This window comes from Limnohabitans sp. 2KL-17, from assembly GCF_003063415.1.
Taxonomy (GTDB): domain Bacteria; phylum Pseudomonadota; class Gammaproteobacteria; order Burkholderiales; family Burkholderiaceae_C; genus Limnohabitans_A.
Map to the genome: position 1 here is coordinate 1 of NZ_NESK01000012.1, position 55,985 is coordinate 55,985.

At 58.1% G+C, this 55,985-nt stretch carries 55 protein-coding genes, 1 tRNA gene and 1 riboswitch (1 of these 57 running past the window's edge); of the genes, 34 read left to right on the forward strand and 22 right to left on the reverse strand.

Going from position 1 to position 55,985, the window contains the following annotated elements; all coding sequences use genetic code 11:
• Window positions 1-113: 113 nt before the first annotated feature.
• From B9Z45_RS07340 to B9Z45_RS07365, 6 genes are all read right to left on the reverse strand, one after another.
• Entirely contained in the window at window positions 114-857 is a 744-nt protein-coding gene (locus tag B9Z45_RS07340; protein ID WP_108406580.1) for a type I restriction endonuclease, read from the reverse strand.
• 7 nt (window positions 858-864) lie between these two features.
• Window positions 865-1,599 carry a DUF4276 family protein gene (locus B9Z45_RS07345; RefSeq protein WP_108406581.1) on the reverse strand — a complete coding sequence of 245 codons (735 nt, stop codon included), beginning with the start codon at window positions 1,597-1,599 and terminating at the stop codon, window positions 865-867.
• Complete coding sequence (locus tag B9Z45_RS07350) at window positions 1,568-2,677, reverse strand: AAA family ATPase (RefSeq protein ID WP_108406582.1); 1,110 nt, start codon at window positions 2,675-2,677, stop codon at window positions 1,568-1,570. Before B9Z45_RS07350 ends, B9Z45_RS07345 begins: the two co-directional genes overlap by 32 nt.
• A 318-nt stretch (window positions 2,678-2,995) precedes the next feature.
• Complete coding sequence (locus B9Z45_RS07355; RefSeq protein ID WP_108406583.1) at window positions 2,996-3,844, reverse strand: restriction endonuclease subunit S; 849 nt, start codon at window positions 3,842-3,844, stop codon at window positions 2,996-2,998.
• Window positions 3,845-4,328: 484 nt separating this feature from the next.
• Window positions 4,329-6,323, reverse strand: a complete 1,995-nt coding sequence (locus B9Z45_RS07360) for a type I restriction-modification system subunit M (RefSeq protein ID WP_108406584.1) — start codon at window positions 6,321-6,323, stop codon at window positions 4,329-4,331.
• 540 nt (window positions 6,324-6,863) lie between these two features.
• Entirely contained in the window at window positions 6,864-7,775 is a 912-nt protein-coding gene (locus B9Z45_RS07365) for a LysR family transcriptional regulator (protein WP_108406585.1), read from the reverse strand.
• 150 nt (window positions 7,776-7,925) lie between these two features.
• On the opposite strand from B9Z45_RS07365, the gene B9Z45_RS07370 reads away from it, so the two are divergent.
• The 10 genes from B9Z45_RS07370 (at window position 7,926) to B9Z45_RS07415 (ending at window position 19,218) form a co-directional block, all read left to right on the forward strand.
• The gene (locus B9Z45_RS07370) at window positions 7,926-10,094 is read left to right on the forward strand and encodes an indolepyruvate ferredoxin oxidoreductase subunit alpha (RefSeq protein ID WP_108406586.1); all 2,169 of its coding nucleotides are present in this window, start codon (window positions 7,926-7,928) and stop codon (window positions 10,092-10,094) included.
• A gap of 11 nt (window positions 10,095-10,105) precedes the next feature.
• On the forward strand, window positions 10,106-11,677 hold the full coding sequence (locus tag B9Z45_RS07375; RefSeq protein WP_233252118.1) for an indolepyruvate oxidoreductase subunit beta family protein: 1,572 nt from the start codon (window positions 10,106-10,108) through the stop codon (window positions 11,675-11,677).
• A 61-nt stretch (window positions 11,678-11,738) separates the two neighbouring features.
• Window positions 11,739-12,707 (forward strand): TRAP transporter substrate-binding protein DctP, encoded by a 969-nt coding sequence (gene dctP / locus B9Z45_RS07380; RefSeq protein ID WP_108406587.1) that lies wholly within the window; start codon window positions 11,739-11,741, stop codon window positions 12,705-12,707.
• Window positions 12,704-13,234, forward strand: a complete 531-nt coding sequence (locus B9Z45_RS07385; protein WP_108406588.1) for a TRAP transporter small permease — start codon at window positions 12,704-12,706, stop codon at window positions 13,232-13,234. The genes dctP and B9Z45_RS07385 overlap by 4 nt, the downstream gene beginning before the upstream one ends.
• Entirely contained in the window at window positions 13,231-14,550 is a 1,320-nt protein-coding gene (locus B9Z45_RS07390; RefSeq protein ID WP_108406589.1) for a TRAP transporter large permease subunit, read from the forward strand. The genes B9Z45_RS07385 and B9Z45_RS07390 overlap by 4 nt, the downstream gene beginning before the upstream one ends.
• A 119-nt stretch (window positions 14,551-14,669) precedes the next feature.
• On the forward strand, window positions 14,670-15,854 hold the full coding sequence (locus B9Z45_RS07395; RefSeq protein ID WP_108406684.1) for an ABC transporter substrate-binding protein: 1,185 nt from the start codon (window positions 14,670-14,672) through the stop codon (window positions 15,852-15,854).
• 19 nt (window positions 15,855-15,873) lie between these two features.
• Window positions 15,874-16,791, forward strand: coding sequence for a branched-chain amino acid ABC transporter permease (locus B9Z45_RS07400; RefSeq protein ID WP_108406590.1), 918 nt, complete (start codon window positions 15,874-15,876; stop codon window positions 16,789-16,791).
• A gap of 11 nt (window positions 16,792-16,802) precedes the next feature.
• Window positions 16,803-17,762 (forward strand): branched-chain amino acid ABC transporter permease, encoded by a 960-nt coding sequence (locus tag B9Z45_RS07405; protein ID WP_108406591.1) that lies wholly within the window; start codon window positions 16,803-16,805, stop codon window positions 17,760-17,762.
• Entirely contained in the window at window positions 17,759-18,514 is a 756-nt protein-coding gene (locus B9Z45_RS07410) for an ABC transporter ATP-binding protein (RefSeq protein WP_108406592.1), read from the forward strand. The genes B9Z45_RS07405 and B9Z45_RS07410 overlap by 4 nt, the downstream gene beginning before the upstream one ends.
• Before the next feature lie 2 nt (window positions 18,515-18,516).
• Window positions 18,517-19,218, forward strand: a complete 702-nt coding sequence (locus tag B9Z45_RS07415) for an ABC transporter ATP-binding protein (protein WP_108406685.1) — start codon at window positions 18,517-18,519, stop codon at window positions 19,216-19,218.
• A 2-nt stretch (window positions 19,219-19,220) separates the two neighbouring features.
• On the opposite strand, the gene B9Z45_RS07420 is transcribed toward B9Z45_RS07415, so the two are convergent.
• Both B9Z45_RS07420 and B9Z45_RS07425 read right to left on the reverse strand, forming a co-directional pair.
• Complete coding sequence (locus tag B9Z45_RS07420) at window positions 19,221-19,868, reverse strand: LysR substrate-binding domain-containing protein (RefSeq protein WP_108406593.1); 648 nt, start codon at window positions 19,866-19,868, stop codon at window positions 19,221-19,223.
• Window positions 19,841-20,119, reverse strand: a complete 279-nt coding sequence (locus tag B9Z45_RS07425; RefSeq protein ID WP_108406594.1) for a LysR family transcriptional regulator — start codon at window positions 20,117-20,119, stop codon at window positions 19,841-19,843. The genes B9Z45_RS07420 and B9Z45_RS07425 overlap by 28 nt, the downstream gene beginning before the upstream one ends.
• Window positions 20,120-20,308: 189 nt before the next feature.
• Between B9Z45_RS07425 and B9Z45_RS07430 the strand changes: the two genes are divergently transcribed.
• Both B9Z45_RS07430 and B9Z45_RS07435 read left to right on the forward strand, forming a co-directional pair.
• Window positions 20,309-21,544 (forward strand): Rieske 2Fe-2S domain-containing protein, encoded by a 1,236-nt coding sequence (locus tag B9Z45_RS07430; RefSeq protein WP_158270393.1) that lies wholly within the window; start codon window positions 20,309-20,311, stop codon window positions 21,542-21,544.
• Between the two features lie 16 nt (window positions 21,545-21,560).
• The gene (locus tag B9Z45_RS07435) at window positions 21,561-22,187 is read left to right on the forward strand and encodes an aromatic-ring-hydroxylating dioxygenase subunit beta (RefSeq protein ID WP_108406596.1); all 627 of its coding nucleotides are present in this window, start codon (window positions 21,561-21,563) and stop codon (window positions 22,185-22,187) included.
• Window positions 22,188-22,511: 324 nt separating this feature from the next.
• Here B9Z45_RS07435 and B9Z45_RS07440 read toward each other — a convergent pair.
• The 6 genes from B9Z45_RS07440 to cysS all read right to left on the reverse strand — a co-directional run bounded on the left by B9Z45_RS07440 (window position 22,512) and on the right by cysS (window position 28,022).
• Window positions 22,512-22,604, reverse strand: a tRNA-Ser gene (locus tag B9Z45_RS07440).
• A gap of 17 nt (window positions 22,605-22,621) precedes the next feature.
• Window positions 22,622-23,884 (reverse strand): aspartate kinase, encoded by a 1,263-nt coding sequence (locus B9Z45_RS07445; RefSeq protein WP_108406597.1) that lies wholly within the window; start codon window positions 23,882-23,884, stop codon window positions 22,622-22,624.
• Window positions 23,885-23,995: 111 nt separating this feature from the next.
• Window positions 23,996-24,940, reverse strand: a complete 945-nt coding sequence (gene tilS, locus B9Z45_RS07450) for a tRNA lysidine(34) synthetase TilS (RefSeq protein WP_108406598.1) — start codon at window positions 24,938-24,940, stop codon at window positions 23,996-23,998.
• 29 nt (window positions 24,941-24,969) lie between these two features.
• Window positions 24,970-25,944 (reverse strand): acetyl-CoA carboxylase carboxyltransferase subunit alpha, encoded by a 975-nt coding sequence (locus B9Z45_RS07455; RefSeq protein ID WP_108406599.1) that lies wholly within the window; start codon window positions 25,942-25,944, stop codon window positions 24,970-24,972.
• 45 nt (window positions 25,945-25,989) lie between these two features.
• Complete coding sequence (locus B9Z45_RS07460) at window positions 25,990-26,640, reverse strand: DNA-3-methyladenine glycosylase (protein ID WP_108406600.1); 651 nt, start codon at window positions 26,638-26,640, stop codon at window positions 25,990-25,992.
• Complete coding sequence (gene cysS, locus B9Z45_RS07465) at window positions 26,637-28,022, reverse strand: cysteine--tRNA ligase (protein ID WP_108406601.1); 1,386 nt, start codon at window positions 28,020-28,022, stop codon at window positions 26,637-26,639. The genes B9Z45_RS07460 and cysS overlap by 4 nt, the downstream gene beginning before the upstream one ends.
• Before the next feature lie 238 nt (window positions 28,023-28,260).
• Here cysS and B9Z45_RS07470 point away from each other — a divergent pair, with 238 nt between their 5' ends.
• From B9Z45_RS07470 to B9Z45_RS07485, 4 genes are read left to right on the forward strand one after another with little or no spacing between them, the layout of a single operon-like run.
• Window positions 28,261-28,773, forward strand: coding sequence for a tetratricopeptide repeat protein (locus tag B9Z45_RS07470; protein WP_108406602.1), 513 nt, complete (start codon window positions 28,261-28,263; stop codon window positions 28,771-28,773).
• Window positions 28,774-28,801: 28 nt separating this feature from the next.
• Complete coding sequence (locus B9Z45_RS07475) at window positions 28,802-29,488, forward strand: peptidylprolyl isomerase (protein ID WP_108406603.1); 687 nt, start codon at window positions 28,802-28,804, stop codon at window positions 29,486-29,488.
• Between the two features lie 3 nt (window positions 29,489-29,491).
• On the forward strand, window positions 29,492-29,998 hold the full coding sequence (locus B9Z45_RS07480; protein WP_108406604.1) for a peptidylprolyl isomerase: 507 nt from the start codon (window positions 29,492-29,494) through the stop codon (window positions 29,996-29,998).
• Between the two features lie 11 nt (window positions 29,999-30,009).
• Window positions 30,010-30,801, forward strand: a complete 792-nt coding sequence (locus B9Z45_RS07485; protein ID WP_108406605.1) for a UDP-2,3-diacylglucosamine diphosphatase — start codon at window positions 30,010-30,012, stop codon at window positions 30,799-30,801.
• Window positions 30,802-30,813: 12 nt separating this feature from the next.
• On the opposite strand, the gene B9Z45_RS07490 is transcribed toward B9Z45_RS07485, so the two are convergent.
• A complete protein-coding gene (locus tag B9Z45_RS07490) occupies window positions 30,814-33,597 on the reverse strand; it encodes a DUF349 domain-containing protein (protein WP_108406686.1) in 2,784 nt (927 codons plus the stop codon).
• A 368-nt stretch (window positions 33,598-33,965) separates the two neighbouring features.
• Between B9Z45_RS07490 and B9Z45_RS07495 the strand changes: the two genes are divergently transcribed.
• The 3 genes from B9Z45_RS07495 (at window position 33,966) to nrdR (ending at window position 36,706) form a co-directional block, all read left to right on the forward strand.
• On the forward strand, window positions 33,966-34,733 hold the full coding sequence (locus B9Z45_RS07495) for a transglycosylase SLT domain-containing protein (protein WP_158270394.1): 768 nt from the start codon (window positions 33,966-33,968) through the stop codon (window positions 34,731-34,733).
• A 39-nt stretch (window positions 34,734-34,772) separates the two neighbouring features.
• Window positions 34,773-34,943, forward strand: a riboswitch (ZMP/ZTP riboswitch).
• A 56-nt stretch (window positions 34,944-34,999) separates the two neighbouring features.
• The gene (glyA, locus tag B9Z45_RS07500) at window positions 35,000-36,244 is read left to right on the forward strand and encodes a serine hydroxymethyltransferase (protein WP_108406607.1); all 1,245 of its coding nucleotides are present in this window, start codon (window positions 35,000-35,002) and stop codon (window positions 36,242-36,244) included.
• A 12-nt stretch (window positions 36,245-36,256) separates the two neighbouring features.
• Window positions 36,257-36,706, forward strand: coding sequence for a transcriptional regulator NrdR (gene nrdR / locus B9Z45_RS07505; RefSeq protein WP_108406608.1), 450 nt, complete (start codon window positions 36,257-36,259; stop codon window positions 36,704-36,706).
• Between the two features lie 44 nt (window positions 36,707-36,750).
• On the opposite strand, the gene B9Z45_RS07510 is transcribed toward nrdR, so the two are convergent.
• Entirely contained in the window at window positions 36,751-37,377 is a 627-nt protein-coding gene (locus B9Z45_RS07510; protein ID WP_108406609.1) for a GspH/FimT family protein, read from the reverse strand.
• Between the two features lie 118 nt (window positions 37,378-37,495).
• On the opposite strand from B9Z45_RS07510, the gene B9Z45_RS07515 reads away from it, so the two are divergent.
• From B9Z45_RS07515 to B9Z45_RS07540, 6 genes are all read left to right on the forward strand, one after another.
• Window positions 37,496-37,957, forward strand: a complete 462-nt coding sequence (locus tag B9Z45_RS07515; protein ID WP_108406610.1) for a type IV pilin protein — start codon at window positions 37,496-37,498, stop codon at window positions 37,955-37,957.
• Window positions 37,958-37,979: 22 nt separating this feature from the next.
• Window positions 37,980-38,642, forward strand: a complete 663-nt coding sequence (locus B9Z45_RS07520) for a PilW family protein (RefSeq protein WP_108406611.1) — start codon at window positions 37,980-37,982, stop codon at window positions 38,640-38,642.
• Complete coding sequence (locus tag B9Z45_RS07525; protein ID WP_108406612.1) at window positions 38,639-39,880, forward strand: hypothetical protein; 1,242 nt, start codon at window positions 38,639-38,641, stop codon at window positions 39,878-39,880. Before B9Z45_RS07520 ends, B9Z45_RS07525 begins: the two co-directional genes overlap by 4 nt.
• Window positions 39,877-40,356: a prepilin-type N-terminal cleavage/methylation domain-containing protein gene (locus B9Z45_RS07530; RefSeq protein ID WP_108406613.1), complete on the forward strand. Its 480-nt coding sequence runs from the start codon at window positions 39,877-39,879 to the stop codon at window positions 40,354-40,356. Before B9Z45_RS07525 ends, B9Z45_RS07530 begins: the two co-directional genes overlap by 4 nt.
• Before the next feature lie 73 nt (window positions 40,357-40,429).
• On the forward strand, window positions 40,430-41,533 hold the full coding sequence (gene ribD / locus B9Z45_RS07535) for a bifunctional diaminohydroxyphosphoribosylaminopyrimidine deaminase/5-amino-6-(5-phosphoribosylamino)uracil reductase RibD (RefSeq protein WP_233252119.1): 1,104 nt from the start codon (window positions 40,430-40,432) through the stop codon (window positions 41,531-41,533).
• A 97-nt stretch (window positions 41,534-41,630) separates the two neighbouring features.
• Complete coding sequence (locus tag B9Z45_RS07540) at window positions 41,631-43,178, forward strand: AMP-binding protein (protein ID WP_108406615.1); 1,548 nt, start codon at window positions 41,631-41,633, stop codon at window positions 43,176-43,178.
• Window positions 43,179-43,180: 2 nt separating this feature from the next.
• Here B9Z45_RS07540 and rpiA read toward each other — a convergent pair whose 3' ends face one another.
• Entirely contained in the window at window positions 43,181-43,852 is a 672-nt protein-coding gene (gene rpiA / locus B9Z45_RS07545; RefSeq protein ID WP_108406616.1) for a ribose-5-phosphate isomerase RpiA, read from the reverse strand.
• A 106-nt stretch (window positions 43,853-43,958) separates the two neighbouring features.
• Here rpiA and B9Z45_RS07550 point away from each other — a divergent pair, with 106 nt between their 5' ends.
• Complete coding sequence (locus tag B9Z45_RS07550; protein ID WP_108406617.1) at window positions 43,959-45,002, forward strand: quinone-dependent dihydroorotate dehydrogenase; 1,044 nt, start codon at window positions 43,959-43,961, stop codon at window positions 45,000-45,002.
• Window positions 45,003-45,007: 5 nt separating this feature from the next.
• Here B9Z45_RS07550 and B9Z45_RS07555 read toward each other — a convergent pair whose 3' ends face one another.
• Together B9Z45_RS07555 and B9Z45_RS07560 are read right to left on the reverse strand one after the other, a co-directional pair.
• A complete protein-coding gene (locus B9Z45_RS07555; protein WP_108406618.1) occupies window positions 45,008-45,817 on the reverse strand; it encodes an acyl-CoA thioesterase II in 810 nt (269 codons plus the stop codon).
• Window positions 45,817-46,935, reverse strand: coding sequence for an NAD(P)/FAD-dependent oxidoreductase (locus tag B9Z45_RS07560; protein ID WP_108406619.1), 1,119 nt, complete (start codon window positions 46,933-46,935; stop codon window positions 45,817-45,819). Before B9Z45_RS07560 ends, B9Z45_RS07555 begins: the two co-directional genes overlap by 1 nt.
• A 140-nt stretch (window positions 46,936-47,075) precedes the next feature.
• Here B9Z45_RS07560 and B9Z45_RS07565 point away from each other — a divergent pair, with 140 nt between their 5' ends.
• Window positions 47,076-47,837, forward strand: a complete 762-nt coding sequence (locus B9Z45_RS07565) for an SDR family NAD(P)-dependent oxidoreductase (RefSeq protein WP_108406620.1) — start codon at window positions 47,076-47,078, stop codon at window positions 47,835-47,837.
• A gap of 281 nt (window positions 47,838-48,118) precedes the next feature.
• On the opposite strand, the gene B9Z45_RS17345 is transcribed toward B9Z45_RS07565, so the two are convergent.
• Complete coding sequence (locus B9Z45_RS17345; RefSeq protein WP_233252120.1) at window positions 48,119-48,700, reverse strand: superoxide dismutase; 582 nt, start codon at window positions 48,698-48,700, stop codon at window positions 48,119-48,121.
• Window positions 48,701-48,901: 201 nt separating this feature from the next.
• Window positions 48,902-50,257 carry an exodeoxyribonuclease VII large subunit gene (gene xseA, locus B9Z45_RS17350; protein ID WP_233252121.1) on the reverse strand — a complete coding sequence of 452 codons (1,356 nt, stop codon included), beginning with the start codon at window positions 50,255-50,257 and terminating at the stop codon, window positions 48,902-48,904.
• A gap of 354 nt (window positions 50,258-50,611) precedes the next feature.
• Here xseA and B9Z45_RS07575 point away from each other — a divergent pair, with 354 nt between their 5' ends.
• From B9Z45_RS07575 to adk, 6 genes are all read left to right on the forward strand, one after another.
• Window positions 50,612-51,238 carry a MotA/TolQ/ExbB proton channel family protein gene (locus B9Z45_RS07575; protein ID WP_108406687.1) on the forward strand — a complete coding sequence of 209 codons (627 nt, stop codon included), beginning with the start codon at window positions 50,612-50,614 and terminating at the stop codon, window positions 51,236-51,238.
• A gap of 9 nt (window positions 51,239-51,247) precedes the next feature.
• A complete protein-coding gene (locus B9Z45_RS07580; protein WP_108406621.1) occupies window positions 51,248-51,670 on the forward strand; it encodes a biopolymer transporter ExbD in 423 nt (140 codons plus the stop codon).
• A 5-nt stretch (window positions 51,671-51,675) separates the two neighbouring features.
• Window positions 51,676-52,710, forward strand: coding sequence for a tetraacyldisaccharide 4'-kinase (gene lpxK, locus B9Z45_RS07585; RefSeq protein ID WP_108406622.1), 1,035 nt, complete (start codon window positions 51,676-51,678; stop codon window positions 52,708-52,710).
• Window positions 52,711-52,769: 59 nt separating this feature from the next.
• On the forward strand, window positions 52,770-52,976 hold the full coding sequence (locus B9Z45_RS07590) for a Trm112 family protein (RefSeq protein ID WP_108406688.1): 207 nt from the start codon (window positions 52,770-52,772) through the stop codon (window positions 52,974-52,976).
• A gap of 10 nt (window positions 52,977-52,986) precedes the next feature.
• The gene (kdsB, locus tag B9Z45_RS07595; RefSeq protein WP_108406623.1) at window positions 52,987-53,763 is read left to right on the forward strand and encodes a 3-deoxy-manno-octulosonate cytidylyltransferase; all 777 of its coding nucleotides are present in this window, start codon (window positions 52,987-52,989) and stop codon (window positions 53,761-53,763) included.
• A 107-nt stretch (window positions 53,764-53,870) separates the two neighbouring features.
• Window positions 53,871-54,527: an adenylate kinase gene (gene adk / locus B9Z45_RS07600; protein ID WP_108406624.1), complete on the forward strand. Its 657-nt coding sequence runs from the start codon at window positions 53,871-53,873 to the stop codon at window positions 54,525-54,527.
• A gap of 23 nt (window positions 54,528-54,550) precedes the next feature.
• Here adk and B9Z45_RS07605 read toward each other — a convergent pair whose 3' ends face one another.
• Entirely contained in the window at window positions 54,551-55,528 is a 978-nt protein-coding gene (locus B9Z45_RS07605; RefSeq protein ID WP_108406625.1) for an asparaginase, read from the reverse strand.
• A gap of 89 nt (window positions 55,529-55,617) precedes the next feature.
• On the opposite strand from B9Z45_RS07605, the gene lexA reads away from it, so the two are divergent.
• A protein-coding gene (gene lexA, locus B9Z45_RS07610; protein ID WP_108406626.1) for a transcriptional repressor LexA crosses the window boundary here: on the forward strand, window positions 55,618-55,985 show its 5' portion. It continues 304 nt past the right edge of the window; the window shows 368 of its 672 coding nt (coding positions 1-368); it begins with the start codon at window positions 55,618-55,620; its stop codon lies off the right edge, out of view.

A 55,985-nucleotide genomic window follows, 5' to 3' on the forward strand; every position in this document is an offset into this window, starting at 1 on the left:
ATCGTGAAAAGGCTCTCGGTGAAGGTGTCAGCGCCGCGCATCATGTGTCCGTGTAGTTGCTCAACAATTAACGTTTCTCAGGGGCTCGGCGTGGACCTAAACATGGGAGTATTTCAGCAGCCTGCTAAGAAGAACGATAAGGCTTCCAGCAGCGCATCCCGGCCCAGCACCTCGCGGTACAAAAACTCCACTGGGTATTCGGTGTCATCGGTTGCCTTATTTGTCAGCCCCATGTTGTGCCAACGAAAGTTCTCTTCCCGGCGCGGGTCTGTGGCGGCTTTCACATCGCTGGTGTCGGCAGCCAGGTACAAAAATGGATGCTGAAAAATCTTGCGCGTATGGTCGCGCTTTGTGAACTGCGCCACAGCGTCATGCACCGTCTGGTTTTTTTCGTGCTTCAACTCCAGCGCAACGATAGGCAGGCCGTTGAGGAAGAACACAAAGTCAATCTCTTGGTTCGTCTCCCCAAAGTAAAAATGCGGCCGAAAGGTGATGCGGTTTTGCCCGTACTTCTGCGCGGCAGCACTCTCGCTGGAGCGGGGCTTGGGGTAAAACAGCCGAAACTCCAGCGCCCGCACTTTCAAGCCATGGCGCAGCAGCATCCACAGTGGCGTGTGGGCCAGTTCGCTGCGCAAGGCTTTGAACACCTCGTCCCGCGCATCGGTGCCGTAGTCGGCGGTCAGTTTTTGGAGCGTATCCGCCTGGGTGGCGGTCAGGAAAGCCCACAGCGCATCCTCGGCAATGCTCTGCTCGGCATCATGAATGTCTGCCTGGTCCAACACGCCATATTTGTGCACGCGCACCAGAAAGTCGGCGATGTGCTTTTGAAAAACAAGCTCCGGGGGTTTCTTTGCCATACCTATTTCACACCACTTTTAGCCGCTGCTCTAGCCGCTCCAACCAAGTCCGAAACAGGGGGCATTCCTGACGAATGGAATCAAGCCCAATTTCGAGTACCGCCAAAGTCCCCATCAAAGGCTTTTCGTACCGTGGGAACAGAGCCAAAATCCGCTTGGAAGGCGCAGTTTGAGGTGAATCGTTAATCTCCTCGGGCGTACCAAACTGATCCCGGATGGCTTGAAATTGTGGTGCCAAGTCGGGTCGACCAATGCCACGGCCTAACTTTGCTGCATCACTAAAAAGCAAGCCCTCAAACTCATGCATCATCACAAAAGGCACGAAGCGGCTGGCCTCAACGCCATTGCCGAGTTCATGGCCGATGTCTGCCAGCAATGCGCTTTCAACCGCATGGGCCTTGTGCGCAAAGGCAAGTTGCGCAGCTTGCGCACGGCCCGGCCACGCTCGGTCCCCTGTTTGAGGCAACGCATAGAAATCCACCATGGTCGTTGAGAGACAGCCCGCGTCCTCTTTCAGGTGATGAAGAATATCCTTGCGCACTGCGCTCCAGGCGCGAATGCCGCCACGCCGATCGCGCTGACGGGCGTTGCCAACCAGCCGGGCGCTTACCCTTGTGTAGCCGCAACCGTAGAGGTGCGGGGCCAGCACCTCGTTCACAAAGGCTTCTTCCGTTTCACCTTCAACATGGATCAGCAAGCGCGTCATGCGTCTACTCGACCCCAGGGCGGCCGCCCAATTCATTCTTCTCCCAAAGCTGGCCCAAGCTGTAGTCCTGTAACCACGAGTCGAGCTTGCTAGGGTCAAGCCGAGTGAACTGTGTGCCACCGTCCACCCGGTCTGCCACCAGCACATCTTCCGGCTGGAAGTGATCAAGCAAGAAAGGGGACTGCGTGGAGATGATCACCTGTGTGGTTACAGAGGCTTGTTTGACCAACGAAGCCAGCAAGGTGATCGCCAACGGATGTAGGCCCAATTCAGGTTCATCCACCAATATGACCGAAGGCCGATAAGCCTCGGGCTGCAAAAACAGCGTAGCCAGCGCAATGAAACGCAGCGTCCCATCCGACAGTGCCGGTGCATCAAAGTAGGCATCTGACCCCTTATGCCGCCACTCCAGGCGGATTTTGTCGGGGTTCAGCTTTTGCGGTTCCAGTTGAAAGTCATCGAAAAACGGTGCGACACGCTGCACCGTTCGACGGATCAGGCTGTATGAGGTCTCGTGTTTCTCGCGTAGGTAGTAAAGAAATGCGGCCAGGTTGGAGCCATCCTGACGCAGGTAGCGGTTGTCATTGACATCCGCCGTTTTCTTCATCGGCGACGTGGAGCCTGTATCGTGAAAATGGTAGAGACGCCAGCGATCGAGATGGTCGCGCACGAAGTTGGCAATCTGCGAGGCATTCTGGGCGCTAATGCCAGCTTCCTTACCAACACGCGCCACACCCTCGCTATAGGGCTGCCCTGGGTGCTTCACCTTGTCCCAAAAATAAACCAGCTCCGTGGTGGGCACGAGTTCATCCGCATCTGTCGGTCCAAGGATCAGCCGGTACTGATTCCTCTCGCCTTTGAATGAAACATGAATGTCTAGTTTTTGGGTAACTTTCGCGCCAAAGTGAAGCACCTTGTCGGCCCCGCCTGCCTTGATCACGTAGTCCTGCAGGTGCCCCGCGCGGATGGCGTGCAAGAAAGCGAACACTCCAATGAAGTTGGATTTGCCGGAACCATTTGGGCCGATGACGACATTGATTGCGCCAAGTTTCAACTTCTCGATGGAAGCAATGCTCTTGAAGCCTTTGACGGTAATGGAGTCGAGTTCCGGCATGGTTCTCTCAAATGGGAGCTATTGGGGTGGTTTGGATAGGGTGCCCCATAGCTTACCTACTTTGGCAAGCCTGGATAGGTACAACTTGTACAGACCCATTTCTCACTTCCGTGCTCCCAAAAGGGGGGGGGACAAATTGACCCTCCCCTTTGGCGGATAACCGGCGGCGTGCCATGGTCGCTTCAGCCCTTGCACGACCAGTCTGCACCTTCTGATGGTAATAATTTATGCCAAATCGGCCTGTAGCCCTCGTAGAACGTGCGCAAGCAGCTACTAAAACAATAGCAACTGCGGGATGGGACAGATTCAGCATGGCATTCATACAACGGCCAGAACGTTCGCCTCCGTCACCCGCCGCTGGCCTGTGACGCATTCGTGGATCAGGGATTTGCGGTAGGCAGTCAGGGTGTCGATTTGGGCGGTGATCGTTGCGGTGATGCGGTCCACTTCGGCTGTCTTGGCATCCAGGTGGGCGCAAATGGCCGTCTGTACTGACAGCGGCGGCAAGGGAATGGGGAACTGGCCGACCTTGGTGGCGTTGGTGTTGGCCAGGTTGGTGGTCTTCTTGCCCGTGGCCTCAAAGTAGTCGCGCCCGTATTGGGCAGCGGTGGCATAAGCTAGAAACATGGGCTTGAGTTTGTGCGGGAAGCAGCGCACAGCGAAGATATGGTTCTGGTGCAGGCAGCCTGCAATCTCGCCGCGCCACAAATGACCACGCCCCAGCTTGTCCAGGTCGCCGCCCTCGGTCATCAACACATCGTCCGGGCACAACTGCACGCCTGCCGCCACGCTGGCCGGAAGTTCGATCACGGACACGTCGGCCAAATCAAGGTGGCCGTCTTGCACATTGCCGACACGCAAATACGGGCGTTCAATCAGCTCACCTTCGTATTGTTTGCCAAGGGTCAGTCCGCCCCGAATCTCGGAAATGCGTTTTAGGGCCACCAGTTTCCAGCCGCGTGGTATTTTCTCTAGCCACGCATTGCCGGTGGATTCAAGAACGGTGTCGGATGCAATGCCCCACGTGACCGCCCGTTGAATGATGGATTTGCGCAGGGCATCCAGGGTGTCGAGCTGGCGGCGCTTGGCGGAGACTGCTGCGTCGATGGCGGCGCAGCTTGCGTCCAGATAGGCGGCGATGCGGTGTTGCTCGGGCAAGGGGGGCATCGGAACCTGTATTTCACCAAGATCGCGTGACCCAAGCCCTGCCGCGAAGCCCCGGTAAAACCTGCAAAAACCTGATCTTGACCCCACGGGGCAGACAGGCAATAGGTCAGAAACTTGTAGTTCAGCTTTGCTGCGGGACGGATGATGCACACATGCTGATTGACGTTGCCCTCACCAAAGCTGTCAGGCACAAACGCGCATCGGCCAATGGATGCGCCAGTGATATTCAACAGCACATCGCCAGGACGCAACTTCGAGCCACCCATTTCATCGTGCGTGTCCTCACCGATGTAGGCAACGTCGTCAAGCCGAAGGCCGTCGAAATGCACGTTTTGACTTCGCAACAGCGGTACCCCGGCATCAAGATAGGCTGCCGCGCCACCCGTAGGAGTGACACCGCTACCAATCTTCCATGCGTGATCTTTGACTCGGTCAACCGGCCAAACAGTTTGCGCGGCCAACGCCGACGCGGGCTGCACAACGCTCATTTCGCCAACCCCTCCAACATCTTCTCAGCCTCTTTCTCCAACGTCCAGAACTGCGCCAGCAAGTCTTTGGCCGGTGTCGGCGGCTGGTAGCGGTAGAAGTATTTGTTGGGCAGGATTTCATAGCCCAGTTGCGGGCTGTCTTCCCAACGGATGATGGGTTTGGCGATTTCGCGTTTCAGGAAAGCGGCAATGTCTTCGCCGTGGGGGATGTATTCGTCGTCGGCCACATAGTGGCGGTGCGTCCACTCCACCGACACAATCTCGGGCCAGTCACCCAGGGTCTGGCCCAGTGCAATTTTGAGTTTCTTAGCCGCACTGTCGGCGGGTGTCAAAGCGACGGTGATGGTTTTTACTTTGTCGTCCACCTTCACGCGCACCCGGAATGTGATGTCGCTGTCATGAAACTCTTGCTCCTTCTTCAGGTTGGCAGCGGTAAAGGCTTTCTCATACGGCTCAGTCAGGGTGGCGGGCTCGTCATGCGCGTCGGTTTGCCAGAACACGACCTTGACTTTGTGAAAGGCAAAGTCCTTCGTCTTGAACAGCTTGACGTTGGCATCGTCAAAACTCTTCGCCCAGCCTTTGGCATAGCGGATTTCAATCCACTGCCGGTGCGCGTCGGTCATGCGATTGCGCTTGTTGCCAAAGGCCTTGGGCTCTTTCTCAAATTGCTGGCGTGCGTCGATCAGCATCACGCGGTCCTTGTGGCTGGCGGGCTTGTCGTTACGCAGCAGCCAGATGTAGGTAAAGATGCCGGTGTTGTAGAAGAGCTGATCGGGCAGCATGACGATGGCGTCGAGCCAGTCGTTTTCCAAAATCCAGCGGCGAATTTCGCTCTCGCCCGAGCCGCAGTCACCATTGGACAGCGGCGAGCCATTGAAGACGATGGCTGTGCGGCTGCCACCGTCGGCGGGGGCCACCATCTTGGCCAGCATGGTTTGCAGGAACAGCAGCGCACCGTCGTTCACACGGGGCAACCCGGCGCTGTACCGGGTTTTTTGCAGCTTGCGGGCTTCCAGTTCGTAGCCGTCTTTGCCGCCCCAGGTCACGCCAAAGGGCGGGTTGCTGAGCATGCGGTTAAAGCGGTATTTGGTTTCAGGCAACTGGTCGCCGGGGTCGCGGCTGTGCGGGTCGTGCGGGATGAGCGAATTGCCTAAAAAGACTTTGGCGCTCTGGTCGTTTTTGATCAGCAGGTCGGCTTGACATACCGCAAAGTTGGTAGGCGAAAGCTCTTGGCCGTGGATGGTCAGAAACTGTTCCACCCGCTCTTTTTCAGCCGCTGTGCTGGCCCGGTCCAGCAGGTGTTCTTTGCAGACAGACAACATGCCACCCGAGCCACTGGCCGGGTCATAGACGGAAAAATGCCGCTCAGGTATCGGGATGTCGAGCAGCTCCACCATCAGGCGCACCACTTCACGCGGGGTGAAGTGTTCCCCGGCTTCGTCGCCGCTTTGCTCCGAGAAGCGGCGCAACAGTTCTTCGTAGATGTAGCCCATTTCCAGGCCCGAGAGTTGGTCGGGACCAAGGGGCAGCTCTTTGTACTGGTTCAGGATCGGGGCCAGCCGGTTGTAAGCCACCATGGTGGTGATGGTGGCGCGGTAGTTGAAGTGCTGAATGATCTCGTCCACATTGGCAGAAAAACCATTGATGTAAGCGCGAAAATTTTCCGCCAGCAGCGTTTGGTCGTCTTCATAGACGCCCCGCAACGTCCAGGTGGTGGCGTTGGAGAACGGTGACTGCTTGGGGTTGAGCTCCAGGTCTTTCACCAGCTTGGCCAGTGCCTCGGGCGTGAGGTTGGGTCGTTTGGCGAGCACCTCGGCACTTTTGGCCTCGCGCCACGCCATCAGCACACATTCCAGGCGGCGGATGACGATGATGGGCAGGATGACGCTTTGGTATTCGTACGACTTGAACTTGCCACGCAAGCGCTCGGCTGACTTCCAGATTTCGTTGGTGAGGTTGTCGAGCTTGGGTTTATTGAGCGAGAGTGCCATTGATTTATTTTCCTGTCCCTGTCCGTTATCCGATTGGCACCCACTGCAATTCAATACTTAACCCGGACGGACAAGTTACAGTTAGTGCAATAAGCTTCATTAGAGTGTATTTCACCACACCAAAGGGAGAAAAACGATGGCCCGTCACTACTAGACCAGGGACTTTTTCCGACACATGCCCATTGTGCTGCTGTCCCGCTACTTTGCGGGGCGCACGGTATTTGAAAAGTTAGACATTGCCGCCATGTCAGAGACCCGGCACAACGAGTTGTTTGCCGCCTATAAAGCTGGCCTCGCTGGTCAACCACTATGAGCGCGCCATGGTCACGTATCTGGACCACAACCTGTTTTGCCGTGGTGCCAAGCATTTCTGCCATGCCGACAATCTGTCCCGCTGGCGCAAGCGCAAGAACCTGCCGCATAACGCCGCGCGAGTGGGCACCGCCAGCATCCAGGCACTGGCCAACCGTATCTGCTCCCACTTTCACGTCACCGAAGTCCAGAGAAAAAACTGCGCAGTGCCCTCCAAAATTATTTTTCTTACCGCTGAAACAACCTGCAAACCAGCTGCCTCATCCACTGGTGACGCGAGTCGTTGTCGGTACTTTTATGCCAGACCATTCGGACTTCATACACAGGCGCATCGGTGATGTCCCAAATTCGAAGATCTTGGCGCCATTTCAGTTCACGCACATACATCTCGGGAATGATGGCCACCAAATCGGTTTGGCGGGCGATGTCGGGCATGGCACTGAAGTGCCTGGACCGCAACACAATGCGGTCTTCCAATTTCATGCGCGACAACATTTTCTCCACGCTGCCATGAAAAGTGGCGGTGGGTGAAGCCACGGCAAAGCCGGACTGACGCAATTGGTCCGCGCTCAAGGTTTTCCCTGCTCGCCCACTGGGTGGCCTCCAGCCCAGGGACGTCACGGCCATGTAGCGCTCATGAAACAAAAGCTCGGATCGAATGCCGCGATGCTCTGGCGCCAAGATGCCGATCGCCATGTCAATTTCGCGCGACTCGAGCGCTGCAGTTACCTGGTCGGCGTTGACTGAAATATTGGACAAGCGTGAATGCGGCGCCTCGGCCCGCAAAGTGGACGCCAGCTTGGGCAGAAACATCATCTCGCCCAGATCTGACAAGGAGATTTTCCAGTGCACTTCACTGTTTGCGGGGACATACTCTTGGCGCCCGACCAGTTGGGTCTCCAGGGCTAACAATTGCTCATGCACATCGGTGGCCAATTGCTCACCCAAGCGGGTGGGCTTGAGGCCTGTGGGCGCCCGGACAAACAACTCGTCTTCAAAATAGTCACGCAAACGCGCCAAGGCATTGCTCGTGGCCGGCTGCGACAAGGCCAGAGACTTCCCCGCCAAGGTGACGGAGCCCGTTCTGTGAATGGCGACCAACACCCGCAAAAGGTTGAGGTCAAGCTGCCGAAAATTCATGCCGGTTTCCTTCTCAGGGTTTGACCTAATTATTCACCAAACAAATGTGCTTCATTTAATTTATCCATTTGTCGAATGAAAAAAACTATCCTAAATTGAACTTTATTCAACAATTTCAACCAGAGTTCGCTCACGAAGGACATCGCGCAAATGGCAGAACGTTCATTCCTTGCGGAGGTCGAAAAACTCAAGCTGGGTGCAGGAGAAGAGTTTCACGGCGAAGGCATTTTGGCGGTCACCAAGGCCCTGCTGCAGTCTGGCGTGTCCTATGTGGCGGGCTACCAGGGGGCACCCATTTCGCATTTGATGGATGTGCTGACCGATGCCAACGACATCCTGTCCGAACTGGGCGTTCATTTTGAACACAGCGCCTCTGAAGCCACGGCCACAGCCACGCTGGCGGCTTCTGTGAACTACCCACTTCGGGGCGCGGTCACCTTCAAATCAACGGTAGGCACCAATGTGGCGTCTGACGCTTTGGCCAATTTGGCCTCAGGCGGTGTGATTGGCGGGGCCATGATCATAGTAGGCGAAGACTACGGCGAGGGCTCCAGCATCATGCAAGAGCGCTCGCATGCATTCGCCATGAAATCGCAGGTTTGGCTGCTGGACCCCAGACCCAATTTGCCCAGCATCGTGAAGGCCGTTGAAACAGGCTTTGAGTTGTCAGAGGCCAGCAACACGCCTGTCATGCTGGAACTGCGCATTCGGGCATGCCATGTGCACGGGCAATTTGCCACCAAAGACAATGTGCGCCCCAAATTCACGTTGAAAGATGCCATCGAGCATCCCAAACGGGATGTCAACCGCATTGTGTTGCCCCCATCGAGCTATTTGCACGAGCAAGAAAAGGTAAAGGACCGCTGGCCTGCTGCCGTCAAATTCATTCAAGACCATGGCATCAATGAATTCTTTGCGCCAACAGCCCAGGATTTCGGCATCGTCATGCAAGGCGGCTTGTACAACGGCGTGCTCCGCGCCCTGGAGGTATTGGGCTTGGCGAATGCTTTCGGTGAGTCGAAAATTCCGCTGTATGTATTGAATGTGACCTACCCACTCGTGGACGAAGAGTTCAAAACCTTTTGCACCGGCAAGCGCGGGCTGCTCATTGTGGAAGAAGGACAGCCCGATTTCATCGAACAAAACATCCACGCCATATTGCGCAAAGCCGATGTGGCCACACGTGTTCATGGCAAAGAGTTTTTACCCATGGCGGGCGAATACACCGGCGGGGTGCTGTTGCAAGGCATCCGGCGTTTCGTTGAACTGTATGCGCCTGAGAGCTTGGGCCAAGGGGCCGTAGATGCGCCAGCGGTGCCAGCGAATGCGCTGGTGACGCAGGCCATCGCAGACGCGACGGCGCAAGTGCTGCCCAGACCGCCCTCCTTTTGCACGGGTTGTCCTGAGCGCCCCATTTTCACGGCGATGAAACTCATTGAACGGGAACTGGGGCCGCGCCACATCAGCTGCGACATTGGTTGCCACCTGTTTTCCATTTTGCCGCCGTTCAACATTGGCGCCACCACCATGGGTTACGGCTTGGGCTGGGCGGGTGCTTCGGCATTCAATACCCCCGAGACAGAACACCGCACCATGGCCATCATGGGCGATGGCGGCTTTTGGCACAACGGACTGACCAGCGGCGTGGGCAATGCGGTTTTCAACCAAACAGACAACGTGTTGCTGGTGGTGGACAACGGCTACTCTGCCGCGACTGGCGGCCAAGATGTTTTGTCATCCAAAGCCATCAACCCGATTCGCAGCACCAACAACCCGATCGAGAAAGCCGTCAAGGGCGTGGGGGTGGACTGGGTGAAAACAGTCACGCATACCTACAGCCTCGATCAAATGCGGGGTGCCCTGCGCGAGGCACTGACCACCCCGGTGAAGGGCCCCAAGGTCATCGTGGCGCAAAGCGAGTGCATGCTCAATCGCCAGCGTCGCGTCAAACCACAAATCAAGCAGCGTATCCAGCAAGGCGAACGCGTGGTACGCGAAAAATTCGGCATTGATCCCGACACATGCACCGGAGACCACTCGTGCATTCGTTTGTCGGGTTGCCCGTCCCTGAGCATCAAAACCAATCCTGACCCCTTGAGAACCGATCCCGTCGCGGCCGTTGACGACAGTTGTGTCGGTTGCGGTTTGTGTGGCGAAGTGGCGCACGCGGCCGTTTTGTGTCCTTCGTTTTACCGCGCTGAAATCATCAACAACCCCAGCGGCTGGGACCAGTTCAAAGAAAAAATCCGCACCTGGGTCATTGGCCGTTTGCAAAATCGCATTGAACGTCGCCTTGCGGGCATCACTGCCACAGTCTGAGTGACATGCCCATGACAATGACAACAACATCCACAACGACTCAAACCCGCGCCATCACCATCACCATCGCCATCCTGGCCATGGGCGGTGAAGGCGGCGGTGTGCTGGCCGACTGGCTGGTGGATTTGGCAGAACACAATGGTTTTCTGGCCCAAACCACCTCGGTGCCGGGTGTGGCCCAACGCACTGGCGCCACCATCTATTACCTTGAAATGTTTGACAAAGCGAGCATTCCCGATGCACGCCAACCGGTCTTTGCACTCAGCCCATTCCCAGGGCATGTCGACATTGTGCTGGCCTCGGAATTGATGGAAGCGGGCCGTGCACTCCAGCGCGGATTGGTCAACCCCGAGCGCACCACCCTGATTACTTCATCGCACCGCGTCTATGCCATGACCGAGCGCATTGCGATGGGTGATGGCCGAATGGACTCGGCCAAATTGATGGCAGGCGCCCAAGCCGCTGCGCACCAGTTCATTGCGGCCGATTTCTCTGCCATTGCCAGCCAGTCCGGCAGCCTGATAGGCCCGGCCTTGTACGGCGCCCTGGCGGCATCTTGCCAGTTGCCCTTCACACGCCAGCAGTTCGAAGACACGATTCGACGCGGTGGCATTGGGGTCGCGTCAAGCCTTCAAGCTTTTGCCGCAGGGCACCAAGCGGCTCAGCAACAACTGCTGCCCCACAACGCTGCGGCAGCAACGCCAGTGCATGAGCCTGCTGCACCGCAGTTGCCGCAGTTGCCGGCTGTGGGCCCTCGACTCCATGCGATGGCACAAAGAATTCAGCAAGACTTCAGGCCTGCAGCGCAAGCCAATCTCATGGCAGGCATTGCTCGCTTGACGGATTACCAAAGTGAAAAATACGCCACCCTTTATCTGGACCGACTGACCCTGCTGAACCAAAAGGCAGAGGCCAGTGCACTGGGCGACGAGATTGTGGCTGAGGCAGCGAGGCATCTGGCGCTGTGGATGAGTTACGAAGACACGGTGCGTGTGGCAGATCTGAAAATCAGGCGCTCACGCTTTGACCGAGTGCGTGGCGAAGTGAAAAAGAGTTCTGAGCAACTGCTGGACATCAACGAGTTTTTACACCCCCGCCTTGAAGAAATTGCCGACACCTTGCCAGCGCCGGTGGGACGGTGGCTTCTCAAAACCAACTGGGCCCGCAAGTTGTTGGGCCGTTTCACGCAACAGGGCCGGATTGTGAAAACAACCTCCCTCAGAGGCTATTTGTTGCTGTACGCGATTGCAGAACTGCGGGCCACCCGCCCCTATTCCTTGCGCTACAGCCATGAACAAGAGCGGATCAGCGATTGGTTGAACACCGTGGAGAATTTGCTTCAGGCCAACAACAGCTTGGCGCTCCAAGTGGTCAAGGCGCAACAATTGGTCAAAGGTTATGGCGAGACCCACAGCCGAGGCTGGCGCAATTTTCAACGCCTGATGAGCGCCTTGCCCAAACTGCAAAACGACGCCGATGCCGCGGGCCAACTTCGCAAGCTTCAAACCATTGCGCTCAGCGACGACTCCGAACAAGAACTGTTGACAAGCCTGAAGGCGCAAGGTTTACTGCAGCACAACTGAACGCCACAGCACTTCAGGCTCACCATTTTTTAACTGAACCATCCAAACCCGGAGACACCCCATGAAAACAAGAGTCATCAAATCCGCCCTGCTATGGGTCCTTGCCGCCTCAAGCGCGACCACCGTGTTGGCCCAAGAGGTCACACTGCGACTGGTCAGTGCCTTTGCAGAAAACGGCATTTATGTGCAACGCCTGCAACCCTGGATCAACAAAGTCAACGCCGAAGGCAAGGGCGTGCTTCAAATCAATTTCATCGGTGGCCCCAAAGCCATCCCTACCTTCGAGGTGGGCAACGCGGTCAAAACCGGTGTGGTGGACATGGCCTTGAATACCGGGGCTTTTTACACCAATGTGATGCCCGAGGCCGACTTTTTAAAGCTCACCCAAATGACCGTGGCAGAGCAGCGCAAAAACGGCTCCTTTGATGCCATAAACAAGGTGTGGAACGAAAAAGGCAACATGCAATATTTGGCCCGCATCGTTGAAAACCAACCCTTTCACATCTACACCAACAAGAAGGTCGACAAACCCGACTTGAGTGGCCAGAAAATTCGCATCACCCCCGTCTATCGCGATTTCTTCCAATCGCTCAATGCCAATGTGATCACCACGCCGCCTGGCGAGGTCTACACAGCACTGGAGCGTGGCGTGGTGGACGGCTATGGCTGGCCCATTGGCGGCATTTTTGACCTGAACTGGCACGAGAAAACCAAGTTCCGCATTGACCCCGGTTTTTACGATGCCGAAGTGTCTTTGGTCATGAACCTGCCTGCCTTCAAAAAGCTCACCGATGCACAACGCGTTTATTTGCAAAAACAACTGCTGGCTTTAGAGGCAGAGAACACGTTCTGGGTTCGTTATGCCGCAGAAGAAACGGCACGCCAAGCCAAATCCGGCATCCAAACCATTGCCTTTGACGCGGCCACCAGCAAGGCATTCAAAGACAAGGCTTACGACATTGCCTGGACATCTGCATTGAAGCAAAGCCCAGAAATCGCGGCCAAATTCAAATCGCTGTTCTCTAAATGATTTCCAAACTTTCTGAGGCCTATGGGCGATTGATTTCCGCCCTGGCGCTGTTTGGATGCCTGATGTTGTTGGTCATGATGCTCATCATCGTGACCGATGTGGCACTGCGCAACTTCGCTTTCAGCGGCGGCCCCCAGGGCATCGGCTGGAGCAACGAGGTCTCAGAATTCATTTTGTATGGCGTCACCTTGTGTGTTTCACCTTGGCTGCTGCGCCAGGGTCAACACATCCGCGTTGACATTGTTCTTCAGGCCATTCCGGCCAAATTGGCCTGGGCGTTTGAATGGGTCGGCGACACGCTGGGATTGGCCTGCTGCCTGATCATGACCTTTTACGGTGTGCAGGCCACCTGGGCCAGCTACACCGCCAATTCGCTCAATATCAAAACATTGGTCACGCCTGAATGGTGGTCGTTGGCCCCCCTGCCCTTTGTGTTTACATTGCTCAGCCTTGAAATGTTGTTTCGCATGCACCGGCTGTGGTTGGCTGAACGAGGCCCACGCAATGACGCAGTGAGCGCCGCATGAGCAGCTGGCAATTTGCGGCCTGCCTCATGCTCGGAGGCTCAACGGTTTTGCTCTTCATTGGGATGCCCGTTGCACTGACCTTCATTGCGGTCAATATTTTGGGGGCATGGCTCTATATGGGCGGTGAACCTGGCTTGGTGCAACTGGTTCGCAGCAGTGTCAGTTCGGTCATGGCGTTCTCCCTGACGCCCATTCCGCTGTTTGTGCTGATGGGCGAGATTCTGTTTCACACAGGTCTGGCCTTCAAGGTCATTGAAGGCGTGGAGCGACTCATCATGCGCGTGCCGGGTCGCTTGGCTGTGGTGGCTGTGGTGGCGGGCACCGTGTTCTCTGCCATCTCAGGTTCGACCATTGCCACCACCGCCATGCTCGGGGCACTCATGCTGCCCGTCATGCTGGCCAGGGGCTATCACCCCACCATCGCCACGGGTCCCATCATGGCCATTGGCGCGGTGGACATGCTCATCCCACCCTCTGCCTTGACGGTGCTGTTGGGTTCCTTGTCGGGAATTTCCATTTCGAAATTACTGATTGGTGGCGTCTTGCCGGGCGTGTTGCTGTCCATTTCGTTTGTGGCCTGGATCATCATTCGCGTTCGAATCAGCCCACACTTGGCGCCCACTGAATCCGATGTGGTTCATCACACAGGCTGGGCTCGCTGGCAACCTTTCTTTGGCTATGTCTTGCCCACACTGTCCATTTTTGGCGTGGTGGTTGGGGCCTTGGCAGCAGGTTGGGCCACCCCCACCGAATGTGCCGCATTGGGTGCTTTTGCCACCATGGTGTTGGCAGCGTTTTACAAAGCCCTGAAGTGGCAGGCCGTGTTGAAAGCCCTCAAGGGCACAGCTGGCATCTCGGGCATGATTTTGTTCATCATTTTGGGTGCCACCACATTTGCCCAAATACTTTCCTTCTCGGGTGCCAGTACGGGCTTGGTGCAGTTCATCACGGGCCAAGGCTTGTCCACCACCTGGATTGTGGTCGGCATGATGCTGATGCTCATTTTCCTGGGCATCTTTGTCGATCAGGTGAGCATGATGATGATCACCTTGCCGATCTTCATGCCCATTGTGAACACCTTGGGCGTGGACCCCATCTGGTTTGGCGTGATGTTCCTCATTTGCATGCAACTGGGTTTGCTGCTGCCACCCCATGGCCTGCTGCTGATGACCATGCGCGGTGTCGCGCCCCCCTCGGTCACGATGGGGCACATCTTCCTGGCGGTTGGCCCTTATGTGGTCATGAGTTTGATTTTGTTGTTGGCCGTCTTTTTCATACCCGGCATTGCCACATGGCTGCCCGCATGGATTGGGTGAAAAAGTTCACCTGTTAAACGGGAAAACACTGATTTCAATGCATCAATTTTCGGCTAAGAATGCAGGGTGCCCCAGGGGCAGGTGCTTTCTTTTTTTATCGGTCTCACCAGGAGTTCATCATGTCTTTTCCGCTCGTTAAAAGTCTTGTTAGCCTCACCGCCGCGGCCACGTTGTCCATGCAACCCGCGCTGGCAGCCGATAAAGTGAAAGTGGGCTTTGTCAGCACACTGTCTGGCCCCTCGGCAGCTTTGGGTGTCGACATTCGCGATGCCTTCATGCTGGCAGTGAAGCTCAACGGTGGAAAACTGGGCGGATTGCCCGCCGATGTGTCCATTTCTGATGACCAATTCAAACCCGATGTGGGCAAACAATTGTTCGAGCGCTATGTCAAACGCGACAAAGTCGATTTCTTAACGGGCGTTGTCTTCTCCAACATCATGCTGGCAGGCCTTCCCGAAGCGGTGGAGAACAAAACCATTTACCTCAGCCCCAACGCAGCACCTTCGCCGATTGCAGGCGCGCAGTGCACGCCCTACTTCTTTGCGGTGTCCTGGCCCAACGACGCCTACCATGAAGCTGCAGGTCAATACGCTACCAACCTCAAAGTCAAGTCTGCTTATTTGCTGGCACCCAACTACCAAGCCGGCAAAGATTCATTGGCGGGTTTCAAACGCTTCTACAAAGGCAACGTCAACGGTGAGGTTTACACCAAACTGGGACAACTCGACTACTCGGCTGAACTCGCGGAGATTCGGGCAGCCAAACCCGAAGTGGTCTACACCTTTTTACCGGGCGGGATGGGCATCAACTTCATCAAGCAGTTCATGGCAGCAGGCCTGAACAAGGACATCCGCCTGATTCAGCCCGGCTTTGGCGCTGACCAGGACGTGATCCGTGCAGTGGGCAACGACATGCTCGGTATTTTTGACACAGCACACTGGGGCATGGATTTGCCCAACGAAGCCAACAAGAAATTTGTGGCCGAGTTTGAAAAAGAATACAAGCGCCTGCCGACTTTGTACGCAGCCCAGGGCTATGACACTGCGCTCCTGATCGATGCTGCTGTGCGGGCGGCAAACGGCAAGGTCGAGGACAAAGACCTGATGATCAAAACGCTCAAGACGGTGAAGTTCAATTCCGTGCGTGGCGACTTCCGCTTCAATACCAACCAGTATCCGATTCAAAACTACTACCTGCGCGAGATTCAAAAAGACGCACAGGGCCGGCTGGTCAATCGGATTGTGGGTCAGCCGGTTTTGACCAACCATGGCGACGCTTATGTCAAAGACTGCCCCATGAAATAACGGGGGCTAAGGTCTCCCCATGAGCAGTATTTTGATGTTGGAGCAGGCCTTGAATGGCCTGCAGTTTGGTTTGATGTTGTTTTTGCTGGCGTCTGGTTTGACGCTTGTATTCGGCATCATGGACATGATCAACCTGGCCCATGGCGCGCTCTACATGGTGGGGGCCTTCTTGGCCGCCTGGCTGGTTCAGCTGACCCAGTCATTCTTGCTGGGTGTGATCTTGGCCGTCTTGCTCACCGCCGTGGTGGGCATGGTTTTGGAAGCCACGCTGCTGCGAACGCTGTATGCCAGAGACCACTTATCCCAAGTCTTGGCCACGTTTGCGCTCATTCTCATCATCAACGAATCGGTTCGCATGATTTGGGGATCTGATCTCCCCCTTTCTGCGCCCCAAGCCTTGTCTGGCCCCGTAGAACTGTTACCCGGATTGATGTACTCCAGCTATCGGTTGGTCATCATTGGCGTGGGCTTGACCATTGCCCTGTTGTTGTTTCTGTTGGTCACCAAAACCCGTATGGGGGCCTGGGTTCGTGCAGGCGCCTCCAATCGAGAGATGGCCATGGCGATGGGGATCAACATCAGGACCCTGTTCACCGGCGTCTTTGGCATTGGTGCTGCGTTGTGCGCTGTCGCGGGTGCCATGCTGGGCCCTTTGCTGGCTGTTCAAGTGGGCATGGGTGAAAACATCCTGATTTTGGCCTTTGTGGTCATTGTGATTGGCGGTATCGGTTCGGTCTGGGGCGCCTTTGTGGGGGCCATCCTGGTGGGCTTTGTCGACACGCTGGGACGGACCCTGCTGCCGCATCTGTTTCGAGAAATATTCTCACCCCAATTTGCCAGTGCTGCCGGCCCTGCCGTCGCCTCGATTTCGGTCTATCTCTTGATGGCCTTGGTTCTTTTTGTTCGCCCACAAGGCTTGTTTTCAGGTCGCTCTTAAGCCAGGTCAAGATGAAACGTGAAACACCACCCTGGCTCTGGGCCTTGTTGTTGATACTGGCCATTGCATTGCCATTGGCGCTGCATGTCGGCGGCCAGGATTTTTACATCAGCATGCTCAGCCGCATGATGATTTACGGCATTGCGGCTTGCAGCCTCAACCTCATCTTAGGTTTTGGCGGATTGGTCTCGTTTGGACATGCTGCGTTCGTGGGCATTGGCGCCTATACCGTTGGCATCATGATCACAGAGGGTGTGACCAATGGCTGGGTGAACTTTGCTGTGGCCATGGCCGTGTCGGCTTTGGCAGCCGCTGTGATTGGCGCCATCTCCTTGAGAACGCGTGGTGTTTACTTCATCATGATCACACTGGCTTTTGCCCAAATGATTTACTACCTGGTGAACTCCATCAAGGCTTATGGGGGCGATGAAGGCTTGAACATCAAGTTCAGATCCAACTTTGGCATGGGGCTGAATTTAAAAAATGATCTGACGTTTTACTTTGTTGTCCTGTTTGTACTGGTCATCACCCTGATCCTGATTTCGCGCATGATGAAGTCACGCTTTGGCAGAGTGATTTTGGCCATCCGTGACGACGACACACGCGTAGAAGCCATCGGGTTTCCAGCCTATACCTACAAATGGGTTTTGTTCACCGTCGCCGGTACTTTGGGTGGCCTGGCGGGCGCCTTGATGGTCAACCATCAAAACTATGTCAGTCCCAATTTGATGCACTGGACGCAATCGGGCATCTTGATGGTGATGGTCATTTTGGGAGGTGTAGGAACCCTCTCAGGCGGTTTGTGGGGCGCCTTGGTCTTGCTCATTTTGGAAGATTTGATTGCTGAACACACGGTGTATTGGCAGTTCTATATCGGGTGGTTCTTGCTGGCAGTGGTGTTGTTGGCACCCAAGGGGCTTTCGACCTTTTTTAACCGTCCACCCAAATTCAAGGTCAAGGGGCATTCATGAGCCAAGCACCTTTGCTCGACGTTCAAAATTTGGTGAAGAAGTTTGGCGCCGTGTTGGCCACGGACCACGTGAGCCTGCAAGTCCAACCACATGAAATTCATGCCCTGATTGGCCCCAATGGCGCGGGCAAGACCAGCTTGGTGGCACAGTTGTCAGGTTTGCTGCCCAGTGACAGCGGGCAGATTTTCTTCAAGGGTCAGGACATCACGGGCATGTCAACCCACGAGCGCGTGCGCTCAGGTCTGGCGCGTTCGTTTCAAATCACCCGCCTCTTCAAATCCTTCACGACCCTGGAAAACGTGGCTTTGTCCATCCAGGCGCGCATGGGAAATAGTTTTTCATTTTGGAAACCCGTGAGCCAAGATTTGGCTCTGACAGACCACGCCATGCACCTGCTCAGCGACCTGGGTCTGGCGCACCGCGCCAACGACCCTGCCAGCGAACTGTCCCATGGTGAGCAGCGCATTCTGGAGCTGGGTCTGGCTGTCGCTACGCAACCCAAGTTATTGCTGCTGGATGAGCCCATGGCAGGCGCAGGCCCGGTGGAGTCTGAGCGCATCTTGAACCTCATCCTGAAATTGCGCGAACAATCGGCCATCTTGCTCATTGAACACGACATGGACGCTGTGTTCAGACTTGCCGACAGAATTTCCGTGTTGGTAAGCGGTGCGGTCATTGCCACGGGCACCCCTACCGAAATCAGGCACCACCCACAAGTCATCGCCGCCTACTTGGGCGAGGAGAACGCATGAGCTTGCTGCAAGTACGCAATGTGCAGTCGGCTTACCAAGAGAGTCAGGTCTTGTTCGGCGTTGACTTCAGCCTGAAGGCGGGCGAATCGATGGGCTTGCTTGGCCGCAACGGCATGGGCAAAACCACGCTGATTCGAAGCATTCTGGGTCTCAAATCCGTTCAGGGTGGCCAGGTTATTTTTGATGGCCATGACATCACCAACCAAAGCACCGACAAAATTGCGCGGCTTGGCATCGCCGTGGTGCCCGAGGGAAGACAGGTTTTCCCCAATTTAACGGTGGACGAACACCTCACAGCCTTTGTCAGTAACCGACACAAAAGCCCAAGGCTTTGGACGCCCGCCCGCGTCTACGAACTTTTCCCCCGGTTGGCTGAACGCAAATCCAACCTGGGCTCTCAGCTGTCGGGGGGGGAACAGCAAATGCTGGCTATTGGCCGTGCTTTGGTCACCAACCCATGCCTGATCATTCTTGACGAAGCCACCGAAGGTTTGGCACCGCTCATTCGCGAAGAAATCTGGAAATGCCTGCGACTGCTCAGCGAGGAAGGGCAGACCTTGATCGTGGTGGACAAGTACGTGAACCGATTGGTGGACATCGCATCCCACCATCTCATCATGGAGCGCGGTCAAGTGGCCTGGGCAGGCAGCTCGCAGGCGCTGCGGGATGATCGCCAGTTGTGGACGCGCTATTTGGGCGTTTGAGCTTAAAACGACTGCGCCACCGATTTCACGGCTTGCATGAGCAGCTTGCTGGCAGGACTCAAGGTGCCTTTGCGGCGCCGCGTGATGCCCACCCTTCTCTCCCATTGGTGGCCTGTGGCTTCCAGCGCCTTGAGTTGCCCTGCGCGCACTTCCCAATAAATCAATTCTTTCGGAATGAAGGTCAAGGCCTCGCTTTGCATGACCATGGATTTCATCAAAACGGTCGAGGTTGTTTCGACTTGGGCTACAGGTGGCTCCAGATCATGCACCACAAAATAATCGTCAAATGCCAGCCGTTCCAACTCGCGTTGCCTGGGCAAAATCCAGTGGTATTTCAGCAACATTTGGGGTGTGACCACTTTGTATTTTGAAAGCGGGTGGTCTGCGCGAGCCACCACGGTGGCATGTTCGGTCGACAAGAAGTCGTGAACCAATTCTGTATCCGTTGATCTTGCAGGCACAGATGACAGCGCAAAATCAACCTCCCCTTGTTTGACCCAAGGCATCAAAGCCTCGTTCAATCCATACAACACCGTGACATGGACTTCCGGGTTTTGACCGGCCAGCACTTTGAGGGCCAATGGCAAAAGCCGTGTGGCTTCTGTCGGGCCACAGCCCACCATCACATGCCCACGTTGGGCCCCTCGCATGGATTGATTTCACCCACGGCATTGCGCATCTCCGCCTCAATGACGCGCCCATGTTCCATGAGGGCCTGTCCAAAAGGCGTGAGGCTAACCCCAAAACGGCCTCTTTCGAGCAGACGCACCCCCAGGGTTTTTTCGAGGGCCTTGATGCTCTTGGAAAGCGCCGGTTGAGAAATTTCCATCGACGCCGCAGCTTCTGTCAGATTGCCGTAGCGGGCGGCCGCCAGGAAGAGCTGAACTTTTCTGTAATCCATAACCTATGGTAATGGAAAAAGCATGAATTGTTGTAGATCAATGTTCCAACCTGCGATAAGTTACGGGTTCGTGTTCATCTCAAGCCCTGAAATGGAGTTTCCATGCAATCGATAGATTTAGATCAACTGGTTCAACCAGACCGCGTTCACAAGAGCGTCTACACGGATCAAAAACTTTTTGATCTTGAAATGGAACACATTTTTGAAAAGGCTTGGGTCTATTGTGGCCACGAGTCACAAGTCAAAGAGGTCGGCGACTACTTCACCATGCAAATCGGGCGTCAACCCATGGTCATGGTGCGCGACATCGACAACAGCGTCAAAGTGCTTTACAACCGCTGCCCCCATCGCGGTGTGGAGCTGTGTGGCAATCAAAGTGGCAACACAGGCAAAGGCTTTGTCTGCTCGTACCATGCCTGGAGCTTTCATCTGAACGGAAAAGTCAAAGCCATCCCCCTGGTCAAAGGCTACGACGGCACCCGCTTGAACACCAAGGATGCAGATTGCAGCATGGTGGCAGCCGCCCGCGTCGACAGCTACCGTGGTTTCGTGTTTGCCAGCTTGTCCAAAGAAGGCCCCACTTTGGTGGAGTTTTTAGGTGACGCCAAAGTGGCCTTTGATGACATGTGCGACCGGTCACCCGTGGGTGAAGTGGAAGCCGTCCCCGTCTGCCACCGCGTGATGCAAAAGTCCAATTGGAAATTCTTCATGGAGAACCAACTGGATGCCTTGCACCCTTCCGTCACTCACCAGTCGACGGGGGTGTCTGCGCGCAAAGTGGAGCAGCGCCTAAAAAAGGAAAAAGGCGATGCGCCTTTGTTCTTCCATTACCTGTCCACCTTTGCCTCCAGCTTTGACCAGTGGGACTCCGTGCAAACGGTGAACTTCAAATACGGCCACGGCATTTTGAAAGCCTACATGGGCTTGCGCCCTACGGACCCTGACACCGTCGAATACGAGGCCTTGATCAAGAAGGCGTATGGCGAAGAAAAAGGTGAAGAATATTTGGCACGCAGCATTCACCACGTCCTCATCTACCCGTATTTGTCGGTTCAGTCGCCCTTGCAACAAGTGCGGGTCTTGAGGCCTATAGCTCCAAACAAAACGCTGTCCGAGATTTGGCACTTCCGACTCAAAGGTGTGTCAGAGGCCATCTACGAACGTGCATTGTGGTATTTCAACTTGGTGAACTCACCCGCCACCATGATCAATGCCGACGACCTGGAAAATTGGACCAAGGGCCAACTGGGACTGGAATCCAATGGTGGCGAATGGGTGAGCTTGCACCGCAACTACGGTGGAGACACCGAAAAAGATGGTGTTTTGTACTCCAACAACGGCACCAGCGAAGTCGTGATGCGCAATCAGTTCAAGGCTTGGGAATCGTATATCCGCGCCGCCATTCAACCTTCGGCCAAAGCCTGAACAGGAGTCCACACACATGAAAACCAATGAAGTCAAAGATGCACTGGGCACAGGTGTTGTGATTGAAGGCATTCAATCGATGTCTGGCGCGGATTCCATCGAACCCGATCACATGGGCCGTGGCCGCAAGCCAAGCCAGGGTTATATCCCCAAAGCCATCCGAGTCGATGCCGCTTTGCAGCGACAAGTTGAAGAACTGCTGTTCCATCAAGCCGCTTTGCTGGACAACAAAGCCTGGGGTGATTGGACCCATCTGTTCAGTGAAGATGGTGTTTACTGGATGCCCTCCACGCCGACGCAAACCGACTGGCGCCGCGAAGCCTCTATCTTTGCAGAAGACCAATTGCTGATGGAAGTTCGCATGAGCCGCTTGCAACACCCCAACGCTTGGTCACAAGCCGCGCAGTGGGGCACCAATCACATGGTGGGCAACATCGTGATTGAAGCCGTCAGCGCCACCACGGTGGAGGTTTATTCACGTTTCCAGATGATGGAGATGCGTCGCGACGACATACGTCATTTCGGCGGGAGCTACCGTCACACCCTGGTCAAACAAGGCGATGACTTGAAAATCAAATTGCAACGCGTGGACATGACCAACGGCCAAGCGGCCTACGACTACGTCCTGCAAGCCTGGGTTTGACTACCTGACGCCCAAGCCCACGCCGTAAAGCCCGGATAGGGTGTGAAACCATGGCCTTGCAGTGATGCAAGGCCAACTTTATGGGGCCCGTCATTTCTACGACCCCACGCCAATCAACATGGATGATGGCATTCGCCCAAACCTATAGACAGTTTTCTCAGAGCAGATCGACGCAGTCATTGGGACGCATAGAAAATTGGGCTGTTGAATTCTGTGATGGGAGTTTCGATATTCCTCCAGTGCTATCGATTTCGCACTAGCACTAGCACTAGAACAACACCAAAAGAAAAACCCCAAGCAAATCAATTACTTGGGGTTTTAAACTGGCGGAAACGGAGGGATTCGAACCCTCGATGAGGCTCTACACCCCATACTCCCTTAGCAGGGGAGCACCTTCGGCCACTCGGTCACGTTTCCAGTGCGCTAATTATAACTTAGGCTTGATCCAGGTCGAAGGCTTTGTGCAAGGCGCGCACGGCCAGCTCCATGTATTTTTCGTCGATCACGACCGAGGTCTTGATTTCTGAGGTGGAGATCATCTGTATGTTGATGCCTTCTTCGCTCAGGGACCGAAACATCTTGCTGGCCACACCGACGTGGCTGCGCATGCCGATGCCCACGATGGATACTTTGCAGATCTTCGCGTCGCCAGCAACTTCTGCGGCCCCCAGAGAGGGCAAGACTTTTTCCTTGAGCAGGTCAATCGTCCTGGCGTAGTCGTTGCGGTGCACGGTAAAGCTGAAATCGGTCTTGCCGTCTTTGCTCAGGTTCTGGATGATCACGTCCACTTCAATGTTGGCATCGGCCACAGCACCCAGGATTTGGTAAGCGATGCCGGGTTTGTCAGGCACGCCCAACACGGAGATCTTGGCTTCGTCGCGGTTGAATGCGATGCCGGAAACGACGGCTTGTTCCATTTGTTCGTCTTCCTCAAAAGTGATCAGGGTGCCGGATGCGGCTTCTTCGTTGATGTCAATGTCCCAGGGCGTGAAGCTCGACAACACGCGCATGGGCACTTTGTATTTGCCGGCAAATTCGACCGAACGGATCTGCAGGACTTTGGAGCCGAGCGATGCCATTTCGAGCATTTCTTCAAAGCTCACCGTGTGTAGGCGACGGGCCTCTGGCACGACCCGAGGGTCGGTTGTGTAAACCCCATCCACGTCGGTATAAATCAGGCATTCGTTCGCCTTCATGGCTGCTGCAATGGCCACAGCCGAAGTGTCTGAGCCACCACGGCCCAGCGTGGTGATGTTGCCGTTGTCATCCACACCCTGGAAGCCTGTGATGATGACCACGCGGCCATTGTTCAGGTCGGCACGGATGCGGGCATCGTCAATCGATTCGATGCGGGCCTTGGTGAAGGCGTTGTTGGTCTTGATGGCCACTTGCCAGCCTGCATAGCTGACCGCGGGCATGCCCTCGGACTGCAAGGCAATCGCCAACAAAGCCGAAGAAACCTGTTCGCCCGTGGAAGCCAGCATGTCGAGTTCACGGTTGAAGGCCTCGTTGGGCTTGGCAGGGGCCAACTCTTTGGCCAAGCCCAGCAAGCGGTTGGTCTCGCCGCTCATGGCGCTTGGGACCACCACGATCTGATGGCCTGCACGCGCCCATTTGGCCACGCGCTTGGCGACATTGCGAATGCGCTCGGTCGAGCCCATCGAGGTGCCGCCGTATTTATGAACGAACAAAGCCATGTGTAGTTTTGAAAAGAAAAATCAAGAAGGGGTAGGCCCCGGCAAAACACGTCGATTGTACCCATGGGTTGTGCGGGTTTCTGCCCATGGAACAGCAAAAAGCCGCGGCCTTCAGGACGAATGCCACACCAGGCTAGGGCCATCACGTCTGACAAACCCCTGACCCACTTTCAGATGAAGGCGATGACCCCGGGTGGTGCAGTCGGCCACCTGATTGAGCAGTTCGGTCAGTTGGGCTGTACTGGGTGTGTTGGCGTGCTGACTTTGCAACCAATGGCGCAGCACCAGCGCCTGGCGGGCATGGCTCAGTTGCTGCAGGGCCTCAATGCAAGGTGGGACGCCGATTTGCAAGAGGTCTTGCTCGGCCACCTCGTTCAAGACCTCTTGCGCTTGTGCTGCATGGGCCGCACTGCGGGCAAACGTATCGCGAAAAGCCGGCAGCGCTTCGGCCAGAGCGGGCAAGACTTTGGCACGGATGCGGTTGCGGGTGAAGTTTTCGTCGGTGTTGGTGGGGTCTTCGATCCAGCCGTGGCCCTGCGCTTGCAGCCAGTCACGCAATGCCAAACCAGGAACCTTCAACCAGGGCCTGTGCCAGTGCAAACCCAGGCGCTGCTTGTGTGCAGGCATGCTGGCCAAACCGGGCAAGCCCGATCCGCGCGACAAGGCGATCAGCAAGGTCTCGATCTGGTCGTCCGCGTGCTGGGCCAATGCGATGTCCTTGACTTCAGGCCATTCGGTTTGCACCGCTTCAGCCAGTGCCTTGTAGCGGGCTTTGCGAGCCGCGTCTTCAGGGCTTTGGCCTTGTGCGTGTCCAGCCTGCAAGCGGCGAACCGACAACGGGACATCGAGTTTTTGACACAACGCCTTGCAATGACGCTCGAAATCGTCAGCGGCCAATTGCAGGCCGTGGTGAATGTGAACCGCCCTCACCTGACCCGGCCAGCGCCGCGCACAAGCCACCAGCAAAGCCGTGGAATCGGCGCCCCCACTGAAGGCCACTGCAAAAGGAAGGCCCGGGCTGAAATCAGCCAGGGCCTGTTCGGGAGTTTTCGCCATGTCTGAAGCCGAGCGATTCGCCTCGGCGTTTATTTACCGGCTTTGGTATCGGTGAACCGACCATAGCTGTTCAAGCGCTCGTAGCGGCGCTCCAACAGCTCTTTGGGCTTGAGGTCAGCCACCTGGCGCCAAGCATCGCCCAAGGCACGCTTGAGAAAGGAAATCATCTGGTCGGTGTCTCGGTGGGCACCGCCCACTGGCTCATTGACAATTTTGTCGACCAAGTTCAATGCCTTCAGGCGGTGCGCTGTGATGCCCAGGGCTTCGGCAGCAACCTCTGCTTTGTCGCTGGTCTTCCACAAAATGGATGCACAGCCTTCGGGGCTGATGACAGAGTAAACGGAATATTGCAGCATCAGCACCTGGTCGGCTACCGAGATAGCCAAAGCGCCGCCCGAGCCGCCCTCACCAATGATGGTGGTAATGATCGGCACCTCCAGTTGGGCCATTTCGAAAATGTTGCGGCCGATGGCTTCGGACTGGCCACGCTCTTCGGCATCAATGCCTGGGTAAGCGCCTGGCGTGTCCACAAAGGTGAACACGGGCAGCTTGAACTTCTCGGCGGTTTTCATCAGGCGCAGGGCTTTGCGGTAGCCCTCGGGTTTGCTCATGCCGAAGTTGCGCATGGTGCGCTCTTTGGTGTCTCGCCCTTTTTGCTGACCCAGCACCATGCAGGCCTGGCCATTGAAACGGGCCAGACCGCCCACAATCGACAAATCATCGGCAAAGTGGCGATCGCCGTGCATCTCGACAAAGTCGGTGAAGATGCCCTGGATGTAGTCCAGCGTGTAAGGACGTTCGGGATGACGTGCGATCTTGGTGATCTGCCAAGGGGTCAGATCGCTGTAAATGTCTTTGGTCAGCTGCTGGCTTTTTTTGCTCAGTTGGTCGATTTCGAGGGTGATGTCCACCGCCGATTCGCTTTGCACGTAACGCAACTCTTCGATCTTGGCTTCGAGTTCGGCAACGGGTTGCTCAAAGTCGAGAAATGTTTTTTTGGCCAAGTTTTACTCCTCTTTTCATAACCGGGTGGACGCCTCGTCCAGCCCTCAATAGGCCACGGGCATGGGGTCCAGTGAGCGCCAAATATACCAAGTTGCCACAGTCGAATAGGGACTCCAGGCCTGGGCTACCTCCCGAGCATCGCTGCGGCTGACGGGCTCGCCCGAAAAATAGTTGCGGCTGATGCCATTGATCAGGCCCACATCGTCCAGCGGCAGCACATTGGGGCGCATGAGGTGGAAGATCAGAAACATCTCTGCCGTCCATCGGCCAATGCCCCGAATGGTCACCAACTCCTCAACAATGGTTTCGTCCTCCATCTCTTGCCAGGCCTTGACGTGCACGGTGCCCGAACTGAAGTGCATGGCCAGGTCCACCAGGTATTCGACCTTGCGGGCCGACAAACCTGCTGCCCGCATGTCGTCGACCTTGAGCTTGAGCACAGCAGCGGGCGTCAAGCGTTTGGTCAGCACTGAAAAACGGCCCCAGACCGATTGCGCGGCCTTGACCGAAATTTGCTGGCCCACGATAGATCGCGCCAAGGTTACAAACGCATCGCCCCGGGTTTCCAGGATGGCGTCACCAAATTGGGGGATCAGTTTTTTCATGACCCGGTCTTTTTTGGCCAGATGCGTGCAGGCCTCGGCCCAATAAGCGGGTGTCACGGGTACCACTTTGTTCAAGATCGCTGTGGTCATTGTGCAGACTCCCAAGTTGTACCCGCTGCGGCATCTTTCAGCACAATGCCAAGTGCCAGCAAATCGTTGCGAATGCGGTCAGCCTCGGCAAAGTTTTTGGTCTTTTTGGCATCGGCACGGGCTTGAATGAGCGCCTGAATGGCCGCCTCGTCGAGACCGGCACCCGATTGCAAATAAACGGTGGGCTCGGTTTGCAACAAACCCAGCAGGCCTCCCAGTGACTTGAGCAAGCCCGATCGCTCTGCCGAGCCGGAGCGGTTGATCTCACTGGCCAGCTCAAACAGCACAGAAACGGCTTCGGGCGTGCCAAAGTCTTCGTCCATCGCTGCCTTAAAACGTGCGGCCAGCGGGTCGGTCCAATCGATGCTCACGTCTGCAGGCGGCACGGTTTGCAAAGCGGTGTAAAGGCGTTTCAGGGCGCCTTTGGCGTCGCTCAGGTGCACGTCGCTGTAATTGAGCGCACTGCGGTAATGGCTGCGCACAATGAAGAAGCGCACAGTCTCGGCGTCAAACTCTTTCAGGACATCGCGAATGGTGAAGAAGTTGCCCAGGCTTTTGGACATCTTTTCGTTGTCTACGTTGACGAACCCGTTGTGCATCCAAACGCTTGCCAGTGGCTGACCGTTGGCCCCTTCGCTTTGGGCGATCTCGTTTTCGTGGTGCGGGAACTGCAGGTCGGCACCCCCTCCGTGAATGTCAAACGTCTGGCCCAACAATTCGCAGGCCATGGCCGAGCACTCGATGTGCCAGCCAGGGCGGCCGGTGCCAAAGGGGCTGGCCCATTTGACGTCTTCGGTCTCGGTGGGTTTGGCGCTTTTCCAGAGAACGAAGTCGAGCGGGTCGTTCTTGGCGCCCTCTTCCGTGTTCACCGCCACACGTTCACCGGCATGAAGTTCGTCCAGCGATTTGCCCGACAACTTGCCGTAGCCGGGAAACTTGCGCACTGCGTAGTTCACATCGCCATTGCCTGCACGGTAGGCCAGGCCTTTTTGCTCCAGCGTTCCGATCATGCTCAACATTTGAGGCACATAGTCGGTGGCACGGGGTTCATGTTGCGGGCGCTCAATGCCCAATGCATCGGCATCCTGGTGCAAGGCATCGATCATGCGGTCGGTTAAATTGCGGATGGTTTCGCCATTTTCCAGGGCACGCTTGATGATTTTGTCGTCAATGTCGGTCACGTTGCGCGCATAGGTCACCCGGTAGCCGCTGGCCTTGAGCCAGCGCTGCACCACATCAAAGGCGATCATCGAACGCGCATGGCCCAAGTGGCACAGGTCATACACCGTCATGCCACACACGTACATGCGCACATGACCTGGCTCGGCGGGTGAAAAGTCGGAGACAGCACGGCTCAGCGTGTTGAAGATGCGCAGACTCATGTCAGATCAAGGATATTTTGAAAACCAAAAGACCAAAAAACAACCGCCAGAATCAGGGTCTGGTGGGCAGCAAGGATGCAGAAATTAAGCTTGAAAGCGCTCGCCTTGTACATGGGCAGAAGGCCTTGCCAGCAGGGTGGCAGCCGAATGGCCTCCGCTACAATGAGGCTTCAGTATATCCCCGACCGGGCCTTTTGCGCTCAGTTGCTGGAGCCCGGATCAGACACCTTTGGCGCGCATGCAATCTCTAACATCGTTTGTATTCTTCAGTCTGTTGCTGTTGTTCAGTGTGGGTGTCAAAGCGGACGCCTACAACGATGTCAACCGGCTGGTCGGGGCCGGCGAGTGGGCCAAAGCCCAAACTCAAGCCGAAGCGCACCTCAACAGCCGCCCCACCGACCCGCAAATGCGTTTATTGCTCAGCCGCATTCAGGATGGACAAGGTCAGACCGCAGCGGCCATGGAAACCTTGCAGTCGTTAACGCAGTCTTTTCCAGAATTGCCCGAACCGCACAACAACCTCGCGGCACTGCTGGCCCGGCAAAACCGTTACGCTGAGGCTTTGGTGGCCTTGCAAGCTGCTGTGCGGGCGCGCCCTGATTACGCCATAGCCCTTGAAAATCTGGGTGATGTGTACATGGCCCTGGCCATTCAGGCCTACCAGAGCGCCAGCCAAGGCAGCCCGTCGCCCACTCGCGCTGCGGCAAAACGACTGGCCGCCGAACAACTTTTGAAGTCAACAGCACCTTGAGATACCACGCACCCGTCCGAAAGACCTCATGAACCGTTTTCGCTTTTTGACCTCTTTTTTTGCGCTGATGATCGCCTTGCCCTTGTCGATTCCCTTGGTCTGTCATGCCCAAGTCGGCGGCATCAGCAAAGTGCGGATCAGCACGTCGGCAGGTGACATCGAAGCTGAGTTGTACGCCGACAAAGCCCCCAAAACCGTGGCCAACTTTCTGCAGTACGTGAACGACAAGCATTACGACGGCACGGTCTTTCACCGAGTGATTGCGGGCTTCATGGTGCAAGGGGGGGGCTATGACGCCCAGTACAAAGAAAAGAAAACCCGCGCCCCCGTTCAGCACGAAGGTCGTTTGTCGCTGGCCGCTGGTTTGAAAAACACCACCGGCACGCTGGCCATGGCCCGCACCAATGACCCGCAATCGGCCACTTCGCAGTTTTTCATCAACGTGGTGGACAACGCTTTTCTGGACCCCACCCCGATTCCGGATGGCGACCCGGTCGCCAAATTTGAACACCAAGGCCGCGTTTACGAAAAAGTAGCACGCGCTCAATTGCTGAACTCACCCCAACTGTTCGGCTATACCGTTTTTGGCAAAGTCACGTCCGGCATGGACGTGGTCCAAAAAATCAGGAACACCCCCACCGGTGCGGGTGGTCCTTTTCCCTCCGATGTCCCTCGGACACCGGTCCTCATTCAATCCATCACTTTGTTGAAATAAACCATGACCAACCCACAAGTTGAATTGCACGTGACAGGCTACGGCGTCATCACGATCGAACTGGATGCTGAAAAAGCACCCAAGTCCACAGAAAACTTTCTGGCCTATGTGAACAAGGGTCACTACGACAACACGATTTTTCACCGTGTCATCCCCGGCTTCATGGTTCAAGGCGGCGGCTTTGAGCCTGGCATGTCGCAAAAGCCTACCGATGCCACCATCGAAAACGAAGCCAACAACGGCCTGAAGAACAACGAGTACACCTTGGCCATGGCCCGCACCTCGGCGCCCCACTCGGCCTCGTCCCAGTTTTTCATCAACGTGGCCAATAACGACTTTTTGAACCACACAGCGCCGTCCATGCAAGGCTGGGGTTACGCCGTGTTCGGCAAAGTGGTCAAGGGCACTGAAGTTGTGGACCAAATCAAAGGCGTGAAAACCGGCAGCAAAGGCGGCCATGGTGACGTGCCCAACGATGACGTCGTGATCGAAAAAGCCATTGCCATCTGACGCGCTGCGCCATGTCTGCAGATCTGCGCACAGCCATACCGAACATCGGCTTGCTGAAAGCGCCTGCAGCATGGCACACCGTGGACCTGATCTCGGACCTGCATTTGCAAGCGTCCGAGACGGCCACATTTGAAGGCTGGCGCGCCTATATGGCCAGCACCCCCGCCGATGCGGTGTTGATTTTGGGTGACTTGTTCGAGGTCTGGGTCGGTGACGACGCTGCAGCCCAAGACCCATTCTTGCAAGCCTGCGCGGACGTATTGCGCCAGACAGCGCAACGTGTGCATGTGGCTTTCATGCCCGGTAACCGTGATTTCTTGGTCAGCCCCGATTTTTTGTCTCGGTGTGGCGTGCAGCCATTGACCGACCCCACGTTGCTTGAGCTTTCTGCTCAACGCATTTTGCTCACCCACGGCGATGCGCTTTGCCTGGATGACAAGCCCTACCAGGCTTTTCGGCTGCAAGCCCGCAACGCCGAATGGCAACAATCCTTTTTGGCCAAGCCTTTGGCTGAACGCCAGGAATTTGCCCGCAACTTGCGTGCGCTGAGCGAGTCGCAAAAGCATGAGGGCATGAGCTTTGCAGATGCCGACTTGGAAATGAGCCTTTTTTGGCTGGCACAAGCGCAAGCTGATCGCTTGGTGCACGGCCATACGCACCGGCCAGCCGACCATGCGCTGGGGCACGCGCAACGGCATGTCTTGAGCGACTGGTCGCTTGACCATCAGCCCTTTCGGGCGCAGGTGTTCAGGCTAAACAGCTCTGGCGGTGTGGTGAGAATCGATTTGCACCCACGCGCTTGAAGTGCCCCTGAATCAGCCCCGCAACAGGTTCTTCAAGACGTTTTGCAAACGGAGCGCCGTGGCGGGCTCGTGCGGTCCGGATAAGACTTGCGCCACATCCTGGCCCCAGGTTTCGCGGGGACCGGGCTGGTTGCGTTGTGTCAACAACTGCAATTGCAGGGCACGGCGCTCGTTCAGGTTGTCGGCTGGCGTCGGGATTTCGGCAGCCATCTCGAGGCGCAGCAATGCGGTTGCTGCGGGAGCTTTGGGGACTTCACCGACGGCTTGAGCCCAAGCCTGACGGGTCGAGGCATTGATGGCCCGTCCCAGTTCTTGCGCGCTGGGCAAAGCTTCAGCCTGGCGTTCTTGCCAAGCAGTCATCAAACGCGTCAGGGTTTCGCCATGGGCTTGAGACGCCAATTTACGCAGCGACATTTCGGCACGTTCCAGCGCCTCGCGCTGGGCGCGGAAGGCCGCATCACCCAGACGGGGTCCGCGGTCTTCACGGTCGGCAAAATTGCCGCGCGGGAAACGATCTCCTCCTCGGTCACTTCCACGGTCACCTGTTCGAGGCTGTCCCCGATCCCCAGGTCGACCATCGCGGCGCCCGGCAACAGCGCCTTCTGTCTTTTTCTGACCCGGACGGTCATCGCCACGCACCGCCACCACAGGTTTGACTGGCTTGGGCACTGCCACAGGGGCTGCGGCCTCAACGGGGACCATTGGTTCAACACGCTCGCTGCTGTCGTCGGAAGTTTCTGAAGCCTCGGTTTGGCCTTCGCCTGCTTCTGTCTGATTGGCTGCTTCATCCGCAACACCCTCTGCCGCTTCGGTCAATGACTCTGGCGCAGGCACAGGCGCATGAGCCTGAGCAACCGGCTTTTCTGCCACCGCTTCGGCTTGCCCCCGCAATGCCGCATCCAGTGCTGCCATGGCAGCACGAATCTTGGCGGCGTCTCCACCTGCATTCGCCGCATCCAGCAATTTGGACGCATCGATGACGGCACGATCGTGTGCAGTGATCGGTGCAGACGAGGACTGACGGTCAGTGCCTTTGCGCTGGAACGCTTCGTCCAGCGGGGCACGGAAGACTTCCCAGAGTTTTTGTTCGGTCTTGCGGTCAAGCGGCACCACCTGAGCTTCTACCTGCCACCTTTGCTGCAAAGCTTTGACGGCATCCACGCGCAAAGCGGGCGCTGCACCCAGCGCCCGGGCTTCGTCGATCAAGGCCTGGCGGCGTTCGACACTTGCTTTTTGGGCGGCTTCCAGTGGTGCGGCTGCAGCTTTGAAGTTTGCCTTCCACTGTGACTGCATCTCTGCAAATGATTTTTCGCTCAGATGACCCGCATTGCGCCACCGGTCTGCGAACTGGTGAAGCGCACGCAACTGGCTGCGCCAGTCTTCGTTGTCGGCATTGGCCACCGTCCACGCCTTGACTTCCTCCATCAAGGCCACGCGCTGGGCACGGTGATCAGCCGATTCTTTTTTCATCTGCTCCAGCCAGGCCAGAACGGTTTTGTAGGCGTCGTTGCAGGCTGCGTCGAAGCGTTTCCACAAGGCATGGTTAGGCAAGCCACCTTGGTCGGTTTGCTTCCAGTTGTCACGCAACTGGCGCAGTTTGTCCTGCATTTTTCGCCCACCCACAGTGGGGGCTTTTTCGGCATCCAGCAAGGCTTCTGCCTGGGCGACCAGGTCTTGCCGAATCTGGTCGGATCGCCAGCGTTGCCAGCCCTCGGTGTCGCCTGCGGTCGTCAGCGCGTTGTGTACGCGCTCATCAAGGGCGGTGTCCAGGTTCTTGCCATGGGTCTTGAGCGCGGCGCGCAAGCCGACAGCAGCATCGGCCAGGTTTGCACCTTGGCTTTCGATGGTTTGTTTTTCCAGCGCTTCAAGCGCTTCAGTCACTGCCTTGTTGGCTTCCTCACGCAAGGCCTGACGCTGCGCTGCGTCCATCTTGGGTTTGGCCGGCTTGACCTCTTTGGCGACTTCGGTGGCTACCGCATCTGTGGCAGATGGCTGGGTATGTGCCACAACTTCACCGCGCAAACGGCGAATTTCTTCGGCCCAAACAGGCACCAATGGCAAGGCGACCGAGGCATCAGCCTGGGCTTGTTGCGCCAGAGTCAATGCGCCAAAAAAACCTTGCCAAACGGCTTGCAACTGTTGCAGTGCCGCATCCAGCTGGTTCGGGAATTTCAAATCCACACTGGGCCAGACCGGGTTGGCCTTGAGCAGATTGGCCTGTGTTTGCCATTGGTCCACATCGGCTTGTACACCAGCAAGACCAATCAGGGCCTCCGCCATCGGTTTGGTCGAAAGCACTTCGATGCGTTGCGCCAGCAACACGGCGGATTCGCGCTGCACCATGACTTGGTGCTGCAAATCCTCAACCCCTTTGACCACTTCGGCCAAACGGACCTTCAAGCCGGCCAGCGGCTCGCGCGACAAAGGCGCGCCTGCTTTAGCAGCATCGCGCTGCCAAGCCATGGCATCTGCAATGTTCAGGCGAGGCGCTTGCAGCAGGCTCTCTGCTTTTTGGGCCCAATCACCCGCCAATGCATCTTGGCCATGAACACGGCGGAGCTCGTCGAGTTTTTCCTTGAGCAGCTTGGCCGCACCTTTGTCACGGGAAGACATTTCGCGATAAACCTCACCCAACGCGTCGGCTGAGGGGTCAGTCAACAGCCATTCGCGCAAACGGGCCGTGCGCTCACCCGTTGATGCGGCGTGAAATGCACCCGCAGTTAATTGGTCAAGGGCGGCGAGGTCAAGAGGCTTAGAGGATGAAGTCACGGTAAAAAACTTTAAAACACAGTCCATGCCAAATACGGCATCAGTGTCGCAGCCGGACGTCCGTGCACACAAGACAGAGCGGCTGACAACAACTGCGTATTTTCGCCGGGATTTGCCCAGACCCAGCCCCTTGAGCAGAATACGCAACAATCTGTTGTGATTTCAAGCGCACAAAGCATCCTATATTTCTTTTATGAATCATTTATTATTTTTTTAGTCTTGACTCGATATTAAATATTCCTAGAATTTGACAGACGCAAAATTAGGGAAAACCCGGCATCGCAGCCATCCCTAGCTCATCTGCCCCCCCACTGGATGTGCCGCAAGCCGTGCATCACCCCAAACACCCATGCCATGTGACGCCCCTCACGGCATCGGCCATGAAAGGAAGCGCCATGACAGCGACATTGAACATGTCCCGCCTGGTTTTGTGCCTGCAAGTATGGGCGACCGATGTCCGTGAAGGTTTTGTGGAAATCACCCGCCACGGTTTGGCCTTGTTCGGTCTGGCGGTGGTGTTGGTCAGCATGACTTTTTTGGCGCGCCCCAACCTGCAAGCATCTGCCAGCGAAATGCTGTTGGGTTGGCTCGAAATTCGGCAAACTGACACCATCGAGGCGCCCTCAGCAGGGAATGCTGCGGCAAGGTCCACTGCAAAAAGTCTCAAAAACCTCACTGACGAACAATTGGCTGTCACCCGTTGGCTCAGTCGCAAGTACCGTGTCTCAGCCGAGCCAATGGGCGCCATGGTCGCCGAAGCCTGGACTCTGGGCGAGCGAGCGCAGTTGGCCCCCACCTTGATCCTGGCCATCATGGCCATCGAATCCCGGTTCAACCCGTTTGCCTCAGGCAGCCCAGGCACATCAGGACTGATGCAACTCGAGCTCAAAGCCCATTCAGAGGCCCTTGATCAATTTGGCGGCATGTTGTCGGCCTTCGACCCCCTGACCAACGTGCGCGTAGGGGTCCGGCATTTACAGGCCCTGGTTCAGCAAACCGAGACAATCGAGGAGGCCTTGTCACTTTATGGTGCTTCTTCAGGACAACCCACCGAGGGCCAGTACGTGGATCGGGTTTTGGCCGAGCAAAAACTGCTTGAAAAAGTGACTGAGAAGCAAAATACTGCGGCCCTCGCCAACCAGGGCAAGCACGCCCCACTTTAAGCCTGGCCGACTCGCGGACAGAAAAGCCTAGGCTACACTTACGCAGTGCGCGACTGGCGATAGGAGCCCTCTCTTGAACAACAAGGCGGGACCACTCTGACGTGGAGCGCGGTGGCACCAAGCCACCCCCGAACCACTGGGAAGCGCACACCCGATACTGGCCCAGTAAGGCCTGACCCGGGTTTTCAGCCGTTCGCCTGGGCAGCCCTTGTCAAAGACTTTTTTGCACATGTGTCTGACAAGGTTCCATCTATTGAAGGACTGCCATGTACCACCGTAATATTCTGATTGAACAAACCGATCCCGAATTGTTTGCTGCCATCCAGGCCGAAAATGCGCGCCAGGAACACCACATCGAGCTGATTGCCAGCGAAAACTACGCCTCGCCCGCCGTGATGGCCGCGCAGGGCTCTCAACTGACCAACAAATACGCCGAAGGCTACCCCGGCAAGCGCTACTACGGGGGTTGCGAGCACGTGGACGTGGCAGAACAATTGGCCATCGACCGCGTCAAGCAGCTCTTTGGCGCAGAAGCTGCCAACGTCCAACCCCATTGCGGCGCATCGGCCAACGAGGCCGTGTTTCTGGCCTTTTTGAAACCTGGCGACACCATCATGGGCATGAGCCTGGCAGAAGGCGGTCACCTGACCCATGGCATGCCGCTCAACATCTCTGGCAAGTGGTTCAATGTTGTGTCGTATGGTCTGGACGCCAAAGAAGCGATTGACTACGAAGCGATGGAAGCCAAAGCCCGCGAAACCAAGCCAAAGCTCATCATTGCCGGCGCCTCTGCTTATTCACTGCACATTGACTGGGCACGCTTTGCCAAAGTGGCCAAAGAAGTCGGGGCCATCTTCATGGTGGACATGGCCCACTACGCCGGCCTGATCGCAGCTGGCCAGTACCCCAACCCGGTTCCCCACGCAGACGTGGTGACTTCGACCACACACAAGAGCTTGCGCGGCCCTCGGGGCGGCATCATCTTGATGAAGGCCGAACACGAAAAAGCCATCAACAGCGCCATCTTTCCCGGTCTGCAAGGCGGTCCGCTGATGCACGTCATTGCCGCCAAGGCTGTGGCGTTCAAAGAAGCGCTGCAACCTGAGTTCAAAAACTACCAGGCCCAAGTCATCAAAAACGCCCAGATCATCGCCCAGACCCTGACTGAGCGCGGCCTGCGCATCGTCAGCGGTGGCACCCAAAGCCACGTCATGCTGGTGGACCTGCGTGCCAAGGGCATCACGGGCAAAGTGGCCGAAACCGCTTTGGGCAACGCCCACATGACCATCAACAAAAACACCATCCCGAATGACCCTGAAAAGCCATTCGTGACCAGCGGTGTGCGCATCGGGACCCCCGCCATGACCACCCGGGGCTTCATGGAAGAAGAAGCCCGCGCCACGGCACACCTGATAGCTGACGTACTGGACAACCCGCTGGACGAAGCCAACTTGGCCGCAGTGCGTGCCAAGGTCCACGTGCTGACCAGCCGCTTTCCGGTTTACGGCTGATCGGTCTGAACGATGAAATGCCCGTTTTGCGGTCACCTCGAAACCCAGGTTGTAGAAACCCGGTTGGCTGAGGACGGAGATTTCATCCGCCGTCGCCGTCAATGTGGTGCATGTGAAAAGCGCTTCACCACCTACGAAAAACCGGAAGTCAACTTTCCGGCCATCGTTAAAAAGGACGGCCGGCGCATCGAGTACCAACGTGAAAAATTGCGTGGCAGCCTCAACCTGGCGCTGCGCAAACGCCCTGTCAGCACAGAGCAGGTTGACGGGGCCATTGAGCGGATTGAGGAAAAGCTGCTGAATCTGGCCATTCGTGAGGTCGCGTCACACCGCATTGGCGAATTGGTCATGCGCGAGCTGAAAAAGCTCGACAAAGTGGCTTATGTGCGCTTTGCCAGCGTGTACCGAAATTTCGAAGACATCGACGATTTCAAGACCCTGGTGGACGAAGTTCAAAGCTGATCAAGCCTTTTTGGGCGGGTCATGTCCCATGCCCACTTTTCCGCTCAACAAGCCACATTGGAAGGCATGCTTGCAGTTTCCAGCCGGGGCTTGCCCACCGCGTTGATCACCAAACGCCACGCAGCGGTTTGGCCGGGGACGCACAAGGTCAGGGTGCCCGCCTGAAACCCCCCGGAGATGCTTTGGCTGCGGCCCTCGGGGCCGTAAGATACGTAGCGGTTCACGGTCGCGTTGCCTTTGAGTTTCAAAAATGGCGGCAAAGCCGAATGAACCATCAAAACGGTTTCTGTTGAATCCCGCACGGCGTTGTCATTGCCATCCACAAACACCAGCCAGCCTTGCCCCCAGCTGCCCTCCGTTGCGCAGCCACCCCCCAAACCCAGCACACAAAGCGTGACGCGTTGCTGCCGCTGCAAAGCCTCAGACCGCGCCAGCATGAGGCTGCCCAGCATTTGCTCGGCCTGGCTTTGCATCTGGTGCTTTTGACGCAACCCGGACAGGCTGGGCGCCGCCAAAGCCGCGAGTGTGGCCAGCAGCGCCAGCACCACCAGAGCTTCAAGCAAGGTGAATCCATCGGGACTGCATCCAGGAGTGGATGAATGCCTGACCGGCCCCGGCCTCGGCGGGCTTGCTTGCCAGGCTGTTTGCATGTTCACCTGTCCCTTAAGCATTCTTGAACCCCCTTGTGCCGCGAGCCGACCGACCAGCTTGCACCTGCAATTCGGCCTGTACAAGTGATTATTAAGTATTCACAATGCAAAGTCTCAACCATTTTCAAAGGAGACGGGCATGGGCGCTCTCACCGGGAAAAGAAAGGCTGCAGATCGGCTCCGCACACAGGGCTGGACCTTGAGCGAATTGCTCATCAGCCTGGCCCTGATGGCCGTGCTGGCCGCCGTGGCCCTGCCCGCCTACACCGCACAACAGCGCCAGGCCCGGCGCACCGATGCGCAAAGCGCCTTGCAACAATTGCAACTGGACCAGGCCCGATGGCGTGGCAGCCACGACACCCATGCGAGCGATCTGGCCAGTCTGGGCTGGACCTCTGACCGCTCACCCGCCGGGCATTACCAGATCGCCATCGAAGAGGCATCGGCCGATGGGTACGTCTTGACCGCCAGCCCGGTGGGCACTCAAGCCAGCGACACCCCTTGCCAACCCATGCGCTTACAACTGCTGCACACAGCCAGCGTGATCCTCAGCAGTGGCAACGACCTGAGCGCTGACCCTGGCCGATGCTGGCGTCAATAAGCACCCCATAAAACACCATCCAATGCACCCTCCAGCCTTATTCGCCGCAAATTGCGGCACCAAATTTACGCAGAGGGGCGAGACCCTGGTGGGCCTGATGGTGGGCATGGGCATCGGTCTGCTTGTACTGGCGGCTGGCGCAAAAATGCTCGCTCAACACCTGCAAGGGCACCGCTGGGCCTTGCAAGACAGCCACCTCCACCACGATCTGCGCTCGGCCTTGGACGCCTTGACGCGGGAACTGCGCCAGGCCCAATCCGTGGGTCAGGCCTGGAAAGCCAGGTCCACGGCGGATTGCAAAGATGCTTTTTGCGGTGGCGCCGGAGACATCAAAATCCAGGGAAACCGCATCGACTTCAGCCGTGACCGCAACCACAATGGCCTGCTCGACAACAACGAATGTTCGGGCTTTCGCTTGAAAGACCAGAAGCTTCAGGTGAGGACAGCCTGCACGCCTGAGGTCTGGACCGATCTGACCGATGCAGGCAGCCTGAAGATGGTGGATATGCAATGGCAGCTGCACTGCGAAAGGCGTGAGCGCTGGGTGCAAAGGTGGGTCACGGTACAGTTGAACGCCGAGTGGCCACGCGATGCGACGCGACAGTTGAGCTTGTCGCAAACGGTGTCCCTGCGCAACAATGTACCCGCCCTGCCCTGGCCAGCGGTATGTGGTGCAGCACCATGAAGCCATCTGCAAAGCTGGGTCAAAGTGGCGCCATCACCTTGCTGGTGGCCATCACCCTGGTCATGCTGGCGAGCCTGGCCAGCTTTTACAGTGCCCGCAGCGTGTTGCTGGACCGTCTGACCAGCAACCAGCAAGTCCAGGCAACGCAATCACGCCTGTCTGCCGAAGCCGCACTGGCTTGGTCACGGGCGGAACTGGCACGGCAATACACCGCCAGCCAGCAAACACCCGCTTTTTGGCAAAACGCCGCCAACACGCCTTGCCCTGCAAACTACACAGGGCCACGTTGGCAATGCAGCCTGCTGTCGCCGCCTGCTCATCCGGGCATGAGCCAGTCGGTGTCACAGGTCGTGGCCGTGCGCGACCTGGTGACATCGCCCCATGTGACCGAGTTGCATGCCAGCGCCAGCCAAACGGGTCAAAACAGCCGAGGGCAAGTGCGGGCCAGTGTTTTCTTACCCATACTGGCACCAGCCCCCACCGGGGCCAGCACAGCGGCCTTGGTGCTCAATGGCTGCACATCGCCAGCAGCGGGTGCGGTGGGTGCGGCGGTGAAGGTCTGCCCTCTCAGTCAAAGCGGGCAACCCTGCAGTGGCTCCCCAGTCGGCCATGCCGTGCAAAGCTTCTGGCTGGCTGACCTGGATGGCGATGGCCTGATTTCTGCCACCGAACGAAGCAAGTGCCTGGCCTTGTTGCCCGAACACCTGCCAGGCCATGGCAGCTTGATAGGGCCCACCACTTCTGCACCTCGTTCATCTTGTGTGTTGGCCGCCTGGAAAAATGTGCTCGGGGACATCAGCCCCGAACAACTCAAAGCCTGGTCAGACGCGCAAGAGCGCAATGGCCTGAACGCCCAAAGCCAACCCCCGCGCAGCATTTATTGGGTCGACAGCGCCGCCACCTGGACACAAAGCCTGGGCCAGGCCGATGCGCCCGTGCTGCTCGTGTTTTCGGCCATGGCCTGCGGCCAGCGCTGCCCCAGCCTGGCCAGTGGCGTGCAGATTTTTGGCACGGTGGTGCTGCAAACCCAATGCCAGGACGAGAAAGCGCGGGGATGGCGAGCAGGCCGCATCGAAGGCCAGGTGGTGGTCGAGTCGGGCTTGCAAGACCTGCAAAGCGGGAGCCACATTCAGGCACGCGTGTTCACAAAACCGGCTTACGAACTGGCTTGGCCAGCAGGCATGGACGCCAACCGGGTGCAAGCTGTGGCCGGCAGCTGGCGGGAGGGCTTGAGATGAAGCCGCGCAGGGTCAGCCCAGCCATACGGCTGCCCCACCAAAAACGCTTTCAGGGCATGGCCCTGATCGAGGCCCTGGTGGCCTCGGCGGTGATGGGCATCGGTCTGGCGGGCGCCACACGGCTGACTTTGCACACCTTGCAAACTGCAGGCGACACACGGCAACAAGGGCTAGCCAACACCCTGGGGGTCAACGCGATGGAGTGCCATCAATCGGGCCGGGCTTTGTGCGTGATGGACCAGGCGGTGACGGTCCAGGGCACGACCTACACCCTTCAAAGCCAGTTAAGACCACGCGCTGACTTGGCGCTGGTCGACATCGAAGTCAGGGTGCAATGGCCCACTCTGGGGCGGCCGCAGACTAACCCAAACGGGGGCGCTGCCCTGAGCACGGGAACTGGGCAAGGCCTGGGTCAACTCATTTTGTACAGCAGCCGTGACCAGGTGCCCACCTGGCTTGGCGTATCCTTGCCCTGATCTGTTGCCGACTATTCCTGCCGTGATGTCTACTGCCTTGCCACCCACTTTGACCTTTGCCCCGGACCACCCCATGCACCGCGCACTGGCGCTGGCCAAGGAGGGCTTGTGGCTGACCTCGCCCAACCCCCGAGTGGGCTGCATCATCACCGCCGCCGATGGCCAGGTACTGGGCCAAGGCCACACCCAACGCGCCGGCGGGCCCCATGCTGAAATCATGGCGCTGCGCAATGCCCAAGCGCTCGGACATGACGTGAAAGGGGCCACCGCTTGGGTCACGCTAGAGCCCTGCGCCCACCACGGCCGAACCGGGCCATGCTGCGATGCGTTGGCCGCAGCAGGCATTGGCCGGGTGGTTTGCGCCCTGACCGACCCCAACCCGAAAGTGTCGGGCCAAGGCCTCGTTCGTTTGCAAGCGTTGGGGGTGCACACCGAAACACTAGCCCCGCAACACGACATCGCCATTCAGGCCCGCGAACTGAACATCGGTTTTTTCAGCCGCATGGAACGCAGCCGGCCCTGGGTCCGCATGAAAATCGCGGCTTCGCTGGATGGGCAAACCGCGCTGCAAAACGGGCAAAGCCAGTGGATCACCAGCGAGCCTGCCCGCAGCGACGGCCACGCCTGGCGCGCCCGTGCCTGCGCCGTGTTAACAGGCATAGGCACCGTGCTGGAAGACAACCCTCGCCTCGATGTGCGTGGCCATGATGTGCCGCGCCAACCCCATCTGGTCATCGTGGACAGCCGGCTGGAAACCCCACTGGATGCCCGCCTGTTTGAAACGCTGGGCACAGGCGATCTGGCCCGCAAGATATGGATTTACACCGCCGCCACGGGCCTTGACATTAATCGCCAAGCCCTTGAAAACAAAGGTGTCACCGTGATCGACATGGCTGGCCCCAATGGCAAGGTCAATCTGGCGGCCATGCTGTTTGATCTGGCCTCGCGTGAAATCAACGAACTGCATCTGGAGGCAGGGCACAAGCTCAACGGCTCGTTCATCCGGGAAGGCCTGGTCGACGAGTTGTTGCTCTACTTGTCCCCCCAACTTCTTGGCCCCGGCCAAGGCATGGCCAGTTTGCCAGCGCTGACCGATTTGAGCGGCTCGGTGAAACTGGCCTTCCATGCGGTGGACCGGATTGGCCCGGATTTACGCTTGCTGCTGCGCCGGCAGTAAGTCGCCGCCAATCAGGGGCCGCCAACAAGACGTGGGCGAGACAGTCTGCTCAGCCGCTTCAAGCCCACAATGGTCAACCCAATGACAGGAACCCCCATTGAACCTCGCCCATTTGTTGCAAAGACAAGCCAGCATCGACCCAGAGCGCCCAGCCATCCTGAACGGCACGCAGTTGGTGGCCACGCATGGCCAGTGGGCACAGCGCTGCCAGCACCTGGCCCGCCAGTTTCAGGCTGCGGGACTGCAGCCGGGCGACCGGGTAGCTCTGTTCATGCGCAACCATGTACGCACACTGGAAGTGATTTTTGCCGCCTGGTGGGCCGGGCTGGCGGTGGTGCCCATCAACGCCAAACTGCACCTGCGTGAAGCCCAATGGATCATGGACAACGCCCAGGCCCGCTGGGCTTTCGTGACCGCCGACATCACCAGCAAAACCGATGACAAGCTCACCGGGCTGGAGCGCCTCGTCGACCTGGACAGCGCCGAAGCCGATGCCTTGTGGTTTCTGCCGGCAAAGGGTTATCAAGCCGGGTGTGAAACCCCCATTGCAGAACGCCATGCCGACGACCTGGCCTGGCTGTTTTACACCAGTGGCACCACCGGACGGCCCAAGGGCGTGATGATCACCCACCGCAACCTCATGACCATGGGGCTGGCCTATTTCTGCGATGTGGACGCCATCAGCCCGCAAGACACCATCGCCTACGCTGCCCCCATGTCACACGGTGCAGGCATTTACGCCATTCCCCACCTCATGGCGGGGGCCCGGCACATGGTGCCACCTTCGGGTGGGTTTGATCCGGCAGAGCTGTTTGCGCTGGGTGAACAAGTCGGGCCGCTGTCGATGTTTGCAGCACCCACCATCGTCAAGCGGCTGGTCGATCATGCCGAGGCCGCAGGTCTTTCAATGCAGACTTGCAGCCAGACGTTCAAGACCGTGGTCTACGGCGGTGCACCCATGTATGCCGCCGACATACAACGGGCGCTGCGCGTGATGGGGCCATGCTTTGTACAAATTTACGGCCAGGGCGAAAGCCCCATGGTGGGTACGGCCCTGTCACGGCACCACCTGCAAGATACAGCCCACCCGCGCCACCTGGAGCGGTTGGCCTCGGTCGGTGTGGCCCAAACCCCCGTGCGCATCCGGGTGACCGACGCACATGGACAAGACTTGCCAACGGGCGAAGTGGGTGAAGTGCTGATCCAGGGTGACAGCGTCATGGCCGGGTATTGGCGCAACCCCGAAGCCACGGCCAGCGCCATTCAGAAAGATTGGCTTTTCACAGGTGACATGGGCTGCCTGGACGCGGACGGGTTTTTGACCCTGAAAGACCGCAGCAAAGACATGATCATCAGCGGTGGCTCCAACATCTACCCCCGTGAAATCGAGGAAGTGCTGCTGCACGCACCGGGCGTGGCCGAAGTGGCCGTGGTAGGTGCGCCAGATCCGGAATGGGGAGAAGTGGTGGTGGCCTTTGTGGTGCCGCAAACCGGCCATGAACTCGACACCGCCACGCTCGACGCCCTCTGCCTGCAAGAGATTGCCCGCTTCAAGCGCCCCAAACGTTATGAGATCGTGGCCAGTCTGCCCAAGAACAACTACGGCAAAGTGCTCAAGACCGAATTGCGCAAGCGGCTTGGCTGACTTTAAAAAGTCAAGGTCTTGACCCCTTGGGAGGTGCCCAGCAAACAGACTTGCGCCTTCTGGCGGGCAAAAACCCCCACAGTGACCACGCCGGGCCACTGGCTGACGTCGGTTTCAAAGGCCACCGGGTCGGTGATCTTCAGGCCCTTCACGTCCACGATGTATTGACCGTTGTCGGTCACCAAGGGCTGGCCGTCTTTGAGACGCACGGCAGCGGTGCCACCGATGGCTGCAAACTGGCGCATCACACGGGCTGTCGCCATCGGGATCACCTCCACTGGCAACGGAAAGGCCCCCAGCACGTCGACCAGTTTGCTTTCATCGGCAATGCACACAAACTGCCTGGACTGGGCCGCCACGATTTTTTCGCGGGTCAGCGCCGCACCTCCACCCTTGACCATGTGGCCCTGGTGGTCGATCTCGTCGGCGCCATCGATGTAGACCGACAGGCTGTCGACTTCGTTGCACTCAAACACCGCAATGCCCAGGGCCTTCAGCCTTGCCGTTGAGGCCTCGGAGCTGGACACCGCGCCCTTGATCTGGTCTTTCATGGTGGCCAGCGCGTCGATGAATTTGTTGACCGTGGAGCCGGTTCCCACGCCGACGATTTCGCCGGGTACAACGTATTGCAGGGCAGCTTGGCCCACCAGGGCTTTGAGTTCGTCTTGTGTCATGTGGGCGTATGGGGGGTGAAAAAATGAAAGGGCTGTGGGGTTTGAGACAATCAGGGCAACCCTTTTCAAAGCCCCCTAGACATCCCTTACAGGCCGGAATTATCCAATGTCCCTGATCCCTTACGCTCTCGCCCGCTCGTTTTTGTTCAAGATGGACCCCGAAGCGGCCCACGACCTGACGATTGAGGGCCTTGCCCGGACCCAAAACACCCCGCTGGACCGTGCTTACCGCCAGCCATTTGTGGCCCAGCCCATCACGCTGGCAGGCCTGCAATTTCCTAACCGTGTCGGCCTGGCGGCCGGGCTGGACAAAAACGCACGCTGCATTGACGGTCTGGGCGCCATGGGCTTTGGTTTTGTCGAAGTGGGCACTGTCACGCCCAAGGCGCAGCCGGGCAACCCCAAGCCGCGCATGTTTCGCTTGCCCGAAGCGCAAGCCCTCATCAACCGCCTGGGCTTCAACAACGACGGGCTGGATGCCTTCGTTGCCAACGTCAAGCGCTCGAAGTTTCGCCAAAACGGTCGCTTGCTGGGCCTGAACATCGGCAAGAACGCTGCCACCCCGATTGAAAACGCCACCGATGATTATTTGATCGCGCTTGCAGGCGTGTACCCCCATGCCGATTACGTGACAGTGAACATCTCCAGCCCCAACACCAAGAACCTGCGCGCCCTGCAAAGTGACGAAGCGCTCGATGGCCTTTTAGGTGCCCTGGTGGCACGGCGCGAGACGCTGGCGGCCGAGCACGGCCGCCATGTGCCGATGTTCCTGAAAATCGCACCCGATCTGGACGAAACCCAGGTGAGCGTCATCGCTGCAACGCTGCAAAAACATGGCATGGACGGCGTGATCGCCACCAACACCACGCTGGCCCGCGATGCCGTCAGCGGCCTTTTGCACGCCGAAGAAATGGGCGGCCTGTCGGGTGCGCCCGTGCTGGAAGGCAGCAACCGTGTGATCCGATTGCTGCGTGCCGCCTTGGGCAAAGACTTTCCCATCATCGGTGTGGGCGGCATCCTGAGCGGCCACGATGCCATTGCAAAAATCGAGGCGGGTGCCGACGTGGTGCAGATTTACACGGGCCTCATCTACAAAGGCCCGGCATTGGTGACCGAAGTGGCGAGCGCGCTGCAGCAAATGAAGCGCTGAAGCGCTCACTCTTTGTAATAAACCACCTGGTGGGTGCTGGCCAGCAACTGGCCCTCGGCGCTCCAGAGTTCACCGCTTTGGTCAAAGTAGCCGTTGCGGTAGTTGAGAGCACGGGCCGTGGCCATCACATGGGCGGTGCCAACGCCCGACAGCATGTCTTGGTCTGCATGGAAATAGGTGGTCATCGAAATGGTGCCGATCAAGGCGCGGCGGCGACGGCGGATGTAAATGCGCGGGAAAAAGCTGTCGCTGATGGCAGCCAGTGAGGCGAAATCCAGCGGTCGCACGGGCTCGTCGCGTACCCACAAATTCGAACGTGAATGCGGCTGCTCCTGCTCGTCGAACTTGTCGGGGAATTCGCCTTGCGCAAAGCGCATGTCATAGCGTTGCGGCCATGCGGGCATACCGGGGCCGGGCATCATCCGTTGCAAAGCCTCGGCGGGCGGCATGTCTTGCGGGGGCACAGCCTCGGTGTCCGACCAGGTGCTGCGCCTTTCGGCAAAAACAGCCGTGGCCATCGCCACCACCGAGTCACCCTGGCTGGCTTCAATCGCCCAGTGCTGGGTAGACCGGTTGGTGCGCACGGCACGCGCCACGAACGCAATGGGGCCGTCTTGCACCGGCGCTGCAAAATTCACCGTCAAGGCAATCGGCTGTCCCAGTTTGTCCGGGTGCTGCAGCGCCGCATTGAGCAACTGCGCTGCCGTTGTGCCACCAAAAGGCCCCACCATGTTGGCGAAGGCGGGGTGGGTGGCGCCGGCGTAATGGCCAGGGGCTGTGGCCTGCAAGGTCATGGCTTCATCAAAGGGATGCATCAGACATTCTCTTGGAGCAGGTGGTTGACATGGGCCGCAATGGCCAGCGAACTGGTCAGTCCCGGCGATTCGATGCCCAGCAAATTGACCAAGCCGGGCACACCGTGGTCTGCGGGCCCTTGGATCATGAAGTCGGCTGCGGCCTCGTCTGGCCCGCTGATTTTGGGGCGCATGCCCGCATAACCAGGCTGCAGCGCCCCATCCGGCAAGCCGGGCCAATAGCGGCGCACCTCGGCATAAAAGGCGTCACCCCGGCGCGGGTCCACTTGCAAATCTGCCGGGTCGCTGACCCACTGCACATCCGGGCCGAACTTGGCTTGACCGCCCAGGTCGAGCGTGAGGTGCACACCCAGCCCGGCTTTTTCGGGCACGGGGTAAATGAGGCGCGAAAAAGGGGCCTTGACCGCCAGCGTGAAGTAATTGCCTTTGGCGCAATGCGCTTGAGGCAGCCCGCTTTTGTCCAGCCCGTCCATGCGCCCAGCCAGCGCCACGGCGCTCAGGCCTGCGGCGTTGACCAGCACCTTGCAAGCCAGCTCGGTGCCGTCTTGAGTGGTCACGCGGATTGGGTGCGTGGCGGTGCCTTGCTTCAGGCCGATGTGCTGCACCGGCGAGACCAGCGCCAGCAAACCGCCAGCGTTTTCCAGATCCCCTTGCAGGCTCAGCATCAGGCCGTGGCTGTCCACCACGCCCGTGCTGGGCGACAACAGCGCAGCCTCGCAAACCAGTGCAGGCTCCAGGGCGCGCGCCTGTGCACTGGTAAGTTTTTGCAGGTCCTGCACGCCGTTGGCCCCCGCCTTGGCGATGATGCCGTCCAAGGCTTTGACTTGACTCGGGCTGGTGGCCACAATCAGCTTGCCCAGACGCTGGTGCCCCACGCCGCGCTCGGCGCAATAGGCGTAAAGCAGTGCTTTGCCTTGCACGCACAAACGCGCCTTGAGCGAGCCTGCAGGGTAATAAATGCCCGCGTGAATCACCTCGCTGTTGCGCGAACTGGTGCCGGTGCCGATGCCGTTTTCCGATTCAAGCACCATCACCTCGCGGCCTGCCAGCGCCAGCGCACGCCCTACGGCCAAGCCGATCACGCCGGCCCCGATCACCACTGCATCCACTTCTTCCACACACACCTCACGGTTTCATTCGTTCGGAACGATTGTGACCCATCCCCTCCCCGCGATGCCGCCTGCCTGACGCCCGCAGGACAGGCCCCTGTAACGGCCTCGGGCAGACTGCCAGACACATTCAATCAGGAGGCTTCATCATGTCCTTGTTCAATCTGAAAGGCCAAGTGGCCATCGTGACCGGCTCCAGCCGGGGCATTGGCCGCTCCATCGCGAACCAGCTGGCCAAAGCGGGCGCGAAGGTGGTGGTGTCCAGCCGCAACCTGGATGCCTGCGAGGCGGTGCTCAAGGAGATCCAGGCCGAAGGGGGTGAGGCGATGGCCATAGCCGCCAGCATCTCCAACAAGGCGCAGCTTGAGGCCCTGATTGCCCAGACCCATGCGGCCTGGGGTGGCATCGACATCCTGGTCTGCAACGCGGCGACCAACCCCTACTACGGCCCGACCACGGGCATGAGCGACGAGGTGTTCGACAAAGTCATGCGCAACAACGTGTTGTCCAACACCTGGCTGTGCAACATGGTCTACCCGGACATGAAAGCCCAAAAAAACGGGGCGATTGTGTTGGTGTCGTCGATCGGCGGGCTGCACGGCTCGGCGGTGATTGGGGCCTACAACCTGTCCAAAGCGGCCGACATGCAGCTGGCGCGCAACCTGGCGGTGGAATGGGGCCCGGACAATATTCGGGTCAATTGCATCGCTCCAGGTCTCATCAAGACCGACTTTGCCAAGGCGCTGCACGAAGACCCGGTATTGAGCGCCAAGTACAACAGCCAGGCCCCTTTGCGCCGCATGGGCGAGCCGGACGACATCGGCGGCATCGCGGTGTTTTTGGCCAGCCCGGCAGGCCAGTACGTGACGGGCCAAACCATCGTGGCGGATGGCGGGATGATGATTCGATGATTCGCTGATTCGCGGAACCAGCTTATTTGCTGTGGATGCTTGGTGCTGCTGGCACCGCTGAGCATGGGCTGGGGCCGGGCACCTCATGAGGGGGTACCCAAAATCGATGCCCGGCCCCAGCCCATGCTCAGCTTTCAAGAAAAGCAAACAGGCTCCCATTCGGATCAAGAAAGAGCTGTACGAGGCTGCTCATTGATCCGCACCCTCGGCACTCATTCTCATGGCGGCCATAAAACAAAAAGCCCGCATCAGCGGGCTTTTTGAATGGGGTAAAGCTTCGATCAGCCGAAGTTTTTCTCGGCGAACGACCAGTTCACCAGCTTGTCGAGGAAAGTCTCGACAAACTTGGGACGCATGTTGCGGTAGTCGATGTAATAGGCGTGTTCCCAGACGTCGACGGTCAGCAAGGCTGTGTCGCCAGTGGTCAGCGGGGTGCCAGCGGCGCCCATGTTGACGATGTCAACCGAACCGTCGGCTTTCTTGACCAGCCATGTCCAGCCAGAGCCGAAATTGCCCACAGCGCTCTTGACGAAGGCTTCCTTGAATGCAGCGTAGCTGCCGAACTTGGCGTTGATGGCTGTGGCCAAAGCGCCAGTGGGCTCGCCACCACCGTTCGGCTTCATGCAATTCCAAAAGAAGGTGTGGTTCCAGATTTGGGCAGAGTTGTTGTAAACACCACCGCTGGACTTCTTGATGATCTCTTCAAGCGTCAGGCTCTCGAATTCCGTGCCTTTTTGCAGGTTGTTCAGGTTCACCACATACGCGTTGTGGTGCTTGCCGTGGTGAAACTCCAGGGTTTCCTGGCTGTAGTGAGGGGCCAAAGCGTCGATCGCGTAAGGCAGTGCGGGCAAGGTGTGTTCCATGAGGGTGTCCTTTTGTTGTTGCAAGTTGAAGGTTCAGCGCTGCATTTTAGGGGTTGAGCGATCGCCCTTTGGCGCAGCAGGTCACTGAAAAAACACAAGCACCAGGTCCAAGCCACCCACCACCGTCATGGGCTGGGGCCTGGGAACCGATTTTGGATACGCCCTCATGAGGTGCCCAGGCCCCAGCCCATATGGGCCTGCTCAGCCCTTGACCGTCATCGGCACATCCCCGTCGGCCAAGGTCGCCCGGACCGACTGGCCTGGTTGAAACTGGGCCGCATGGGTCAGTGCTTGGCCACGCTCATCGCTGAGCCAGGCATACCCCCGCTCCAACACACGGTGCGGGTCGACCGACGACAAGCGCAAGGCGGCCCGCTCTAAACGTTGAGCGCGTTGCTGCACCTGCTGGCCTTGGTTGAAGCTCAGACGGTCACCCAGACGTTCCAGCCTGTGCCCCGCCTCGGTCAGTCGGTTTTGAACACCCGTTTGCAGACCATTCGCCAGCCGGTCTAACCACTGGCTGTGCTGACCCAGCATGGCTTGTGGGCGGCTCAGGCGGGCGGCAACGGCACTCAGCCGCTGGTTCTGAAGGTCTTGCTGACGGGCCAGGCCGACACCCAACCGCGCAGCCACGCTGTCTAGGCACTGAGCTTGCCGGTCTTGTTGGCGTTGCAAACCCCGGGCCAGCCGATCTTCCAGCACGGACAGGGCTTCGAGGCCAACACCCCGGTCTGTCGCTGCCATCTCTGCGGCGGCGGTGGGCGTGGGGGCGCGCACATCGGCCACAAAATCGGCGATGGTGAAGTCGGTTTCGTGGCCCAGTCCGCAAATGAGAGGCACGGGGCTTTGCGCGATGCAACGGGCGAGTGTTTCGTCGTTGAAAGACCACAAGTCTTCCATCGACCCGCCACCTCGAACCAGCAAAATCACGTCTACGGGCGGGCTGAGCGGGTTGTCTTCTGCCGTGAGGGCATACATGTTTTGCAAGGCCTGAACCAGCGTGGCGGCAGCCCCGGCGCCTTGCACCAGGGCGGGCACCATGAGCACAGGAATATGGGGTACGCGCCGCTGCAAGGCCGTGACCACATCGTGCCAAGCGGCTGCGCCCAGCGAAGTGACCACGCCGATGGCTCTGGGCTGGGCAGGCAACGCACGTTTGTGGGCAGGGTCAAACAAGCCTTCGGCCTCGAGTTTGGCCTTGAGGCGCAAAAACTGCTCAAACAGCGCGCCTTGCCCTGCACGCTCCATCGACTCAACCACCATTTGCAAGTCGCCCCGCGCTTCGTACACGCCCAAGCGCCCGCGCACTTCCACCAATTCGCCATCACGGGGGGCAAAGTCCATCAAGGCGGCCGCCCTGCGAAACATGGCGCAGCGTATTTGCCCGGTATCGTCCTTGATTGAAAAATAGCAATGGCCGCTGGCAGCACGCGAAAAACCGGAAATTTCCCCACGAACGGTGACCGGGTTGAATTGGGCGTCCAACGTGTCTGCCACGGCGCGGCACAAGGCAGAAACTGTCCAGGCGCGGGGCTTCAAATCGTCATTGGCGTGCATCGGGGAGAGGTTTTATCAGCGTTTCAAGAGGTTTTCTGGCGTCAAACCCAAACCAGGGGCGGGTGAGTACTCCACAAGCCAAGCCCACCGGGGTTTGCGGTCAACGGTCGACACCGAACCATTAAAGAAACCTCCAAGCCATTGATTTTATTAATGATTTTAAAAATGACCGCTGAAATTTTGAGACAATTTTAAATACTTGAGTATGCGAAACAGCGAAGAGGCCCAAGTTCTTCACAAAGTTATCCACAGAAATTCGTGGCGTTTTCGTGCCTCAGGTCCATGCACTTCGTTGGCTCTCGGCATTCACCGATAATCAACCACGTTCAATACCGAAAACTGGAAGGTGTTTCCTTGCTGTCCATCATACAAGCCGCAGGTTGGCCCATCTGGCCCTTGATCCTGTGTTCCATTGTGGCTTTGGCTTTGATCCTGGAGCGCTGGGTTCAGTTGCAAGACGCCAGGGTCATGCCCGCCAACATCCTCAAGCAAACCATCGAGGCCACTCAGCGCGGCTTGCACGCACAAGAGATGATCCAGACTCTGGAACAGGCGGGGGCCATGGGCCCGGTTCTGGCCAGCGGACTGCGCTGTTTGCAAGAAAACCCTCAAGCCTCCAGCGAAGATATCCAATCCAGCATGCAGATGGCAGGTCGCCTGTCCGCTCAGCAACTGGAGCGCTACTTGCCAAGCTTGGCAACCATCGCATCCGCCGCCCCTTTGCTGGGTTTGCTGGGGACCGTGGTCGGCATGATCGACATTTTCGGAGCCCATACGGCAGCCAATAACCAGCCGGCCTTATTGGCGCAAGGCATATCCGTGGCGCTGTACAACACGGCATTCGGCTTGATCGTGGCCATCCCTTCGCTGATGTTTTGGCGCTACTTCCGCGCCACGGTGGACCGCCATGTACTGGCCATGGAAGTCGCTGCCGAGGCCTTTGCCCGGCATCTGCTCCGTATGCGCAACCCACACGGTTAAAGCTTGAACGTGAACTTCAGACCCAGAACCCCGACCCCGGAACCCGAGATCAATCTGGTCCCGTTCATCGATGTGTTGTTGGTCGTGCTGATTTTCTTGATGCTGACCACCACCTGGTCGCGCCTGACCGAGATCCATCTGAATCTGCCTGTGGCCGATGCCACAGCCTCCAGCCAGCGTCCTCTACAAATCGTCCTGACGATCACTTCACGCGGTGAATATGCCATCAACAAATCTCCGCTCGGCGGCAGTTCGGTCGCTGCGCTGGTGGCAGTACTGACCCCGCTGGCCCACCAAGACACGATGCTGGTCATCAGTGCGGACGCATCGGCTGCGCACCAAAGCGTGGTCAATGCCATGGAGGCGGCACGCCGCAGTGGCTTGTCCAAAATCACCTTTGCTGCTCAGGCAGCCCAAGCCCCTGGCTTTTGACCCGCATGCGGTTGACCTTCTGGCTTCACCAACACTTGCCGCAGGTCTGGCTGCAGCGCGGCCCGCTCGCCTGGGCCTTGCGCCCGCTGGCAGCGGTCTATGGTGTCCTCATGGTCGTGCGGCGCATGGCCTATGCCAAAGGCCTCTTCAAAACCCGACGCGTTCCAGCCCTGGTGATCGTGGTGGGCAACGTGGTGGCGGGCGGCGCTGGCAAGACACCGGTCACCATCGCCTTGGCCAAACACTTGCTGGCCAAGGGGTTTTGCGTTGGCGTGATCTCGCGCGGCCACGGCCGCCAGACCCGGGACGTCCGCGCCGTGGTGAACGGCAGCCAAGCCCGGGATGTGGGGGACGAGCCCTTGCTGATTCACCAAGCCACCGGCGTGCCGGTTTGGGTGGCCCCGGCCAGAGCCGATGCGGCGATTGGCTTGCTGCAGGCGCATCCCGATGTGCAAATCCTGATTTGCGACGATGGCTTGCAGCATCTGGCCTTGGCGCGCGACCTCGAAATTTGCGTGATGGACGAGCGCGGCATTGGAAATGGTTGGTTGCTGCCCGCGGGTCCCTTGCGCGAGCCTTGGCCACGCCCGGTCGACTGGGTGCTGATCACAAGCCCAACCGGGTCAGGTTCTGGCGCAGGCCCTGTCGAGGGCTATCGCGCCACGCGGCAACTGGCTGACCACGCCGTGAGCGCTGATGGCCGGCTTGTGCCGCTGATCTCACTGAAAAATCAGCCTTTGCACGCGGTTGCAGGGTTGGCGCGTCCAGAAGCATTTTTCGAGATGCTGCGCCAATCGGGCCTGACTTTGGCGAGCACCACCGCCCTGCCGGACCACCACGATTACCAGGATTGGCCCGCTGCAACATCAGAGGGAAAAACCCATCGAAGACCCGGTGGCATCTGGTTGTGCTCCGAAAAAGACGCGGCCAAACTCTGGCCCCACGAACCAGGCGCCCTGGCCGTGCCCTTGGTCATCACGCCAGAAAGTAGCTTCTGGACCGCACTGGACACTCGGATCAGGCAGCTGCTGACTCACTGACCCAGAAGGCGGCTGGTCAGCAAACCCACAGTTTTTTTGGGCCCGGTATCATGGGCGGCATGGACACCAAATTGCTTGAATTGCTGGTTTGCCCAGTCACCAAAGGCCCGCTCGACTTCGACCGGGAACACCAAGAACTGCTGTCGCGCAGCGCACGCCTGGCTTATCCGGTGCGCAACGGTATTCCCATCCTGCTGGAAAACGAAGCCCGCACCTTGACCGACGAGGAAATCGACAAACTCGCGGCCCTGCGACCAGCCCTCTAAGGCCTACCCCATGACCCTGTCCACAAAGCCGCCAGGCTTCACCGTGGTGATTCCGGCGCGCATGGCCTCGAGCCGCCTGCCCAACAAGCCCCTGGCCGACATTGCCGGACTGCCCATGGTGGTGCGCGTGGCGCAACGCGCCATGCAGTCGCAAGCCAGCCTGGTGGTGGTGGCTGCCGATGACGCGCGCATTGTGCAAGCCTGCAAGGACCACGGCATTCAAGCCCTTTTGACCCGGCAAGACCATGTCAGCGGCAGCGACCGGCTGGCCGAAGCCTGCCAATTGCTGGGCTTGGCCGACGACGCGGTGGTGGTCAATGTGCAAGGGGACGAGCCCTTGATGCTGCCAGCGCTCATCAATGAAGTGGCGCGTTTGCTGACCGAGCGTCCCGAAGCCAGCATGAGCACGGCGGCCCACCCCATCGACTCGGTGGCCGATTTTTGCAATCCCAATGTCGTCAAGGTGGTAACGGACGCTCGCCAAATGGCGCTTTATTTCAGCCGTGCACCCATTCCATGTTGGCGAGATGGCCAGACGGCCTCGGGCTTGACGGCCTTGCCCACGCCCGCCCCGCTGCGCCACATCGGCATTTATGGCTACCGGGTCGGTTTTTTGGCAATGTTCCCCGGCTTGCCGCCAGCGCCCATCGAAAGGATGGAGTCCCTGGAACAGTTGCGCGCCTTGTGGCATGGCCACCGCATTGCCGTTCATGTGACCACCGAGGTGCCCGGACCGGGTGTGGACATGCTTGAAGACCTGGAACGCGTGCGTCAACTGCTGAGCTGAGAACCGGGGTTTACACCGTAAGCCAACTTTGAGGCTGGCGTGATAATCTCAAAAGCAATCGTCAGGCCTGTCTGACTGAAACGAATTCAAACGATAAGGACCTACACATGAGACTGATTTTGTTGGGCGCACCTGGTGCCGGCAAGGGCACACAAGCCACGTTCATTTGCCAGAAATACAACATCCCTCAAATCTCTACCGGTGACATGCTGCGTGCCGCCGTCAAAGCTGGCACACCGCTGGGTCTGCAAGCCAAAGCCGTGATGGAATCGGGTGGCCTGGTCAGCGATGACCTGATCATCAACCTGGTCAAAGAGCGGATTGCACAGGCCGATTGCGCCAACGGTTTCTTGTTTGACGGTTTTCCGCGCACCATCCCCCAAGCCGATGCCATGAAGGCCGCAGGTGTCAAGCTCGACTACGTGCTCGAAATCGATGTGCCTTTTGACGCCATCATCGAGCGCATGAGTGGTCGCCGCTCGCACCCCGCTTCGGGCCGCACCTACCATGTCAAGTTCAACCCACCCAAAGTGGAAGGCGCGGACGACCTGACCGGCGAGCCCTTGGTACAGCGCGCAGACGACCAAGAAGAAACCGTGAAAAAGCGCCTGGATGTTTACAGCGCCCAGACCCGCCCCTTGGTGGATTACTACGCCAACTGGGCAAAAGCCGATGCGGCCTCTGCCCCCAAGTACCGTGCCATCAGCGGAACAGGCAGCGTGGAAGACATCACCACCCGCGCTTTTGCAGCCCTGGCTGACTGATCAGCCCCTGAAGCCCACATCCATCACCCCGGATTCAGCAGCCCGCCCTGAGCGCTCATCAAGCTGAGCATCAGGCTGATGCGCGCCTTGACCGGGCTGAGCCCGCCAACATCCTGCCAACGCGTGGAAGAGCCCACGATCTGACCCATCGTGCAGCGCGTGCTCAGGCGCACCTGAACACCTTGCTTTTCAGCGTCCTGCAATCCAGATTCCAGCGCCACATGTACCGTGCCATTCCCCGTGCCCGCGACCACCAAACCCAGCACGCCGGATTGCACCAACGCATCCACCGTACGGCGACTGGCGCATGCATGGCTCAGCACCACCTCGACCCAGGGCCATTGCTCAATCGGTGTTTGAAGGACCAGGTCAAGACATGAGGCCCCCAGCCTCGGCGCTTCAGTCCATTCAGACCAGCGCACCCGCCCGTCTTCAACCCAACCCACAGGACCTGCGTCACCGGAACTGAACGCATCCAAGCGGTAAGGGTGCACCTTTTGCACCTGCCTGGCACTGTGAATATTTCCTGCACACACCACCCAAGTCCCTGCGCGGGGGGCACCACCCGCCGCGGCCAAGGCGTCCATCAAATTCTGTGGCCCATCGGCGACGAGGGCCGTGGCTGGGCGCATGGCGCAGGTCAGGACCAAGGATTTGGCAGGCTGCAAAACCGTTTGCAAAAACCAGGCGGTTTCCTCAAGTGTGTCAGTGCCATGGGTCACCACCACACTGTGCACATCCGGCTGTAATAGCCAATGCGAACACCGATCAGCCAGCTTCTGCCAAGTAGCTAAGTCCATGTCCTTGCTGTCCAGTTGGGCCACCTGTTCGACCACCAGGCTTCGGCCGGACAACATCTGAGGCAAGCCGGGCAGCACCGCCAGCAGTTGCTCTACGCCCAGCTGTGCAGAGGAGTAGCCCACATGGTCTGAAGCCTGAGCAGCCGTCCCAGCAATCGTGCCACCTGTGCCCAAAACCACTATTTTTTCAACTTCTTTCATTTAAAACCCTTGCGCAACCCAAAAAACTGGTTAAAAATACAGTCACTGGATGAAAAAACAGTTCATCCATCCTTTTCAAGGAAACCCTCATGACCGACAGCCCCAAACTCACCGCCCGACAGCAAGAAATTCTGGAACTGATCCAGAACACCATTGCCAATACCGGCGCGCCACCCACACGTGCCGAAATTGCCAAAGTGCTGGGGTTCAAGTCAGCCAACGCCGCCGAAGAGCACCTCAAAGCCCTGGCACGCAAAGGCGCGATCGAACTGGTCAGCGGCACCTCCCGTGGCATCCGGCTCAAAGGCAGCCACCGCAGCAGTCTGCGCGCCCCGTCTGACTTGTTCAGCCTCACCCTTCCAGGCTTGGGCCAATTGAGCCTGCCCCTAATTGGGCGCGTTGCCGCAGGCTCACCTATTTTGGCGCAGGAACACGTGGATCGGACCTACCAGGTCGA

Excerpts from the sequence above, each read along its gene's own strand:
- B9Z45_RS07340 (WP_108406580.1), bottom strand. The coding sequence starts at position 857 with ATGGCAAAGAAACCCCCGGAGCTTGTTTTTCAAAAGCACATCGCCGAC.
- B9Z45_RS07345 (WP_108406581.1), bottom strand. The coding sequence starts at position 1,599 with ATGAATTGGGCGGCCGCCCTGGGGTCGAGTAGACGCATGACGCGCTTG.
- B9Z45_RS07350 (WP_108406582.1), bottom strand. The coding sequence starts at position 2,677 with ATGCCGGAACTCGACTCCATTACCGTCAAAGGCTTCAAGAGCATTGCT.
- B9Z45_RS07355 (WP_108406583.1), bottom strand. The coding sequence starts at position 3,844 with ATGCCCCCCTTGCCCGAGCAACACCGCATCGCCGCCTATCTGGACGCA.
- B9Z45_RS07360 (WP_108406584.1), bottom strand. The coding sequence starts at position 6,323 with ATGGCACTCTCGCTCAATAAACCCAAGCTCGACAACCTCACCAACGAA.
- B9Z45_RS07365 (WP_108406585.1), bottom strand. The coding sequence starts at position 7,775 with ATGAATTTTCGGCAGCTTGACCTCAACCTTTTGCGGGTGTTGGTCGCC.
- B9Z45_RS07370 (WP_108406586.1), top strand. The coding sequence starts at position 7,926 with ATGGCAGAACGTTCATTCCTTGCGGAGGTCGAAAAACTCAAGCTGGGT.
- B9Z45_RS07375 (WP_233252118.1), top strand. The coding sequence starts at position 10,106 with ATGACAATGACAACAACATCCACAACGACTCAAACCCGCGCCATCACC.
- dctP (WP_108406587.1), top strand. The coding sequence starts at position 11,739 with ATGAAAACAAGAGTCATCAAATCCGCCCTGCTATGGGTCCTTGCCGCC.
- B9Z45_RS07385 (WP_108406588.1), top strand. The coding sequence starts at position 12,704 with ATGATTTCCAAACTTTCTGAGGCCTATGGGCGATTGATTTCCGCCCTG.
- B9Z45_RS07390 (WP_108406589.1), top strand. The coding sequence starts at position 13,231 with ATGAGCAGCTGGCAATTTGCGGCCTGCCTCATGCTCGGAGGCTCAACG.
- B9Z45_RS07395 (WP_108406684.1), top strand. The coding sequence starts at position 14,670 with ATGTCTTTTCCGCTCGTTAAAAGTCTTGTTAGCCTCACCGCCGCGGCC.
- B9Z45_RS07400 (WP_108406590.1), top strand. The coding sequence starts at position 15,874 with ATGAGCAGTATTTTGATGTTGGAGCAGGCCTTGAATGGCCTGCAGTTT.
- B9Z45_RS07405 (WP_108406591.1), top strand. The coding sequence starts at position 16,803 with ATGAAACGTGAAACACCACCCTGGCTCTGGGCCTTGTTGTTGATACTG.
- B9Z45_RS07410 (WP_108406592.1), top strand. The coding sequence starts at position 17,759 with ATGAGCCAAGCACCTTTGCTCGACGTTCAAAATTTGGTGAAGAAGTTT.
- B9Z45_RS07420 (WP_108406593.1), bottom strand. The coding sequence starts at position 19,868 with ATGCGAGGGGCCCAACGTGGGCATGTGATGGTGGGCTGTGGCCCGACA.
- B9Z45_RS07425 (WP_108406594.1), bottom strand. The coding sequence starts at position 20,119 with ATGGATTACAGAAAAGTTCAGCTCTTCCTGGCGGCCGCCCGCTACGGC.
- B9Z45_RS07430 (WP_158270393.1), top strand. The coding sequence starts at position 20,309 with ATGGAACACATTTTTGAAAAGGCTTGGGTCTATTGTGGCCACGAGTCA.
- B9Z45_RS07435 (WP_108406596.1), top strand. The coding sequence starts at position 21,561 with ATGAAAACCAATGAAGTCAAAGATGCACTGGGCACAGGTGTTGTGATT.
- B9Z45_RS07445 (WP_108406597.1), bottom strand. The coding sequence starts at position 23,884 with ATGGCTTTGTTCGTTCATAAATACGGCGGCACCTCGATGGGCTCGACC.
- tilS (WP_108406598.1), bottom strand. The coding sequence starts at position 24,940 with ATGGCGAAAACTCCCGAACAGGCCCTGGCTGATTTCAGCCCGGGCCTT.
- B9Z45_RS07460 (WP_108406600.1), bottom strand. The coding sequence starts at position 26,640 with ATGACCACAGCGATCTTGAACAAAGTGGTACCCGTGACACCCGCTTAT.
- cysS (WP_108406601.1), bottom strand. The coding sequence starts at position 28,022 with ATGAGTCTGCGCATCTTCAACACGCTGAGCCGTGCTGTCTCCGACTTT.
- B9Z45_RS07470 (WP_108406602.1), top strand. The coding sequence starts at position 28,261 with ATGCAATCTCTAACATCGTTTGTATTCTTCAGTCTGTTGCTGTTGTTC.
- B9Z45_RS07475 (WP_108406603.1), top strand. The coding sequence starts at position 28,802 with ATGAACCGTTTTCGCTTTTTGACCTCTTTTTTTGCGCTGATGATCGCC.
- B9Z45_RS07480 (WP_108406604.1), top strand. The coding sequence starts at position 29,492 with ATGACCAACCCACAAGTTGAATTGCACGTGACAGGCTACGGCGTCATC.
- B9Z45_RS07485 (WP_108406605.1), top strand. The coding sequence starts at position 30,010 with ATGTCTGCAGATCTGCGCACAGCCATACCGAACATCGGCTTGCTGAAA.
- B9Z45_RS07490 (WP_108406686.1), bottom strand. The coding sequence starts at position 33,597 with ATGGACTGTGTTTTAAAGTTTTTTACCGTGACTTCATCCTCTAAGCCT.
- B9Z45_RS07495 (WP_158270394.1), top strand. The coding sequence starts at position 33,966 with ATGACAGCGACATTGAACATGTCCCGCCTGGTTTTGTGCCTGCAAGTA.
- glyA (WP_108406607.1), top strand. The coding sequence starts at position 35,000 with ATGTACCACCGTAATATTCTGATTGAACAAACCGATCCCGAATTGTTT.
- nrdR (WP_108406608.1), top strand. The coding sequence starts at position 36,257 with ATGAAATGCCCGTTTTGCGGTCACCTCGAAACCCAGGTTGTAGAAACC.
- B9Z45_RS07510 (WP_108406609.1), bottom strand. The coding sequence starts at position 37,377 with ATGCTTAAGGGACAGGTGAACATGCAAACAGCCTGGCAAGCAAGCCCG.
- B9Z45_RS07515 (WP_108406610.1), top strand. The coding sequence starts at position 37,496 with ATGGGCGCTCTCACCGGGAAAAGAAAGGCTGCAGATCGGCTCCGCACA.
- B9Z45_RS07520 (WP_108406611.1), top strand. The coding sequence starts at position 37,980 with ATGCACCCTCCAGCCTTATTCGCCGCAAATTGCGGCACCAAATTTACG.
- B9Z45_RS07525 (WP_108406612.1), top strand. The coding sequence starts at position 38,639 with ATGAAGCCATCTGCAAAGCTGGGTCAAAGTGGCGCCATCACCTTGCTG.
- B9Z45_RS07530 (WP_108406613.1), top strand. The coding sequence starts at position 39,877 with ATGAAGCCGCGCAGGGTCAGCCCAGCCATACGGCTGCCCCACCAAAAA.
- ribD (WP_233252119.1), top strand. The coding sequence starts at position 40,430 with ATGCACCGCGCACTGGCGCTGGCCAAGGAGGGCTTGTGGCTGACCTCG.
- rpiA (WP_108406616.1), bottom strand. The coding sequence starts at position 43,852 with ATGACACAAGACGAACTCAAAGCCCTGGTGGGCCAAGCTGCCCTGCAA.
- B9Z45_RS07550 (WP_108406617.1), top strand. The coding sequence starts at position 43,959 with ATGTCCCTGATCCCTTACGCTCTCGCCCGCTCGTTTTTGTTCAAGATG.
- B9Z45_RS07555 (WP_108406618.1), bottom strand. The coding sequence starts at position 45,817 with ATGCATCCCTTTGATGAAGCCATGACCTTGCAGGCCACAGCCCCTGGC.
- B9Z45_RS07565 (WP_108406620.1), top strand. The coding sequence starts at position 47,076 with ATGTCCTTGTTCAATCTGAAAGGCCAAGTGGCCATCGTGACCGGCTCC.
- B9Z45_RS17345 (WP_233252120.1), bottom strand. The coding sequence starts at position 48,700 with ATGGAACACACCTTGCCCGCACTGCCTTACGCGATCGACGCTTTGGCC.
- xseA (WP_233252121.1), bottom strand. The coding sequence starts at position 50,257 with ATGCACGCCAATGACGATTTGAAGCCCCGCGCCTGGACAGTTTCTGCC.
- lpxK (WP_108406622.1), top strand. The coding sequence starts at position 51,676 with ATGCGGTTGACCTTCTGGCTTCACCAACACTTGCCGCAGGTCTGGCTG.
- B9Z45_RS07590 (WP_108406688.1), top strand. The coding sequence starts at position 52,770 with ATGGACACCAAATTGCTTGAATTGCTGGTTTGCCCAGTCACCAAAGGC.
- kdsB (WP_108406623.1), top strand. The coding sequence starts at position 52,987 with ATGACCCTGTCCACAAAGCCGCCAGGCTTCACCGTGGTGATTCCGGCG.
- adk (WP_108406624.1), top strand. The coding sequence starts at position 53,871 with ATGAGACTGATTTTGTTGGGCGCACCTGGTGCCGGCAAGGGCACACAA.
- B9Z45_RS07605 (WP_108406625.1), bottom strand. The coding sequence starts at position 55,528 with ATGAAAGAAGTTGAAAAAATAGTGGTTTTGGGCACAGGTGGCACGATT.